This is a genomic window from Streptosporangium sp. H16 (assembly GCF_051918855.1).
GTDB lineage: Bacteria > Actinomycetota > Actinomycetes > Streptosporangiales > Streptosporangiaceae > Streptosporangium.
Genome location: NZ_JBPXMD010000018.1, coordinates 113656 through 169884, shown reverse-complemented (window position 1 = coordinate 169884; position 56229 = coordinate 113656). Strand labels below are relative to the sequence as shown.

50 protein-coding genes (1 of these 50 only partly in view) are annotated in these 56229 nt (G+C 71.2%); 26 read left to right on the top strand and 24 right to left on the bottom strand.

Annotated features, from left to right (window positions below; genetic code table 11):
- Positions 1-359: 359 nt before the first annotated feature.
- Entirely contained in the window at positions 360-926 is a 567-nt protein-coding gene (locus ACTOQ2_RS27830) for a hypothetical protein (RefSeq protein ID WP_440103474.1), read from the bottom strand.
- A 517-nt stretch (positions 927-1443) separates the two neighbouring features.
- Here ACTOQ2_RS27830 and ACTOQ2_RS27825 point away from each other — a divergent pair.
- From ACTOQ2_RS27825 to thpR, 3 genes are all read left to right on the top strand, one after another.
- Positions 1444-1899: a MarR family winged helix-turn-helix transcriptional regulator gene (locus ACTOQ2_RS27825; RefSeq protein WP_435289713.1), complete on the top strand. Its 456-nt coding sequence runs from the start codon at positions 1444-1446 to the stop codon at positions 1897-1899.
- 317 nt (positions 1900-2216) lie between these two features.
- On the top strand, positions 2217-3482 hold the full coding sequence (locus ACTOQ2_RS27820; protein WP_440103472.1) for an MFS transporter: 1266 nt from the start codon (positions 2217-2219) through the stop codon (positions 3480-3482).
- Positions 3436-4026: an RNA 2',3'-cyclic phosphodiesterase gene (thpR, locus tag ACTOQ2_RS27815; protein ID WP_440103470.1), complete on the top strand. Its 591-nt coding sequence runs from the start codon at positions 3436-3438 to the stop codon at positions 4024-4026. The genes ACTOQ2_RS27820 and thpR overlap by 47 nt, the downstream gene beginning before the upstream one ends.
- Before the next feature lie 133 nt (positions 4027-4159).
- On the opposite strand, the gene ACTOQ2_RS27810 is transcribed toward thpR, so the two are convergent.
- Positions 4160-5128 carry an aldo/keto reductase gene (locus tag ACTOQ2_RS27810; RefSeq protein WP_440103468.1) on the bottom strand — a complete coding sequence of 323 codons (969 nt, stop codon included), beginning with the start codon at positions 5126-5128 and terminating at the stop codon, positions 4160-4162.
- A gap of 119 nt (positions 5129-5247) precedes the next feature.
- On the opposite strand from ACTOQ2_RS27810, the gene ACTOQ2_RS27805 reads away from it, so the two are divergent.
- Positions 5248-6420 carry a hypothetical protein gene (locus ACTOQ2_RS27805; protein ID WP_440103467.1) on the top strand — a complete coding sequence of 391 codons (1173 nt, stop codon included), beginning with the start codon at positions 5248-5250 and terminating at the stop codon, positions 6418-6420.
- A 104-nt stretch (positions 6421-6524) separates the two neighbouring features.
- A complete protein-coding gene (locus ACTOQ2_RS27800; protein ID WP_440103465.1) occupies positions 6525-10043 on the top strand; it encodes an SCO7613 C-terminal domain-containing membrane protein in 3519 nt (1172 codons plus the stop codon).
- A 49-nt stretch (positions 10044-10092) separates the two neighbouring features.
- On the opposite strand, the gene ACTOQ2_RS27795 is transcribed toward ACTOQ2_RS27800, so the two are convergent.
- Complete coding sequence (locus ACTOQ2_RS27795) at positions 10093-10515, bottom strand: STAS domain-containing protein (protein ID WP_440103464.1); 423 nt, start codon at positions 10513-10515, stop codon at positions 10093-10095.
- A gap of 318 nt (positions 10516-10833) precedes the next feature.
- On the opposite strand from ACTOQ2_RS27795, the gene ACTOQ2_RS27790 reads away from it, so the two are divergent.
- The 4 genes from ACTOQ2_RS27790 to ACTOQ2_RS27775 all read left to right on the top strand — a co-directional run bounded on the left by ACTOQ2_RS27790 (position 10834) and on the right by ACTOQ2_RS27775 (position 15331).
- On the top strand, positions 10834-11847 hold the full coding sequence (locus ACTOQ2_RS27790) for an NAD-dependent epimerase/dehydratase family protein (RefSeq protein WP_440103463.1): 1014 nt from the start codon (positions 10834-10836) through the stop codon (positions 11845-11847).
- Positions 11848-12010: 163 nt separating this feature from the next.
- Positions 12011-13201, top strand: coding sequence for an L-2-hydroxyglutarate oxidase (gene lhgO / locus ACTOQ2_RS27785; RefSeq protein ID WP_440103461.1), 1191 nt, complete (start codon positions 12011-12013; stop codon positions 13199-13201).
- Positions 13202-13235: 34 nt separating this feature from the next.
- The gene (locus tag ACTOQ2_RS27780; protein ID WP_362841158.1) at positions 13236-13943 is read left to right on the top strand and encodes a response regulator transcription factor; all 708 of its coding nucleotides are present in this window, start codon (positions 13236-13238) and stop codon (positions 13941-13943) included.
- Positions 13943-15331 carry a HAMP domain-containing sensor histidine kinase gene (locus tag ACTOQ2_RS27775; protein ID WP_440103500.1) on the top strand — a complete coding sequence of 463 codons (1389 nt, stop codon included), beginning with the start codon at positions 13943-13945 and terminating at the stop codon, positions 15329-15331. Before ACTOQ2_RS27780 ends, ACTOQ2_RS27775 begins: the two co-directional genes overlap by 1 nt.
- A gap of 176 nt (positions 15332-15507) precedes the next feature.
- On the opposite strand, the gene ACTOQ2_RS27770 is transcribed toward ACTOQ2_RS27775, so the two are convergent.
- Positions 15508-17490, bottom strand: coding sequence for an efflux RND transporter periplasmic adaptor subunit (locus ACTOQ2_RS27770; protein ID WP_440103459.1), 1983 nt, complete (start codon positions 17488-17490; stop codon positions 15508-15510).
- A gap of 147 nt (positions 17491-17637) precedes the next feature.
- On the opposite strand from ACTOQ2_RS27770, the gene ACTOQ2_RS27765 reads away from it, so the two are divergent.
- The 7 genes from ACTOQ2_RS27765 to ACTOQ2_RS27735 all read left to right on the top strand — a co-directional run bounded on the left by ACTOQ2_RS27765 (position 17638) and on the right by ACTOQ2_RS27735 (position 26209).
- A complete protein-coding gene (locus ACTOQ2_RS27765; RefSeq protein ID WP_440103457.1) occupies positions 17638-18801 on the top strand; it encodes an efflux RND transporter periplasmic adaptor subunit in 1164 nt (387 codons plus the stop codon).
- Entirely contained in the window at positions 18798-19529 is a 732-nt protein-coding gene (locus tag ACTOQ2_RS27760) for an ABC transporter ATP-binding protein (protein WP_440068916.1), read from the top strand. The genes ACTOQ2_RS27765 and ACTOQ2_RS27760 overlap by 4 nt, the downstream gene beginning before the upstream one ends.
- A complete protein-coding gene (locus tag ACTOQ2_RS27755; protein WP_440103455.1) occupies positions 19526-20791 on the top strand; it encodes an ABC transporter permease in 1266 nt (421 codons plus the stop codon). Before ACTOQ2_RS27760 ends, ACTOQ2_RS27755 begins: the two co-directional genes overlap by 4 nt.
- 46 nt (positions 20792-20837) lie before the next feature.
- Positions 20838-21398 (top strand): hypothetical protein, encoded by a 561-nt coding sequence (locus ACTOQ2_RS27750; protein ID WP_440103454.1) that lies wholly within the window; start codon positions 20838-20840, stop codon positions 21396-21398.
- A gap of 141 nt (positions 21399-21539) precedes the next feature.
- Positions 21540-22280, top strand: a complete 741-nt coding sequence (locus ACTOQ2_RS27745; protein ID WP_440068910.1) for a response regulator transcription factor — start codon at positions 21540-21542, stop codon at positions 22278-22280.
- A 261-nt stretch (positions 22281-22541) separates the two neighbouring features.
- Positions 22542-24410, top strand: a complete 1869-nt coding sequence (locus tag ACTOQ2_RS27740) for an ABC transporter (protein WP_440103452.1) — start codon at positions 22542-22544, stop codon at positions 24408-24410.
- Positions 24407-26209, top strand: a complete 1803-nt coding sequence (locus ACTOQ2_RS27735; RefSeq protein ID WP_440103451.1) for a GTPase family protein — start codon at positions 24407-24409, stop codon at positions 26207-26209. Before ACTOQ2_RS27740 ends, ACTOQ2_RS27735 begins: the two co-directional genes overlap by 4 nt.
- 174 nt (positions 26210-26383) lie before the next feature.
- Here ACTOQ2_RS27735 and ACTOQ2_RS27730 read toward each other — a convergent pair whose 3' ends face one another.
- Together ACTOQ2_RS27730 and ACTOQ2_RS27725 are read right to left on the bottom strand one after the other, a co-directional pair.
- Positions 26384-26728: a DUF1036 domain-containing protein gene (locus tag ACTOQ2_RS27730; protein WP_440103450.1), complete on the bottom strand. Its 345-nt coding sequence runs from the start codon at positions 26726-26728 to the stop codon at positions 26384-26386.
- Between the two features lie 2 nt (positions 26729-26730).
- Positions 26731-26949 carry a hypothetical protein gene (locus ACTOQ2_RS27725; RefSeq protein WP_440103448.1) on the bottom strand — a complete coding sequence of 73 codons (219 nt, stop codon included), beginning with the start codon at positions 26947-26949 and terminating at the stop codon, positions 26731-26733.
- A gap of 379 nt (positions 26950-27328) precedes the next feature.
- Between ACTOQ2_RS27725 and ACTOQ2_RS27720 the strand changes: the two genes are divergently transcribed.
- Positions 27329-28066 carry an SRPBCC domain-containing protein gene (locus ACTOQ2_RS27720; RefSeq protein ID WP_440103446.1) on the top strand — a complete coding sequence of 246 codons (738 nt, stop codon included), beginning with the start codon at positions 27329-27331 and terminating at the stop codon, positions 28064-28066.
- A gap of 115 nt (positions 28067-28181) precedes the next feature.
- Here the strand turns inward: ACTOQ2_RS27720 and ACTOQ2_RS27715 are convergent, their stop codons facing one another.
- A complete protein-coding gene (locus ACTOQ2_RS27715; protein ID WP_329086781.1) occupies positions 28182-28556 on the bottom strand; it encodes a hypothetical protein in 375 nt (124 codons plus the stop codon).
- A gap of 235 nt (positions 28557-28791) precedes the next feature.
- Here ACTOQ2_RS27715 and ACTOQ2_RS27710 point away from each other — a divergent pair, with 235 nt between their 5' ends.
- Both ACTOQ2_RS27710 and ACTOQ2_RS27705 read left to right on the top strand, forming a co-directional pair.
- Entirely contained in the window at positions 28792-29547 is a 756-nt protein-coding gene (locus tag ACTOQ2_RS27710; protein ID WP_440103444.1) for an ABC transporter ATP-binding protein, read from the top strand.
- Positions 29532-31379: a hypothetical protein gene (locus tag ACTOQ2_RS27705; protein ID WP_440103442.1), complete on the top strand. Its 1848-nt coding sequence runs from the start codon at positions 29532-29534 to the stop codon at positions 31377-31379. The genes ACTOQ2_RS27710 and ACTOQ2_RS27705 overlap by 16 nt, the downstream gene beginning before the upstream one ends.
- Here ACTOQ2_RS27705 and ACTOQ2_RS27700 read toward each other — a convergent pair.
- Positions 31363-31983, bottom strand: coding sequence for a helix-turn-helix domain-containing protein (locus tag ACTOQ2_RS27700; protein ID WP_440103440.1), 621 nt, complete (start codon positions 31981-31983; stop codon positions 31363-31365). The two genes, ACTOQ2_RS27705 and ACTOQ2_RS27700, sit on opposite strands and share 17 nt — an antisense overlap.
- Before the next feature lie 343 nt (positions 31984-32326).
- Between ACTOQ2_RS27700 and ACTOQ2_RS27695 the strand changes: the two genes are divergently transcribed.
- Positions 32327-33907 (top strand): NCS1 family nucleobase:cation symporter-1, encoded by a 1581-nt coding sequence (locus ACTOQ2_RS27695; protein WP_440103438.1) that lies wholly within the window; start codon positions 32327-32329, stop codon positions 33905-33907.
- Positions 33907-34647, top strand: coding sequence for an aspartate/glutamate racemase family protein (locus tag ACTOQ2_RS27690; RefSeq protein WP_440103436.1), 741 nt, complete (start codon positions 33907-33909; stop codon positions 34645-34647). Before ACTOQ2_RS27695 ends, ACTOQ2_RS27690 begins: the two co-directional genes overlap by 1 nt.
- A gap of 60 nt (positions 34648-34707) precedes the next feature.
- Here ACTOQ2_RS27690 and ACTOQ2_RS27685 read toward each other — a convergent pair whose 3' ends face one another.
- Positions 34708-36177, bottom strand: a complete 1470-nt coding sequence (locus ACTOQ2_RS27685; protein WP_440103434.1) for an AAA family ATPase — start codon at positions 36175-36177, stop codon at positions 34708-34710.
- Positions 36178-36387: 210 nt separating this feature from the next.
- Here ACTOQ2_RS27685 and ACTOQ2_RS27680 point away from each other — a divergent pair, with 210 nt between their 5' ends.
- The 3 genes from ACTOQ2_RS27680 to ACTOQ2_RS27670 all read left to right on the top strand — a co-directional run bounded on the left by ACTOQ2_RS27680 (position 36388) and on the right by ACTOQ2_RS27670 (position 38897).
- A complete protein-coding gene (locus ACTOQ2_RS27680) occupies positions 36388-36912 on the top strand; it encodes an RNA polymerase sigma factor (RefSeq protein WP_440103432.1) in 525 nt (174 codons plus the stop codon).
- A 25-nt stretch (positions 36913-36937) separates the two neighbouring features.
- On the top strand, positions 36938-38032 hold the full coding sequence (locus ACTOQ2_RS27675) for a CU044_5270 family protein (RefSeq protein ID WP_440103431.1): 1095 nt from the start codon (positions 36938-36940) through the stop codon (positions 38030-38032).
- A 334-nt stretch (positions 38033-38366) separates the two neighbouring features.
- Positions 38367-38897 carry a pyridoxamine 5'-phosphate oxidase family protein gene (locus ACTOQ2_RS27670; RefSeq protein ID WP_440103429.1) on the top strand — a complete coding sequence of 177 codons (531 nt, stop codon included), beginning with the start codon at positions 38367-38369 and terminating at the stop codon, positions 38895-38897.
- 56 nt (positions 38898-38953) lie between these two features.
- Here ACTOQ2_RS27670 and ACTOQ2_RS27665 read toward each other — a convergent pair whose 3' ends face one another.
- Both ACTOQ2_RS27665 and ACTOQ2_RS27660 read right to left on the bottom strand, forming a co-directional pair.
- Positions 38954-39166, bottom strand: a complete 213-nt coding sequence (locus ACTOQ2_RS27665) for a DUF397 domain-containing protein (protein WP_440103427.1) — start codon at positions 39164-39166, stop codon at positions 38954-38956.
- Positions 39154-40056 (bottom strand): helix-turn-helix domain-containing protein, encoded by a 903-nt coding sequence (locus ACTOQ2_RS27660; protein WP_440103425.1) that lies wholly within the window; start codon positions 40054-40056, stop codon positions 39154-39156. The genes ACTOQ2_RS27665 and ACTOQ2_RS27660 overlap by 13 nt, the downstream gene beginning before the upstream one ends.
- Before the next feature lie 254 nt (positions 40057-40310).
- Here ACTOQ2_RS27660 and ACTOQ2_RS27655 point away from each other — a divergent pair, with 254 nt between their 5' ends.
- Positions 40311-40835, top strand: a complete 525-nt coding sequence (locus ACTOQ2_RS27655; protein ID WP_440103424.1) for an ATP-binding protein — start codon at positions 40311-40313, stop codon at positions 40833-40835.
- A gap of 685 nt (positions 40836-41520) precedes the next feature.
- On the opposite strand, the gene ACTOQ2_RS27650 is transcribed toward ACTOQ2_RS27655, so the two are convergent.
- From ACTOQ2_RS27650 to ACTOQ2_RS27590, 13 genes are all read right to left on the bottom strand, one after another.
- Complete coding sequence (locus tag ACTOQ2_RS27650) at positions 41521-42435, bottom strand: LysR family transcriptional regulator (protein ID WP_440103422.1); 915 nt, start codon at positions 42433-42435, stop codon at positions 41521-41523.
- A 202-nt stretch (positions 42436-42637) separates the two neighbouring features.
- Positions 42638-43810, bottom strand: coding sequence for a glycine C-acetyltransferase (locus tag ACTOQ2_RS27645; protein WP_440103420.1), 1173 nt, complete (start codon positions 43808-43810; stop codon positions 42638-42640).
- A gap of 73 nt (positions 43811-43883) precedes the next feature.
- Complete coding sequence (gene tdh / locus ACTOQ2_RS27640) at positions 43884-44912, bottom strand: L-threonine 3-dehydrogenase (RefSeq protein ID WP_440103418.1); 1029 nt, start codon at positions 44910-44912, stop codon at positions 43884-43886.
- A 277-nt stretch (positions 44913-45189) separates the two neighbouring features.
- A complete protein-coding gene (locus ACTOQ2_RS27635; RefSeq protein ID WP_440068878.1) occupies positions 45190-46296 on the bottom strand; it encodes an SPFH domain-containing protein in 1107 nt (368 codons plus the stop codon).
- 4 nt (positions 46297-46300) lie between these two features.
- The gene (locus ACTOQ2_RS27630; protein WP_440103416.1) at positions 46301-46738 is read right to left on the bottom strand and encodes an NfeD family protein; all 438 of its coding nucleotides are present in this window, start codon (positions 46736-46738) and stop codon (positions 46301-46303) included.
- A 111-nt stretch (positions 46739-46849) separates the two neighbouring features.
- Complete coding sequence (gene fahA / locus ACTOQ2_RS27625) at positions 46850-47986, bottom strand: fumarylacetoacetase (RefSeq protein ID WP_440103414.1); 1137 nt, start codon at positions 47984-47986, stop codon at positions 46850-46852.
- Positions 47986-48891 carry a hypothetical protein gene (locus ACTOQ2_RS27620; RefSeq protein ID WP_440103412.1) on the bottom strand — a complete coding sequence of 302 codons (906 nt, stop codon included), beginning with the start codon at positions 48889-48891 and terminating at the stop codon, positions 47986-47988. Before ACTOQ2_RS27620 ends, fahA begins: the two co-directional genes overlap by 1 nt.
- Positions 48892-48944: 53 nt before the next feature.
- Positions 48945-50117: a homogentisate 1,2-dioxygenase gene (locus tag ACTOQ2_RS27615; protein ID WP_440103498.1), complete on the bottom strand. Its 1173-nt coding sequence runs from the start codon at positions 50115-50117 to the stop codon at positions 48945-48947.
- A 216-nt stretch (positions 50118-50333) separates the two neighbouring features.
- A complete protein-coding gene (locus ACTOQ2_RS27610; protein WP_440103411.1) occupies positions 50334-51146 on the bottom strand; it encodes a phytanoyl-CoA dioxygenase family protein in 813 nt (270 codons plus the stop codon).
- A gap of 161 nt (positions 51147-51307) precedes the next feature.
- A complete protein-coding gene (gene nhaA / locus ACTOQ2_RS27605; RefSeq protein WP_440103410.1) occupies positions 51308-52621 on the bottom strand; it encodes a Na+/H+ antiporter NhaA in 1314 nt (437 codons plus the stop codon).
- Between the two features lie 121 nt (positions 52622-52742).
- A complete protein-coding gene (locus ACTOQ2_RS27600) occupies positions 52743-53555 on the bottom strand; it encodes an SAM-dependent methyltransferase (RefSeq protein ID WP_440103408.1) in 813 nt (270 codons plus the stop codon).
- 117 nt (positions 53556-53672) lie between these two features.
- On the bottom strand, positions 53673-54305 hold the full coding sequence (locus ACTOQ2_RS27595) for an IclR family transcriptional regulator (RefSeq protein ID WP_440068864.1): 633 nt from the start codon (positions 54303-54305) through the stop codon (positions 53673-53675).
- Positions 54306-54450: 145 nt separating this feature from the next.
- Complete coding sequence (locus ACTOQ2_RS27590; RefSeq protein WP_440103406.1) at positions 54451-55110, bottom strand: response regulator transcription factor; 660 nt, start codon at positions 55108-55110, stop codon at positions 54451-54453.
- Positions 55111-55274: 164 nt separating this feature from the next.
- Here ACTOQ2_RS27590 and ACTOQ2_RS27585 point away from each other — a divergent pair, with 164 nt between their 5' ends.
- A protein-coding gene (locus ACTOQ2_RS27585) for a sensor histidine kinase (RefSeq protein WP_440103404.1) crosses the window boundary here: on the top strand, positions 55275-56229 show its 5' portion. Its footprint extends 926 nt past the window's final position; 955 of the gene's 1881 nt are visible here — the first part of the coding sequence; the start codon lies at positions 55275-55277; the stop codon falls past the right edge of the window.

The following is a 56229-nucleotide window of genomic DNA, read 5'->3' as shown; positions in this document are numbered from 1 at the left end:
CGGACGCGCCGGCCGGGCCGGATGTGCCTGCCGGATCGGATGTGCCTGCCGGACTGGATGTTCCGGCCTGGTCGGCCGTGCCGGATGCGCCGCACGCCGTCACGGAGAGTGCCAGCAACGCCGACACCAGCGATCGCCTCATGAGAAGAAGATCCCATGGATGGCGATCGTCTCAGGGGGTCCGGCCGGACGGCGACCTCGCGGCCTTCCCGAATGCCGTTCCGCTCAACGCCCCCTTCCCATGCGCCGTCTGCTCAAGCCCCCTTCCCGCACCATCGTGCTCAACGCCCTCTGAGGTCACGGCCCACGTGCCGTCCTGCTCAAGGGTTCTGGCCAGGCCCGTGTGCCGTCGTGCTCTCCTAGCGCCCTCTGGGGCCACCGGGGAGCAGCCCCGCGCGGTACGCCTTGAGGACGGCGTCGGATTCGGCCTGGGTGAGCGTGCCGGCGGTGACGGCCGCCTTCAGGCGTTCGGTCAAGGCGGTCTCGGCCTCGGCGCCGCGTTGCCGGTGGAGCGTCTCCAGCGCGGCGGTGACCTTGTCCGCCGTGAGACCGAGCTTGGCGGCCAGAGCTTCGGCCTTGTCCCGTACGGCGGCCTGCCCGGCCTCCTTCGGCGGGCGACCCGGTCCGCCTTCCTTGCGGAGCTCCTCCAGGGCCGCGGTGACCTTGGCCTCGTCGACACCGAGGGCCTCGGCGAGCTTGGCGGCCATCTCCCCGTGGTCGCCGCGGACGCCGGGGCCGTGGCCGGGGCCGTGGCCCCAGCGCGGGCCGTGCTCGGCGCCGTCGTGGCCGGTGCCGGGGGTCGCAGGGGAGGGGGACGACGGCGTGGGGGTGGGGCTGGTCGCCCAGGCCGCCACGGGGACGGCCAGCCCGCCGGCCAGAGCGGTGCCGACGCCGGCGATGATGATCATGCGCTTGGTGCGGTTCATGTGACTCCTAGTCCGATGTGGAGCACCTACCGGACCAATGGTCGGGCGACCGCATGAGACCCCCCTCATCCCTGTCTGAGAATCCGATGAGATCCGGGGCCCGCGCGTCGGCCGACCGCTCCGGCGGGCGGAATCCCGTCCGGCCGGTCGCCTCGACCACCGGGAGCGCGGGGCGGCCGGTCCCCCCGGGGGGCGCGGGAGCGCGAAGAGATAAAATGGCGGCTCTGGTGTACGAGGTCGCCCCATTTGAAGGCCTTCCCGTCGAGGGCCTTCGGTTTCCGCGAGGGGGAGTACGGCCAGACCCGCCGGCGCTTCTGACGGGCGCCTCGCGCGCGGCGAACCCCCCGGATCTCCGGCGCCTTCCCCCGGGTTTCCGGGGGGCGGCGCCCGGCGCTCGGGGCGGGGTTGGCGATCCCTCATCCGTCTGGCACGCTGTACGGCCCGTTCCGAGAAGGAAACCCGCTGGAGGGAATCACGTGCACACGTATATAGTTAGCAAAGGTAATGACCTACGCTAATGAATCACCCCAGGAAGGACCACGTCGCGAACCTGCGCAGCGACGCCGGTCTGGCTTCGGCTCTGCGCGTGTCGCTGGCACGACTGAACAGACGCCTGCGCAGGCAGGCCGCGGTGCACTCGCTGACGCCCACCCAGCTCGCGACGCTCGCCGCCGTAGAACGGCATTCCGGGATAACCCCCGGCGAATTGGCCGAGCTGGAGAAGGTCCAGCCGCCCTCGATGACCCGCGTGATCGCCGTGCTGGCCGAGCGGGAGCTGGTGTCACGTACACCGCACCCGACCGACCGGCGCCAGGTGACCGTGGGCGTGACCGAGCAGGGCTCAACCCTGCTGAGGGAGGAGCGGCGTCTCAAGGAGGCGTGGCTGACGCAGCGGCTGAAGGAGCTGACACCCGAGGAGAGGGCGACGCTCCGGCAGGCGGCTCCGATACTGGAGAAGCTCAGCCGGATCTAGCCGACCCCGAGGAACCCGAGGCCCCGGCGGCCCCGCGCGACGCCGGGGCATCCGCCGCGCCAGGCGGAGGACCAGGTACGAAGCCGCAGGAGGAGCCGGACGGTGAACCGGGCGGGGAGTCCGGTACGAAGCCGAACGGGGAGCCGGACCGGGAGTCCGGTACGAAGCCGGACGGGAGCCGGGGCCGGAAGCCCGGCGGGAAGACCGGGCTGAGGGCGAGGGTCCGGCGGCGGCGGGCCGCGAGAGCCGCGAGAGCCGCGAGAGCCACAGCCACCGCGAACGAGTTCCAGGCCACGGAGAGCGGGACGGCCCAGCCCGTGCCCGAGACGCGGGGCGGGATGTTCCGGTCCCTGCGCGTCTACAACTACCGGCTGTTCGCGGCCGGAGGCGTGGTCTCCAACGTCGGCTCGTGGATGCAGCGCACCGCGCAGGACCTGCTGGTGCTCGACCTGACGAACGGCAGCGCCTTCGCGCTGGGCGTGACCGTCATGCTGCAGTTCCTGCCGTTGCTGCTCTTCGGACTCTGGGGCGGCATGCTCGCCGACCGCTATCCCAAGCGGCAACTGCTGATCGTCGCCCAGTCGCTCATGGGCCTGCTGGCGCTCACCATGGGCGTGCTCGTCGTGACCGGCTCGGCCCGGGTCTGGCAGGTGTTCGTGATGGCGTTCCTGCTCGGCCTCATCGCCTGCGTCGAGGTGCCGACCCGGCAGTCGTTCGTCGTGGAGATGGTCGGCCGCAAGGACCTGTCCAACGCGATCGCGCTGAACGCGTCGAGTTTCAACCTGGCCCGCGTGGTCGGTCCGGCCGTCGCGGGTGTCCTGATCTACGCGTTCGGCGGCACCGGCCCGATCTTCCTGATCAACGCGCTGTCCTTCGCGGGCGTGCTCGCCGGCCTGATGCTCATGCGCACCTCCGAGCTGACCACCCCGGAGCCGGTGCCGAGGGCCAAGGGGCAGCTCCGCGAGGGTCTGCGCTACGTGATGGTGCGGCCCGAGCTGCTCATGCCGATACTGCTGATCGCCTTCGTCTCGCTGTTCACGCAGTCGTTCTCGATGTCGATCGCGCTCATGGCCCGCCAGGTCTTCGGGGCGGGCGCGGCCTCGTTCGGGCTGGCCTCCAGCATGTTCGCGGTCGGCGCGCTGGCGGGCGCGCTCATGGCGGCGCGGCGGGTACGGCCCAGCCGGCGGTTGCTGGTCGGCGGCGCGGTCGCGTTCGGCCTGTTCCAGATCGTCAGCGGCCTGGCGCCGTGGTACCCCCTCTACCTGGTCTCCCTCGTGCCCGCCGGCATCGCGTTGATCTCGGTGAACACCGCGGCCAACGCCAGCGTGCAGCTCGCCACCTCGCCGGAGATGCGCGGCCGGGTGATGGGGATCTACGTGCTCGTGTTCACCGGGGGCGCCCCCTTCGGCGCGCTGCTGCTCGGCTGGATCTCCGAGCTGGGCGGCCCGCGTGCGGGGGTCCTGGTGGGCGGCGCTCTCACCCTGATCGGCTCCGGTGTGGCCATAATGCTGACAAAGGTGATCAGCAGGAGGTCGCATGCGGCTGTTCGTGGGGTTGCTGCCGCCGCCACCGGCGCGCGATGAGCTCATCCTCGCCCTCGAAGCCCACCGGCCGCGCTGGCCGGGGCTCCGCTGGCTGGACCCGGCGAGCTGGCATGTGACGCTGTCGTTCCTCGGGGAGGTGCCCGACCGGGTGCTGCCCGAGCTGCGGGCGCGGCTCGCCGACGCCGCCACGCGCCACCCGCCGATGACGCTGTCCCTCACCGGTGCCGGGGCGTTTCCCTCGGCGGGCCGGGCGCGGGTCTTCCTGACCGGTCTGGGGGGCGACCGCGCCGGCCTCGCCCGCCTCGCCGTCCAGGTGGGGGCCGGGGCGCTGGAGGCCGGAGCCGGGCAGACGGACCGCCGGCGGTTCACGCCGCACCTGAGCCTGGCCCGGTGCCGCGCCGACACGGACGTGAGCGCCCTGGTCGAGGCGTTCGGGGCGTTCTCAGGAGCCGCGTGGGAGGCGGGGACGGTGCACCTGATGCGGAGCGACTTCGGGGGCGTGACCACCGGCGGGGGCGGGGCTCGTTACGAGACGGTCGAGGAATGGCATCTGACGGCCCCGGCACCCCGTGGGCAGAGCTAGGCTCCAGGACGTGGATCGTCCCCGTCGCTGGCTGCTGCCCACGGTGCTCGCACTGCTCGTGCTCCTCGTGGTGATCGGCGCCCTCGTGTCCTAGCCGCCCGGCGGCCGTCTTCCAGCCGCCCGGCGCCACCGTTCACCAGGCGTAGTGCTCGGGCGCCGTCTTGAAGCCGGGGAAGATCTCGTCCAGGCGGGCCAGGGCCTTCTCGTCCAGAACGATCTCCAGTGCCCTGGTGACGCCGTCGAGCTGGTCGAGCGTGCGCGGCCCGATGATCGGCGCGGTGACGATCTTCTGGTGGAGCAGCCACGCCAGGCCGACGTTCGCCGGATCCTCGCCCAGCTCGTCGCAGAACTCCTCGTAGCGCTCGATCTTGTCGCGGTGCTTGTCCAGCTGCTTGGTGATCTGCTCCGAGGCCGAACGCCCCTTGTCGATCTTCCGGAGGATGCCGCCGAGCAGGCCGCCCGCGAGCGGGCTCCACGGGATCAGGCCCACCCCGTAGTCCTCGGCCGCCGGGATCACCTCGAGCTCCGGTGCGCGGACGACCAGGTTGTAGTGGGACTGCTCGGAGACCAGGCCGACGCTGTTGCGGCGCCGCGCGCTCTCCTGGGCCTTGGCGATGTGCCAGCCCGCGAAGTTGGACGACCCGACGTACAGGATCTTGCCCTGCTGCTTGAGGATGTCCATGGCCTCCCAGAACTCGTCGAACGGGGTGTTCCGGTCGACGTGATGCGCCTGGTAGAGGTCGATGTGGTCGGTCTGCATCCGCTTCAGCGACGCGTCGGCGGCGCGGCGGATGTTGAGCGCGGACAGCTGGCCCTCGTTGGGCCAGTCCCCCATCGAGCCGTAGAGCTTCGTGGCGATCACCGTCTTCTCGCGGCGCCCGCCCCCCTTGGCGAACCAGCGGCCGATGATCTGCTCGGTGATGCCCTCGCCCTTCTTCCAGCCGTAGACGTTGGCGGTGTCGAAGAAGTTGATCCCCAGCTCATGGGCGTGGTCCATGATCGCGAAAGAGTCTTCCTCCGTGGTCAAGGGGCCGAAGTTCATCGTGCCCAGGCAAAGGCGGCTGACCTTCAGGCCGGTACGGCCAAGCTGCGTGTAATCCATGCCCTTCACACTAGGTACCTGGAGCGCACTCCAGGCGAGCGGATTCGCGAGGAAATCCGCGTCGGCCGGACCCGCCACGTCGGTGACGCCCGCGCGTACCGCCGGGGCATGATGGCTGAATGCTGAGTAAGGCGGGGGAAGTCCTGGTTCGCGTGTTCGCGGTGGCCGGCCTGGCCACGGCCGCGGTCCTCGCGGGACAGGGCGCGTGGGCGGGCGAGGGGCAGGGAGTCCGGGGGGACGCGGGAGACGGTACGCGGGCGAGGGCGGCACGAGAGGCGGCGCACGGGGTACCGGCGGGTACCGGGCGGGCGGACGGCGGGGAGCGGATCCTCTTCCGCTTCAAGGACAGCCGGATCACCGAGTCGAGCGGGCTGGCGGTCTCACCGACCGGCAAGGACGTCTACTACACCCACAACGACAGCTCCGCGGGGCCGGTCTTCTTCGCGGTCGGTCCCGACGGGCGGACCCGCGCGACCTTCACCCTGCGGGGGGCGGCCTCCCGCGACTGGGAGGGCATGGCGGCCTCCACCGATCCGCGTACCGGGCGGGGAGTGCTCTGGTTCGCCGACATCGGCGACAACCTCGAGGGGGCATGGCCCGACATCTCCGTGTACAAGGTGGCGGAGCCCGCCACGCTGAGCGACGCCGTCGTCCCCGCCGTGCGCTACCGGTTCCGCTACGAGGACGGCGGCCACAACGCGGAGGGCATCATGGTGCACCCCCGTACCGGTCGCCTCCACATCGTGACCAAGCAGTTCGCCGGTGCCGTCTACCAGGCTCCGAAGCGGCTGCGCACCGACAGGGTCAACGTGCTCCGCAAGGTCGGCTCCGCGCCCATCATGGCCACCGACGCCGCCTACGCCCCCGACGGGTCGAGCTTCGTCATCCGTACCTACTTCTCCGCCACGGTCTACCGCGCACCGGGAGAGCAGATCGCCCGGGTGACGATGCCGGAGCTGCGGCAGGCCGAGTCGATCACCTACACGCGCGACGGCAGGTACCTGCTGACCGGCAGCGAGGGAAGCCGCAGCCCGGTCTACCGGGTGCCACTGCCCGCGAGGATCCTCGACGCGGCGGCTCCCGAGCCCACGTCCGCCCGGCGCCAGGCGGCTCCCACCCCGGCCTCCGGTGTCACCGGCGCTCCGGAGCCCACGCCGGTCGCCGGGGTGAAGGCCGAGGAGGACGGCACCGGCGCGGACACGGGGGTGCCGACCTTGGCCGTGCTCCTCTGGCTGGCCATCGCCGCGGGCGCCATCGGCGCCATCACCCTGATCGCCCGCAGGACCCGCTGAACCCGCAGAACCCGCAGAGGTACTCAGACCCGCTGAGATACTCAGACCCGGTTGAGTGATCCGACGCAAGCGGACGGCAAGCCGCTTGCGCCATCCTTCGGACCATGCATGACGAGAACCCGGCGTCGAGCCCCCGCTCCTCCTCGCCGGTGGGCTGTCCTGAGTGCTCGGACCCCCTCGCGGGGACGCACGAGCGCTGCCCGCGCTGCGCGCTGCCCCTGAGGGGGCCGGTGGCGGCCGAGCTGTGGCGGCTCGACGGTGCCCTCGCGGGACTGCGCGCCCGCGAGGCGGAACTTCTCATCCGGCGCGGTCACCTGCTCGGCCTGCTCAGGCAGGAACGAGCCGGGCAGGAACCGGCCGAACGGGAGCGAGCCGAACGGGAGCGAGCCGGACAGGAAGGAACCGGACAGGAACCGGCCGGACGGGAGCAGGCCGGGAAGGAACCGGCCGGGCAGGAGCGGGCCGGGCAGGAGCGGGCACACCTGACCGGTGGCAGACCCGCCGGGCCGCCGGAGACGGTGCCCGAGCCCGCCGGGCGGCCGAAGGCGGTGCCCGAGCCGGGAAAGGACTTCTCGCCCCGGGCGGTGCAGAACCTGCTGCTCGGCCTCGGCGGGCTGCTGCTGGCCGTCGCGGCCGTGGTGTTCACGGTGGTCAGCTGGGGGAGCATGGGCCTCGGCGGCCGGGCGGCGATCCTGGTCGCCGTCACCGGGCTGACCTTCGCCGCGCCGGCGCTCCTGGTGAGGCGCGGGCTCGTCACCACCGCCGAGACCATCGCGATGCTCGGCGCGGCGCTGCTCTTCCTGGACGGCTACGCGGCCCGGCGGACGGGGCTGGCCGGGGCCGACGGCATGGCCGTACTCCATTACGCCGCCCTGCTGTTCGCCCTGGTCGCGCTCGCCATGGTGGGCTACTCGCGGCTCCTCCCGCTGCGACTGCCGCTGCCCCTCGCGATCGTCCTCGCCCAGTTCCCGCTCCCGCTGCTCGCTCTCGGCGAGACGACGCCGTGGATCACCGCCGCGCTCGCCGCCACGGCCGCCGCCGACGCCGTGTTCCTGGTGTTCCCGGTGTTCCCGGCGTTCCTGGCGTTCCACGTGGCGGGCCGGACTTCCGCGCCCGGCGGCCGCGGGCCGCTGAGGACGGTCGCGGTCTGTTTCGGCGTGGTGTGGGGGCTGGGGGTGTGCCACGGCCTCCTGGAATCATTCCCGAAGAAGACGCCGGGCACGTTCCCCGGCAGCGGTCCGGCGGCCGGTTCGCTCGGGGACGCCCTGTTGCTGGTCACGCTGGCGGTGATCGGGCTCGCGGTCGCGCGGAGGACACGGAACACGGACCGCCTCTGGGTCGTCACCGGCGTCTCGGCGCTCACGCTGACGGCGGGACTGGCGGCCCCCGCCTGGCCACTGCCGCTGACCTGGTGGGCCGTACCGTACACGGTGGCGGCCCTGGTCACCGTGGCGGTCATGCTGTACGCGCCCGGCCTGGACGAGCCGCGGATCCGCTCGTCCGGTGCCGTCTCCGCCGGGGTGCTGGCGGTGCTCACCGCACTGCCTTTCGCGAACGATGTGATCTTCACCCTGGTCGCCCCGTTCAACCGGCTCGGCGATGTGTGGTCGGGATCTCCGGGCTTCGCCGATGCCCGGCTGATCGCGCCGTTCCCGCAGTTCCCGGTCGTGTCGGGGCTGCTGGCCGTCGCCTCGGCACTGGCGGCCGCCCGGGGGCGGGCCTCCATGGGGTTCGCCGCGCTCGCCGCCGGGACGCTCGCGGTGGCCGTCGCCCCCGTCGCCTTCGGCTGGGGGCACGGCGTGGACCTCGTGGTCCTGTCGGCGCTGGCCGTCGTCCTCGTGACCGGCATGACCCTGGCCGGCCGGCCGCGGTGGGCGGGGGCCCTCTCGATCGCCGCCGGCGCGGTGTCCGCGGTGGCGACGGCCACCGCGCTCGCCGAGCGGTCCAGCACGTACGCGACGCTCGGCGTCCTGCTCGTCGCGTGGGGCGCGGCGGCGTTCGTGGCCCGGGTACGCGAGGCGGCGGCGGTCTCGCTGGTCGCCGGTGTGCTCTCGGCGACCGGCCTGATGTGGGCGGTCTCCACCGGGACCCGGTGGCTTCCGGCGGGTGACGGCCTGTCCCTGTCCCTGGCCGCCGGTGCGGTGCTCGCGGCGCTTGTCGCGCTGCGCGGCGGCTCACCGGCCAGGCCCTCGCCCGAGGGTGCGCCGGGGGAGACCGAGGGCGCGCCGGGGGAGAACGGTGATCTCCGGCGGTCCGCCGGGCTGGTGCTGAGCGTCGTGCTGGCGGTGCTCGCGGTCGTCTCCGCGCACGCCGCCGTCACCGCGATCCTCGGTTTCCACCGCCCCCTCGTACGGCCGTGGACGGCCGCGACAGGCCCCGCGGGCGGCCATCCGCCGCTCGCGGTGGTGGTCGGTCTCGTCGCCGCGGCGGCGGTGCTGGTCTCCTGGCAGGTCGCGCGGCGCAGGGGCGCGACCAGGGCGGCGCTGCTCGCCTGGCCCGCGGTGGTGGTGGCACTGCCGGTGTCGGTCGCCCTGCCGTACGGGGTGGAGCTGGGGCTGTTCGTCGCCGGTACCGTCCCGACGGCGTGGATGGCGGCGCGGAGCCGCGCGAACGCGGTCTTCGGCGGGGTGGCGGCGCTGTGGACCGCCTTCGTCGCGATCTCCTGGGCCCTCATGAGCGAGCCCGCGACCCTGCTCGTCCTTCCCGCCGTGGCGATGATCGCCGTGGCGGTCGTGCTGGGTGACCAGGCGAGGGCGAGGGCGAGGGGAAGGGGAAGGGCCGGGGCGGGGGCGGCGGTCGCGTTCGGGGAACGGGCGGTGGCGCCGGTCGCGGCGGGGCTGGCGGCGCTGCTGGCGGGCGGGGAGGCGCTGGCGGCCGGGCTGGCGCTGGACTGGCCGGTACGGCACGCGGCGTTCGGCCCGCTCGTCGTGGCCTGCGCGGCGGCGGCCGTGGCGGGCCGGTTCAGGAGGGCGACGTTCGCGGTCTGCGTGGAGGCGGCGGGTTACGTCCTCGCGGGAGCGGGCCTGCCGCTCGCCTCGGCCGACCTGCCGCCGGCGAGCCTGGCGTGCGCCGTGACGGGCGTGCTGATGGCCGGTACGGCGCTGCGGCCCGATCGCCGATGGGCAGGATACGTCGGAACGGGCTTCCTGCTGCTGGCCTCCTGGCTACGGCTGCTCGCCTCCGACATCAGCGTGATCGAGGCGTACACGGTCCCGTTCTCGCTGGTGCTGCTGGCGTTCGGCTGGTGGAGGGCGCGCGGAGGGGAGACGTCGTCCTGGGTCGCCTACGGTCCCGGGCTCGTCTCCAGCCTGGTACCCAGCATGTTCGCGCTGCTCACCGGCTCGGGCTGGCTCCGGCCGCTGCTGCTCGGCGTGGTCTCGCTGGCCGTGCTGCTGGCCGGTGCCCGGTTCCGGCTCCAGGCCCCGGCGGTCCTGGGCGGGCTGACCCTGGCCGTCGTCGCCCTGCACGAGCTGGCGCCGTGGATCGCGGAGGTGGTCGTGCTGGTGCCCCGATGGGTGCCGATGGCGCTGGGCGGGGTGCTGCTCGTGGTCGTCGGCGCGACCTACGAGGCGCGCCTGCGGGACGTGCGGCGCCTGCGGGGCGCGGTCGGCCGGATGCGCTGACCGTTCCCGAGGTCGCTTCTCCGGGTCGCTTCCCGAGGTCGCTCAGGGCTCAGCCGGGGGACTGCAGGTCGCGGCGGGCGGCGTGTTCGAGAGACGCCGCCACGTCGGGGTCGACGGGGAACCAGGTTAGGAGACTGGTCACCTGCAGAAGGCGTTTGAGGACATCCGATACCCCGGCGAGGCGCAGCCATCCGCCCGCCTCCGAGGTCACCCGCGCGCCGCTGAGAAGTATCCGCAGCCCTGTGGAGTCGCAGAAGGTGATGCCTCCGGCGTCGATGACGATCCGCGGGCGGTAGTCGGAGACCAGTTGTTCGATGGTCTCTCTGAGCAGCTCACTGGAATTACGGTCGATGTCACCCGTGACAGTGATCACGGTGCAGTCAACGTGCCCGTGGTGGTCGACGCCGATGGAGAGTTCTCTGCTCATCGCCTCGTATCTCCACCCGGTGACGCGGTCGGTTTCGGCCGCCATCCGGCCTGATCAAGGTATACCCCTCCGTGACACCGGGGTGGGCGACGGACGGGAGACATGTGCGTAACGGCTGTGGACGCCCGCCGCTCCGGGAGCCCGTGCGGGCGCGATCTCAGATGCAATCCCAGATGCGATCTCATACGTGATCCCGGGCGTGATCTCATACCGAAAATGAATGACCGCATTACTCTTTACTGCCCCGACATATTCACGTATTCCTCGACCGGCCTGGACGTGTTTCCCGCATAGGCAATGACGGTTAAGAACAAGGCCGGTTATCCCTTCTCTTGCGGTGAGGATTGCCGCTAACTTTCGAGCATGCGCGTTCTGATAACCGGGGCATCAGGTTTCGTCGGCTCGCATGCGGTCGCCGCGCTCCTCGCAGACGGGCATGAGCCGCTTCTTCTCATACGTAATCCAGAGAAAACACGCGAGGTGCTGGCCGCCATCGGGGTGACGGGGGCGATTCCCCTGCACCGGGCCGATATCCGAGACGCGGCGGCCGTGCGGGAGGGGCTCGAACAGTGCGACGCCGTCATTCACGCCGCCGCGGAAATCGGGGTGATCGGCCGGGCCGATGACCTGAACGGTACGAATGTGACCGGGGTCAGGAACGTCCTCGGGCAGGCCGTCGAACTCGGTCTCGACCCCATAGTGCACGTCTCCAGCGTCGGCGTCTTCGTGCCCCCCTCCGGACCGGTGATCACGACCGAGAGCCCGCTCTCCACGCCCAGGAACGGATACGGCAGAAGCAAGATCTCCGCCGAGCGCTACGCCAGGCGGCTGCAGGAGCAGGGGATGCCGATCACGATCGTCTATCCGGCCGGGGTCACCGGGCCGTACCAGCCCTCGCTGGACGCGATGGTGGAAGGGCTGCGCGCCGGCCTGGAACAGGGCTGGCCGATCACCGCGGGCGGCGTCAACATCGTCGACGTACGGGATCTGGCCGTCGTGCTCGCCCGCTGCCTCGAACCGGGGCGCGGGCCACGCCGGTTCATGCTGGGCGGGCACTACCTCACCTGGGCGCAGCTCGCCGACGTCTGCGACGAGTTGACGGGAAACCGCGGCCGGAGGTTCAGGATCCACCGGTCGGTGTTGCGCGGCGCGGCGGCCGTGGGCGACGTGATGAAGCTGATCAAGGAGATCGACTACCCGCTGACCAGGGACGCCGTCGAGATGATGGTCACGATGGTCCGCACGTACGACACCCCGACCCTGGAGGCGCTCGGCGTGGGCCTGCGGCCGGTCCGGGAGACCATCGCCGACTCGCTGCGCTGGCTGGCACAGGAAGGACATCTCACCACCGGCAAGGCCGGGAGATTGGCGGGATAATGTCACGCGGTGACACGCTTCCCACCCTGGCGGAATCGAGCACCTCGGACCACGCCATGATCACCTTCAGGGAAAGCCGCCTCGCAGGAGAACACCCTCGCAGGCGGGCGGCCCTGTGAGGCGGCCTCGCACGAGGCAGGCAACGAGCAGGGAGGAGCCGGCGATGAAGGTCGGGATCGTCGGTGCGGGGATCGTCGGGCTGGCCGTGGCCAGGGAGACGGCGCTGACCCACGGGGCCACCGTGACCGTCCTCGACAAGGAGGACCGCGTCGGGGCCCACCAGACCGGGCACAACAGCGGTGTCGTCCACGCCGGGATCTACTACCGTCCGGGCTCGCTCAAGGCCACGCTCTGCAGGGAGGGCGTGGCGATGCTCAGGCAGTACTGCGCCGAGCACCGCATCCCGTACGACGAGGTCGGCAAGCTCGTCGTCGCCTCCACCGGACCCGAGCGGCCCGAGCTGCGCAGGATCGCCGAGCGGGCCCGCGCGAACGGGGTTCCCGGCATCGCCGAGCTCGACGCGCTGGCCCTGCGCGAGATCGAGCCGCACGCCGTCGGCGTGGGCGCCGTGCACTCCCCGCACACCGCGATCGCCGACTTCCCCGCCGTCGCCCGGCGCCTCGCCCTGGACGTGGAGGAGAGCGGCGGCTCGGTGCTGCTGTCCCACCCGGTGCGCGCCGTACGGGAGACCGCGGGCGGGGTGAGCGTCCTGGCGGGGGAGCGGACGCTGAGGTTCGACCGGGTGATTGTTTGTGCCGGGCTCGGCACCGACACCGTCGCGCGGATGGCGGGGATTCCCGGCGACGTACGGATCGTCCCCTTCCGCGGCGAGTACTACGCGCTGGCCGGGGAGGCGAAGAACCTGGTCCGCGGGCTCATCTACCCGGTTCCCGACCCCCGCTACCCGTTCCTCGGCGTGCACCTGACCCGCAGGATCGACGGCGAGGTGCTGGTCGGCCCCAACGCGGTCATGGCGCTGGCGCTGGAGGGCTACTCCTGGCGGAACGTCGACCTCGCCGACCTGGGCCGGATCCTGGCCTGGCGGGGCACCCGCCGCCTCGCCGCCAGGCACTGGCGGACCGGGATCAGGGAGGTGGCCGGTTCGATGGGTAAAGGATCCTTCCTGCGGGCCGCGCGCCGCTACGTCCCGGCCCTGACCGGCGCCGACCTGGTCAGGACCGCCGGAGGCGTCCGCGCACAGGCTGTGGACGGGCGGGGCGGCATGCTGGACGACTTCGCTATCGACGTGCACGGCCGCGTCGCCCTCGTGCGCAACGCCCCCTCACCGGCGGCCACGTCAAGTTTGGCGATTGCCAGGCATATTGTGGGGTTAGCCTCAGTGTTGACCAGTTAACTGCTTTCTCATGTGGGCCGGTGAAAATAAACCAGTGACCGACTCACCCGAGGCCCGCCTGCTGATCGTCGAGGACGAGCCCAACATCCTCGAGCTTCTGGCCGCGAGCCTGAGGTTCGCCGGGTTCGGTGTCAACACGGCGGGCAACGGCACGGACGCCGTCGCCGCCGTCCAACGGCACCGGCCCGACCTCATCGTGCTCGACGTGATGCTCCCCGACATGGACGGCTTCGACGTCGTACGGCGCCTGCGCGGCGGCGGCAGCGACACGCCGGTGGTCTTCCTCACCGCGCGTGACGCCACCGAGGACAAGATTCGCGGGCTGACCGTAGGCGGGGACGACTACGTGACCAAGCCGTTCAGCCTGGAGGAGGTCGTGGCCCGCATCCGGGCCGTGCTGCGCCGTACCGGCTCCGGCGACCTCGCGCCCCGGCCGCCCCGGCTCACCTTCGCCGACCTCGAACTCGACGAGGAGAGCCACGAGGTGTGGCGCGGGGGCAGGGCGGTGTCGCTGTCGCCGACGGAGTTCAAGCTCCTGCGCTACTTCATGGCGAACGCGGGGCGGGTGCTGTCCAAGGTCCAGATCCTCGACCACGTGTGGGACTACGACTTCAGGGGCGACGTCGGGATCGTGGAGTCCTACGTCTCCGTGCTCCGCCGCAAGATCGACAACGTCGAACCGAGGTTGATCCACACCCTGCGCGGCGTCGGATACGTGCTGCGCTTACCACCGGGCACGTGATGCTCAACGCGACTCCCCTGCGGGTGAAGCTGATCGGCGTCATCCTGGTCCTGCTGACGATCGCGCTCGCCCTCATCGGCATCGGCAGCGTCTCGATCATGCGCGGTTACCTGATCGACCGCGTCGACGGCCAGATCGACCTGACCACCGACTCCGCGCTGCGCCGCATGAACAACCGGGGATCTGTCGCGCTGGTCGGCAAGTCGATGCCGTCCGACGCCAGGCTGGAACTCCGCGGCAGGAACGGCAAGACCCTCGTCCTGCTCAGCGGCATCGACGTGGAGGGCAAGCCGGGGCCGGAAGTGCCCCCGGGACAGGGCGGCCACTCGTTCGAGAGCGGCGACTGGCGAGTCAGGGTGACCTCGCTGGACACCGGCGGAACCCTCATCGTGGCCGTGGACATGGGAGAGGTACGGCAGATCGTCGGCCAGCTCGCGCTGGTGGAGCTGCTCGGCGGGAGCGGCCTGGTGCTGATGCTCGCCGGGGCCGGTGTGGTGATCATCCGCAGGAGCCTGCGCCCGCTGGAGGAGATCGAGCGCACCGCGGAGGCCATCGCCGCCGGAGACCTGGGCCGCCGCGTCCCCGACGCCGACCCGCGCACCGAGGTGGGCCGCCTCGGCCGGTCACTGAACGGCATGCTCGCCCAGATCGAGACGGCCTTCCGCGCCCGTTCGGAGTCGGAGTCCTCGGCCCGCAGTTCGGAGGAGCGCATGCGCAGGTTCGTCGCGGACGCCTCGCACGAGCTGCGCACGCCACTGACCTCGATCCGGGGTTTCGCCGAGTTCTACCGGCAGGCGCCAGGCATCGACGCCGCGCCGCTGATGCGCCGGGTCGAGTCCGAGGCGGTCAGGATGGGCCTGCTCGTCGACGACCTGCTGATGCTGGCCCGGCTCGACCAGCAGCGGCCGATGGTCATGCGTCCGGTCGACCTGCTCGCCATCGCCGCCGACGCCGTCCACGACGCCCGCATCCTCGCCCCGGAACGCGAGGTCACGCTCTCGGTGGACGGTTCCGCGCTCATCGTCTCCGGCGACGAGGTACGGCTCCGCCAGGTCGTGGGCAACCTCATGACCAACGCGCTCACCCACACCCCCGAGGGCACCCCCGTACGGGTGGCCCTCTCCGGCGACGAGGGCATGGCCGTCATCGAGGTCGCCGACGACGGGCCCGGCCTCACCACCGAGCAGCGTGAACGCGTCTTCGAGCGGTTCTACCGCGCCGACTCCGCCCGGGGCCGGCGCGCCCCCGAGGACGGCGGCAGCGGTCTCGGCCTGGCCATCGTCGCCGCGATGGTCGAGGCGCACGGCGGCCGCGTCGCCGTGGAGTCGGAGCCCGGCAAGGGCTCGACGTTCCGGGTGATCCTCCCGCTTGCCCCCGAATCCGACTGAACCGCGCCCGCGGATCATCCGAACGGATCGCGTCTCCGGACCCGGCTGAACCCCGCCTCCGGACCCGGCCGGACCCCGATCCCGGACCCGGACCCGGCCGGACCCCACCGGAATCCGGCTGACTCCGCCGGTCCGGCCGGTCCCGCCGGTCCGGCCGATCACCGTCACCGCCCGGTTCAGGGGGCGCCGGTACCGGGTTCCGGCCAGCTGCTGTCGGGGAACTCCCCTCCGGCCGCGCCGCCGGGCAGTACCACCCGGTCGTTCTCGGACAGCCCGGAAGTGACCTCGACGTACCGGTCGCCGCGGACCCCCGTCTCCACGACCCGCTCGGCGCCTCCCCGCACGGTGACCCTGGAGACCCCGTCCCTGGTCCGTACGGCCTGCGCCGGGACGTAGAGCGTCTCGGCGGACTCGGCGACGGTCACGGTGACCGAGGCGGTCTGGCCCACCAGGAGGTTCGCCGGGGGCTCGTCGAACGCGATCGTGACGCCGTACCTCACCAGCCGGTCGCTGGTGGTCGCGGTGGGGGCGATCCCCGTCACGGTGCCCGTGTACCTCTCCCCCTGCCGGGTGGCCAGGGTGATCGCCGCCTGCTGCCCCAACTTCAGGCTGCCGATGTCCGACTCGGTGAACAGCGCCTCCACCTGGAGCTCGTCCAGGTCCCCGAGGGTGAGGAAGGTGCCGGTGCCCGCGCTGTCGCCGACCGCTCCGGCCACGGACATGACGGTGCCGTCGGTGGGGGCGACGATCCGCACACCCGCGAGTTCCTCCTTGGCGTCGGTCAGCTCCGCCCGGGCCTGCTTCACGCGGGCCTCGGCCTGCTCCACGGTGAGCGTCCCCCGCCCGGCTCCGCCGTTCTGCTGGGGACCCTGCCGAGGGCCCTGCTGGGTGTTCCGCCCGCCGTCCTGCCCGGTGTTCCTGTCCGTTCCCGTTCCCGTGCTCGCGCTCGGCTTCGGGGTGGGACATCCGGTGGTGGTGGGCCTGGCAGTGGCGGTCGGTACCGCCGTGCCGGTGGGACCGGTGGGACCGGTGGGACCGGTGGGGCCCGCCGTCGGTCCGGGGTGCTCGCCGGGGCCGGTCGAGGGGCCCGAGGGCGGGACTGCGGGACCGGGGCCAGTGGTCGCGGGCGGCTCGCCCCCGTGCGGCCTCGCGGTCACGGTGACCGTCGCGGTGGCCGTCACGGTCACCGTCGGAGCGGCCGTCACGGTGACGGTGACCGTCGGCGCGGGCTGGGGAGCGCCCTCACCCGTCCGCGCGGCCACCGGTGTCGCGGCCACCGGTGTCGCGGTCGGTGCCGGTACGGACGCGGAGTTCCGCGCCGGAACGGGGGTGGGGGTGAGGGCCGGGGCCGCCGCGAAGCGGTACCCGGCGGGGACTATCCCGCCCGCGGGGACGACCTGTGCCGTCCGCGCCGATCCGGCCGGCGCGGACGCCGGGTACGGCGAGAGCGTGCGCGCCGATCCGGCCGGCGGGGATGTCGAGGGTGGTGAGAGCGTGCGCGCGGGCCCCGGCCCCTGCGTGGGGGCACCCGTCCTGGTCGGGGCGGGCGTGAAGGTGGCATCCGCCCCCGGAGACCGTGTCGTCGTGGGGGTGGCGTTCGCTCCCGGAGGCCGTGTCGCCGTGGGCTCGCAGCCGGCCTGCCTGGCGGGACCCGTCCGGTCCGACCCCGTCCGATCCCCTGTCTGGTCGGACCCCGTCTGATCCCCGGTCCGGTCAACCGCCCGGTCCCCGTCCTGGCCTCCGGCCTGCTGCCCGGCCTCGGCCGTCCCCGTGCTCTCCGGCGTGCTCCCCGCCGTGTCCAGCGCCTCCTCGGCCGCCGCGAGCTGCGCCTTCGCCGCGTCGTAGCGCTCGCGTGCGGGGGCGGAACCGATCCTGGCGAGCACGTCCCCCTTGCCGACCCTGTCCCCGGGCTTGACGTAGACCTTCGTGACCGTCCCCGAACCGCCGAAGGCCAGGTCGCGGGTGCCGTCGTCCACGGTGCTGCCCGCGGCCGACACCGCGGCGGTCACCGTCCCGCGCCTGGCGGACGCCAGTTCCACCCGGGGAGCCTGGTCGGAGCCGCCGTCGAACACGACGATCGCCCCCGTGCCCACCAGGACGAGGGCGGCCAGGGCGAGTCCTCCCGCGCGCAGCTTCTTCGGGAGATGGGTCGGTCTCATGGCGGACATCCTGGACCGCCTGATTCACAGCATGCTCACAGGTCCCTGAAGGTTTGCTGTGCATCCTGGGCGGTACGACCAGGTCTGCAGGAAATCTTCAGCCTTTGCCGGGGTGAGTCCAAGCCTGATGCGCCAGGGTCAGGCGCTGTGAAGCTGTCGACCAAGCGCGGAGCGCTGATCGTGAACGGGACCCTGGGGGTCCTGTTGCTGGGCGGAGTGGTGATCGCCTACTCCTCCCTCGGCGGCGAGGCCTCATCCGCCGACGCCGCGGTGCGGACCGTGGCGGTGACCCGTGCCACGGTCTCGGCCTCCGTCTCCGCCTCGGGAACCGTGGCCAGCGCCCGCGCCCGGTCCCTCTCCTTCGGATCGAGCGGCACCGTCGAGAAGATCTACGTCAAGGCCGGGGACAAGGTCACCGCGGGGCAGATCCTCGCCCGGCTGGACGACGACTCGGCGCAGGAGAGCCTGGACGCGGCCGCCGCCGCCCTCGACACCGCCGACGACGACACCTCCACCGCCGCGGCCTACGCCCAGTACGTCACGGCCAGGAACACCTACCGGTCCGCGAAGCGCGCGGTGGAGGGCACCGTCATCAAGGCGCCGTTCGCCGGTACGGTCACCGCCGTCAACGGCACGGTCGGCGGCTCCTCGGGCACCGCCGCCAAGGCCGCGACCAACGCGAAGAACTCGGCCGGTTCCGGGGCCTCCGCGAACTCGGACGGCGCGGCGAACGCCTCGGGCGGGTTCGTCGACCTCGCCGACACCCGCAGGCTCGAACTCGTCGCCACCTTCACCGAGGCCGACGTCACCAAGCTCAAGATCGGCCAGACGGCCTCCATCGGGTTCGACGCGCTCACCGGGGTCACCGCCTCCGGCAAGGTCACCCAGATCCAGCCGACCGCCACCACCAGCAACAACGTGGTCCAGTACCCGGTGACGATCTCCTTCACCAAGGTGCCGAAGCAGGTCAGGCTCGGCCAGACGGCCACGGTCGGGGTCGTCGTCGAGCGCGCCGAGGACGTGCTCGCCGTCTCCTCCGCGGTGATCTCCACGGCGGGCGGGCGGAGCACGGTGACCGTACTGCGGGACGGGCGCCAGGTGCCCGTCCAGGTGGAGACCGGGATCAAGGGCGACGCGCTCACCGAGATCAGGTCCGGGCTCGCCGAGGGCGACCGGGTGGTCCGCCCGGCGGCCACCGAGACCACCCGGCAGGGCGGCGGCTTCCCCGGCCTCGGCGGCGGGGGCGGCGGTCGCAACGGCGGGGGCGGAGGCGGCGGCATGCGCCCCGCCGGGGGAGGGAACGGCCGATGACCGTCCCCGTCCTGTCCCTCACGGACATCACCAAGGTGTACGGCAGGGGAGACGCCGAGGTCCGGGCGCTGCGCGGGGTGTCGCTCAGCGTCGACCGGGGCGACTACGTCGCCATCATGGGCGCCTCGGGCTCCGGCAAGTCCACGCTCATGAACATCCTGGGCTGCCTGGACGTGCCCACCTCCGGCGACTACCGCATCGACGGCACCGACGTCGGCTCGCTGGACGAGCGCAGGCTCGCCGTCCTCCGCAACCGGAAGATCGGATTCGTCTTCCAGTCGTTCAACCTGATCCCCCGGATGAGCGCGCTCGCCAACGTCGAGCTGCCCATGGCGTACGGCGGGGTCGGCGCCGCCGACCGGCGGGCCCGCGCCCTGGCGGCCCTGGAACAGGTCGGCCTGTCCGACCGGGTCCGCCACGAGCCGAACGAGCTCTCCGGCGGCCAGCAGCAGCGGGTGGCCGTGGCCAGGGCGCTGGTCACCGCGCCCGCCCTCCTGCTCGCCGACGAGCCGACCGGCAACCTCGACACCGCCTCCACCGGGGACGTGCTGGGCATCCTCGACCGGCTGAGCGTCGCGGGCCGGACGATCGTGATCATCACCCACGAGGACGACGTGGCCGCCCACGCCAAGCGGGTCATCCGCCTGGTGGACGGCCGGATCGTCGAGGACCGCCGCCAGGCCCCCGCCGACGGCCTCCCGCCCCGCATGCCGGAGGTCACCGCGTGAGCCGGCTCGAGATCCTGAGGTTCGCGCTCCGCGGGCTGGCCGCCAACAAGCTGCGCAGCTTCCTGACCACCCTCGGCATCCTCATCGGGGTGGCGGCGGTGATCCTGCTGGTCGCCTTCGGCGAGGGGGCCTCGCAGAGCATCCAGCAGTCCATCCAGCGGCTCGGCGCCAACACCCTCACCGTCTCGGCGTCCTTCGCCGGGGGCGGCGGCGGAGGTTTCGGGGGAGGGGGCGGGGGCCGGGCGGCCGGGGGCCAGAACGAGGGCCCGCGTACCCAGGCCAGGCAGCTCACCCTGGAGGACGCCAGGGCGCTGACCGACCGCGAGCAGGTTCCCTCGGTGCGGAGCGTGTCGCCCGTGGTGACCGCGAACGCGGCCACCGCCGTCCACGAGGGCGCCAGCCACACGATCGCGCAGTTCGTGGGCACCTACCCCAGTTACTTCGAGGCCACGAACAGGCCCGTCGAGAGCGGCACCTACTTCGTCAACGACGACGTGCTCGCCGCCAGGAAGGTCATGGTCATCGGGCGGACGGTGGCCGAGGAGCTGTTCGGTACGGCCGATCCGGTCGGCAGGCCGGTCAGCGTCTCCGGGGTGCCGTTCACGGTGATCGGGGTGCTCAGGGAGTCGGGCTCGGCGGGCATGCAGGACGCCGACGACGTGGCCGTCGTGCCGCTGCCCGCCGTGCAGCAGAGCCTGACGGGGTTCGGCGCGCTCGGCTCGATCATCGTGCAGGCGACCGGTGCCGACACGACCGACTCCGCCCAGGCCGAGGTGACCGCCGTGCTCAACCAGCGGCACGGCATCACCCCGGCGGGCGTCGCGGACTACCGGATCCTGAACCAGGCCACCCTGCAGGAGACCGTCAGCTCGACCGTGGGAATCTTCACCGCCCTGCTCGGCGCGGTCGCCGCCATCTCCCTGCTGGTCGGCGGCATCGGCATCACCAACATCATGCTCGTCACCGTCACCGAACGGACCAGGGAGATCGGCATCAGGAAGGCCATCGGCGCGCCCAGGAGCGCCATTCTCGGCCAGTTCCTGCTGGAGGCGACGGTGCTGAGCCTGGTGGGCGGCCTGTCGGGGGTCGCGGTCGCCTTCGCCGGCACCCGCTTCACGATCGCCGGGATCTCACCGGTGCTCGTACCGTCCTCGATCGCGCTGGCCCTGGGCGTCTCCGTGGGCATCGGGCTGTTCTTCGGCGGCTACCCGGCCAACCGGGCGGCCAGGCTCCGGCCCATCGAGGCACTGCGTCACGAGTGACCCGTACGGCTTACCCGGCTCAGGCGGCTTAGGCAAGGAGAGAGACATGGGCGGCGACGCCGACGAGACGGTCCCGGCGGGGAGAGCGCTGGAGAGTTCCCCGTTCCGGGGGGACCTGGACAGCGAGCTGGCGGCCCGGCCGCCGCGCCGCCTGCCGACGCTCACCCTCGTGCTGGGCGCCGGGGTGATGCTCGTGGCGGGGGTGATCGTGGGCATCCAGGCCCAGAAGGCGATGGGCGGTCCGTCCGGCGTCCCCGCGACGGCGACGCGGCAGGGCGACATGGGCCCCGGTGGCTTCGGCGGTTTCGGCGGCGGCCAGGGCCGTCAAGGGGGCCAGGAGGCCGGTCAGGACGGTGGTGGCCGGGGTGGCATGACCGTCGGCACGGTGCAGCGGGTCGAGGACGGCAAGGTCTACGTCCAGACGGCGGACGGCTCGGTCGTGACCGTGAACACCACGGACGAGACGTCCGTACGCGTCACGAAGGAGGGCAAGGTCACCGACCTCGAGCCCGGAGGCGCGGTGGTCGTACGCGGGGCGGCGGCCGACGACGGCTCGGTGACCGCGACCGTGATCACCGAGCCGTCGTCGGGCGCCGGACGCCGGTGAACCGGCCGCGGGCGAGGGGCGGGCCGTTTCCTGTAGGCGGTGGTGAACCGGGTTTCCCTGGGCGGCGCGCCGGTCGCCGTGAGCGCGGGCGAACCGCTTCTCGCAAGCGGTGCCGGGACGGTTCTCAGGAAACGTTCAGCCATGGCTGAGCTGCGTTCCAGCGAGGTGGGCGAGCCTCGGGATGTGCTGGACAGAGTGGAAGCCCGATTGCTGGTCGTGGACGACGAACCGAATATCAGGGAGTTGCTCTCGGCCAGCCTGCGCCTGTCCGGGTTCGAGGTGGTGACCGCGGTGGACGGCAGGGAGGCCGTGCACTTCGCCGAGCGCATCCGCCCCGACCTGGTCGTGCTGGACGTGATGCTGCCCGACATGGACGGCTTCGCCGTGGCGGGGCGGCTGCGGGAGATGAGCGGGCAGATGCCCGTGCTCTTCCTGACCGCCAGGGACGCCACCGACGACAAGGTCGCCGGGCTGCGCCTGGCCGACGACTACGTGACCAAGCCGTTCAGCCTGGAGGAGGTCCTCGCCCGCATCCGGGCCGTGCTCCGCCGTACCAGGGGAGACCTCGACCTGCCGGTCCGCCTGCAGGTCGGTGACCTCGAGCTGGACGAGGAGGCGCACCAGGTCTGGCGCTCCGGCGTCCCGGTACGGCTGTCGCCGACCGAGTTCAAGCTCCTGCACTACTTCATGGTCAACACCGGCAGGGTGCTCTCCAAGGCGCAGATCCTCGACCACGTCTGGAACTACGACTTCGGCGGCGACGCCGGGGTGGTCGAGTCCTACGTCTCCTACCTGCGCCGGAAGGTCGACACGGCCGAGCCCCGGCTCATCCACACCCTCCGCGGCGTGGGCTATGTGCTGCGACCGCCCCATAGTGATTGAATCTTCAGCTGATATTCAGCGTTAGCTGACCCGTTTCTGAGTTTTGTGTGTTCCAATAGACAATGCACGACCCCCGATCACCTCGGAAGCATCCGATGGGCTCGGGCTCGCCTCCAGCTGCGGGGGAGACGAGCTCGGCACGGCCCGCGGATGAGGTCCGAGGGCTGGGCCCCACCGCTTTACCGAGTTCGCCCCCGTAACCCGGTCGAGCGGTGGGGCCAAACGCGTCTAGAGGGGCCCTCGTAGGGCAGGATCGACCGTATGGGTGACAACGACGGTCTTCTGGAGACGCTGCGAGAGCTGCGGTGCCATCTCGACCGCGACCTGTTCCCCCTCGCGATCGGCGACGTGGCGGCCGACCGCCGGGCGCTGCGCGAGCTGACCGGCCAGCTCGACGACTACCTGATCCCCCGGCTGAGCGCGATCGACGCTCCGCTGCTCGCCGTCGTCGGCGGCTCCACCGGGGCGGGAAAATCCACGCTGGTGAACTCCCTGGTCGCCGAGGACGTCTCCGAGCCGGGCGTGCTGCGGCCCACGACGATGGCCCCCACCCTGGTCACCAGCCCCGTCGACCGCGAGTGGTTCACCGCCCAGAACGTCCTGCCCGGCCTGCCGCGCGTCACCGGGAGCGGCAGGGGTGAGCCCGGCACGCTCCGGATCGTCACCGCCGCGGCCGTCCCGCCGGGCCTGGCCCTGCTCGACGCCCCCGACATCGACTCGATCGTCACCGCCAACCGCGAGCTGGCCGCCCAGCTGCTCGCCGCCGCCGACCTGTGGTTGTTCACCACCACCGCCTCCCGGTACGCGGACGAGGTCCCCTGGAGTTTCCTGCGTTCGGCCAGGGAGCGGAGCACGGCCCTCGCCGTCGTCCTGTCCAGGGTCCCCCCCGAGGCCATGGGCGTGGTGCGCAAGGACCTGAACCGGTTGCTGGAGGCGAACGGCCTGGGCGGGACGCACCTTTTCGAGGTGCCCGAGCTGGTACTGCCCGACGAGAACGCCCGCCTGCCGCGCCAGGCGGTCCAGCCGATCGCCGACTGGCTCATCGCCATCGCCGCCGACTCCCGCTCCCGCGCCGAGGTGGTGCGCCAGACCCTGTCCGGCGCGCTGGAGAGCCTCTCCACCCGCGTGCCCGCGCTCGCCGCGGCGGTCGACCGCCAGCACACCGGGGCCGAGGAGCTCCGCTCGATGGCGGACGCCGCCTACGCCGTGGGCCTGTCCACCTTCGACGAGGGCATGCGGGACGGGTCGCTGCTGCGCGGCGAGGTCCTGGCCCGCTGGCAGGACTTCATCGGGACCGGCGACCTGATGCGCTCCCTGGAGAGCAGGGTCGGCAGGTTCAGGGACCGGGTCATGGCCTTCGTCACCGGGCGGCCCGCGCCCGAGAGCGAGCTGCGGACCGCTCTGGAGAGCGGGGTGGAGGCGCTGATCAGGGCCTCGGCCGACAGCGCCGCCGAACGCCTGCTGGAGTCGTGGTCGTCGCATCCCTCGGGGCGGGCCCTCCTCGAACGCGAGGGGGTCGCCGTCGCCGGGCGTCTCGGCCGCGCCTCCGCCGACCTGCCCGCCAGGGCCGAGGAGGCCGTCAGGGGCTGGCAGTCGTACGTGCTCGACCTGGTCCGCGAGGAGGGGGCGGACAGGCGGACCACCGCCCGCGTCACCTCGTTCGGCCTCAACGGGGCCGGGTTGCTGCTGATGATCGCGGTGTTCGCCTCGACCGGCGGCCTGACCGGCATCGAGGTCGGCATCGCCGGAGGCACCAGCGTGCTCAGCCAGAAGGTCCTGGAGGCCGTCTTCGGCGATCAGGCCGTCCGTGACCTCACCGTCAAGGCCCGCTCCGACCTGCGCGCCCGCGTGGCGATCCTCCTCGGTCAGGAGGCCGGCCGCTTCACCGACCTGCTGGACGCCGTCCAGCCCCCCGAGGGCACCGCCCCCGCCCTCCGCGCCACCGCCGACGCCGTACGCGAGCACCTGCGCGAGCTCCCCGTCGCGGACCGCCGGGCCGCGCTCCCCGCGGGTTCCGTCCCGATCGCCGCGGGGGAGTCCCGGAGACCGCCCGACGGCCTCCCACACGTGACCGGCGCACCTGACGGCGTTTCGCGTGCCACCGGTGCGGGAGAGGCGGGCCAGGCGTGAAGCTGCTGCGACGAGAGAAGACGGTCTCGCTGGACGACCGGCTGGCGGCGCTGGCGCGCGCCGCCGACCTGGCCGACGGGAGGCTGGACGCCGACGCGGTCGCCGCGGCGCGTTCGGTGATCTCCCGCGCCGGCGTACGCGCGAGCCTGTCGGTCGACCACACCGCGGTCGCGCTGGCGGGGGCCACCGGCAGCGGCAAGTCCTCGCTGTTCAACCTGCTGTCGGGTACCTCACTCGCCACGGTCGGCGTCACCAGGCCGACCACCTCGACCGCTCAGGCCGCGCTCTGGGAGGGCGCCGGGGCGGGACCGCTGCTCGACTGGCTGGAGATCCCCCGCCGTCACGAGCTCCTCGACACCTCCGCCCAGGTCGCCCAGAGCCCGTGGCACGGGAACGGTGAGGGGCCCCGGCCCGGCACCGGCCGGTCGGCCGGTGCGAGCGGGACCGAGCTGAGCGAGCGGGACGGCGGGACGGCTTTCGGGACGGAAGGGGAGGCCGCCGGGCTGATCCTGCTGGACCTGCCCGACCACGACTCGATCGAGCCTTCGCACCGACTGGAGGTCGACAGGCTCGTCGAGCTGGTCGACCTGCTGGTGTGGGTGCTCGACCCGCAGAAGTACGCCGACGCGGCCGTCCACGACCGCTACCTGCGGCCGCTGGCCCGGCACCGGGACGTCATGGTCGTCGTCCTCAACCAGGTCGACCGGCTCTCCCCGGCCGCCGCCGAGCGGTGCCTGAAGGACCTCCGGCGGCTCCTCGACGAGGACGGGCTGACCGGTGTCCCGGTGGTCGGGGCGTCCACCCGTACCGGCGCGGGCATCCCCGAGCTGAGCTCGCTGCTCACCTCCCGGGTCGCCGACCGGCGGTCCTGGTCCGCCCGCCTCGCCGCCGACGCGGGGATGGCCGCCGACGCGCTCCTCCAGGCGTCCGGCGTCACCCCCGGCAAGACCCCTCCTGACGTCGCGAGCGGGCCGGACGGCCTGGCGAGGCCGCTGAGGGACGCGCTGTCGCAGGCCGCCGGGGTGCCGGTCGTCGTCGAGGCCGTGGCCAAGTCCCACCGGCACCGCTCGGTCGCCGCCACCGGCTGGCCGCCCACCCGGTGGATCCGCCGTCTGCGGCCCGACCCGCTCCGCCGCCTCCGCCTGGACGCCACGAGCCGGTCCACTGGAGAACGGGTGGTGCCAAGGGAGCCAGGAGAGCCGGGGAACGTCATCGGAAGGACGTCGATCCCCGTCGCGACCGTCGTCCAGCGCTCCCGGATGGACACCGCGATCCGCGAGGCCGCCGGCGCCGCCTCCGCGGGGCTTCCCGCGCCGTGGGCCGCCGCCGTGCGGCAGGCGGCGAGGTCGCGCGGAGACGAGCTGGAGGACGGCCTGGACCGGGCGGTGGCCACCACCTCGCTCGGGGTCTCCAAGCGGCCCCTGTGGTGGCGGCTGGCCGGGCTGGCGCAGTGGCTGGCGCTCGCGACGGTGCTCGCCGGGGGGATCTGGCTGCTCGCCCTGGTCGCCCTCGACTATCTCCGACTTCCGCAGCTCTACCTGCCGACCGCGGGGGAGCTGCCCTGGCCGACCACGCTGCTGATCGGGGGCGTCCTGCTCGGTCTGCTGATCGCGCTGCTCTCCCGGGTGGCCGCCTGGCTCGGTGGCCGGCGCCGGGCCCGCAAGGCGGCGAAGGCGCTGCGGTCGAGCGTCGACAAGGTCGGCCGCGAGATGGTACTGGATCCCATGGAGGAGGAGCTGACCCGGTATCAGCACTTCACCGAGGCGGTCACGGTGGCCGGGAACGGAACCCGCGGATAGCCCGCGGACAGGCGGACGGTTTCGGCGGGGATCGAGCGCCTCCCGGGCGAAGGGGGACGGACCCTGGAGAAGGGATTCTGGCGTCCGTCTCTCAGGAGGCGCTCATCCGCGTCCTCTCCCACTGCCGCGCGGAGCCGGTCGGGGCCGGCCGGCGCGTCATGTGGGGGGAGCGCGTCAGGAAGTGAGATTCACGTAGTAGCTCGAGTAGCCGTTCATGTCGATCAGCCGGGTGCCGACGAGCCTGGCGGCGGTGCTGCCGATGCCGATGCAGGAGTCGAAGGCGTTCTGGTAGACGTACATCGGGCCGTAGGCGCCGGTCCAGACGGCTCCGTTGGCCGCTTCGGCGTAGTAGGCGGCGTAGCGGTTGTCGGTGTTGAGGACGAACGCCTCGCCGCCCGGGTTGATGGGCCACCAGCCCCGGGTGCCCCACTGACCGTAGTCGCGGCAGCCGTCGGGGCTGTAGAACATGATCGCGACCCACACCTTGGAGGTGTAGCGGTTACGGAAGTGCAGTTGCATCTCTACTCCTCCGGTTCCGTGAATCGCATGGCGAGGGGCCTGTCGTCGATCGGCTGGTCGGCCAGGGGCGGCAGGTGGTCGTCGGTCTTCGCGACCACGGCGGCACGGTCGGCCGCTCCCGGCCGCTCGTCCGTCTCGCCCGTGTTGGCCGCCGCCGCGTCCGCGAACGCCACCCGGGGGTCGGGGGAGCGTTCAGTGCCGTTGTCCGGCATGTGGCTCACCTACATTCGTTGAGTTCGTAGAGTGATTACTCGATAACATACAGTCACTTCCAAGGCCATGTAAAGAATCGTTTTCATTCCCGGCCACCTGCGGAGGCCCGGGGACTCGGAGTCCGGGCGTGTGGTCTCCCCGGCCGCGTCGGTGGCTCGGGCCTCGGCCGTTCGGCTCGTTTCACCTGCACCGACACGCTCGGCCGGTCCGCCACCGGCCGCGGCGGGGGCGGGGGTGGCGGGTCCGCCTGCCTGTCCGTCACCGACAATTTTTCTTGTATTGACGATAGGAGTCGTCGGACGCTATCGTCGAGGCATGTTCGAAGGGGGATTTCGAACACCGCACCGCGGATCGCCGCGGGCGGCGACGACACCAAGGAGCCCTGACATGTCGCACGAATTCCGTCTCACCCACGACGTGGATCTCCAGGCCACCCCCGAGGAGGTCTGGGAGGCGATCGCGACCGGCCCCGGCGTCGACTCGTGGTTCATGGGCAAGAACGAGATCGAGCCTCGCGAGGGCGGCAGGACGTCCATGGCGATGCCCGGCTTCACCGGCGAGGCCACGGTCACCGCCTGGGAGCCGCCGCACCGGTTCGGCTACCGCTCGGAGCCCGGAGAGGACGGCGCGTTCATGGCGTTCGAATACCTCGTGGAGGGCCGTGACGGTGGCGGCGCCGTGCTGCGGTTCGTGCACAGCGGCGTCCTGACCGGCGACTGGGAGGCGGAGTACGACGCGCTCCGCAAGGGCAACCCGCTCTATCTGCGGACCCTCGCGCGGTATCTGGAGCACTTCCCGGGCCGCACCGCCGTGCCGGTCACCGCGCTCGCCCCACAGCAGCCCGACGAGAACCTGGCCTGGGCCGGCCTCACGCGCGCCGTGGGCCTGTCCAAGGACGTCAGCGAGGGGGACAAGGTCCACTTCACGATCGACGGGCAGAGCGTGGACGGCCTGGTCGACACGGTGCTCGCCCCCGGCTTCCTGGGCGTGCGGACCGACGACGCGCTACTGCGGTTCGTCGGGGGCGGCGGCGTCATCATGACCGGCCACCACATCTTCGCCGACGTCGACCAGGCCGACGCCGAGCGGATCTGGGGCGCGTGGCTCGCGTCCGTCTACGCCTGAGCCGCCCGGCCATGAAGATCATGAAGTTCGTGTGGACACCCGCCCGGGCTGCCGCGGTCCGCCGCCGTCACCCTTCCGCCGAGGGACGGCGGGCGGAAAGCCGCTCAGGCTGTCGTCACCGGTAGCGGAAGCCGTCGAAGAAGCGGCGGAAGACACCGCCGATGCGGGGCAGGGGCTCGGCCGGGGGCGGCGCCTGCGCGCGCTGCCTGGCGATGGGCTGGTCGTAGTCGGTCCGCGCGATGGCGTCGAGGACCTGCTGCTCGTCGAAGTCCTCGGACCCCTCGATCACGGGGACGAAACCGACCAGCATCCCGTTGCGCATCACCTGGGCTTCGAGGCCCGCGGTGCCGTCGGTGTCCCATTCGGCCTCGCGCCCGTCGGGCAGTGACACGCGTATCCCGAACTGATACACGCCGACCCTCGCCAGGTGGCCGTCTATTCCGCGATCGCGCAGCGCGTCAACGATCCGTCGTGCCCGGTTCTCTTCCACCCCTCCCAGGATAGGTCGGCCGGATCCCGTCCGCTCATGAGGTCGCCGGTGAGCGCGCCGAGTGACGGACACCTCGTGCCAGGGGCGATCCGGGAGACCGTTCTTCCGGTGGAGAGCGTGATCGCGATGTAATCGAGGCTGTAAGTTCTCAAAAGCTTATATTTCTTGATCTCTGTCTCGGTCACCTCGCGTACCAACCGGCTGACTTCTGCCCCCCGCGATCCGGAGTACCCCCATGCCCGCAGCACTCGAGATCCACGGCCTGTGCAAGACCTTCGGTGAGAAGGTCGCCGTCGACCACGTGGATCTGACCATCCCCCAAGGCTCCTTCTACGGGCTCGTCGGCCAGAACGGGGCGGGCAAGACGACCACCCTGTCCATGGCCGTCGGCCTGCTGCGTCCCGACGAGGGCCACGCGCGCATCTTCGGCGCCGACGTCTGGTCCGACCCGGCCACGGCCAAGACGCTGGTCGGCGTGCTGCCCGACGGGATGGCCATGCCCGAACGGCTCACCGGCCGGGAGGTGCTGACCTACCTCGGGCTGCTCCGCGGGCTGCCGCGCGAGGTCGTCGACCAGCGCGCCGAGGAACTGCTGTCGGTGCTGGAGCTCGACGAGGCGGAGAAGACGCTCGTCATCGAGTACTCCACCGGGATGCGCAAGAAGATCGGCCTGGCCACCGCCCTGCTGCACGCGCCGAGGCTGCTCGTGCTCGACGAGCCCTTCGAGGCCGTGGACCCGGTGTCCGCCGCGACGATCAAGACGATCCTGCGCGGCTTCGTGGCCGGGGGCGGGTCCATCGTGCTCTCCAGCCACGTCATGGCCCTGGTGGAGCAGCTCTGCGACCACGTCGCGGTGATCGACAAGGGCAGGGTGGCCGCCGCGGGCTCCCTGGACGAGGTCCGCGGCGCCGGCTCCCTCGAAGACACCTTCGTCGGCCTGGTCGGCACCGCCGACGGCGGCGTGAAGGAGCTGACGTGGCTGTCGAACTGACCATGGTCAGCATGAAGGTGGCCGTGCTCCGTCACTCGATGAGCGGACAGCGGGCCGGCTTCGTCGTCATGGGCGCGCTGGTCGGCCTGGTCCTCGCGGCCGGCACGATCTTCACGGCCCTCTCCTGGCCGGACCTGCTCCCGGCCGTCTACGCCGTCTGGATGCTGGGCTGGATCTTCGGTCCCGTCTTCGCCGGGGGCGGCGACGAGACGCTCCGCCCGGAGTACTTCACGCTGCTCGGCCTGCGACCGCGCCGCCTGGCCTCGGGACTGCTCGTGGCGGCCTTCGTCGGGGTGGCGCCCGTGATCAGCCTGCTCGCCCTGACCGGGCTCGCGGTCCTCGGCGTACGGCAGGGCGTCGCGGCCGCGCTCGTCTCGATCCCCGCGCTGCTGCTCCAGCTCGTGGTGTTCGTCCTGCTCTCCCGGGTCGCGGTCGCCCTGCTCGGCCTGGCCCTGCGCTCCCGCGTGGGCGCGGTCGGCGCCGGGCTGACCAACGGCCTGATCCTGGCCTTCCTCGGCCAGATCTGGGTCGTCTTCATGGCACTCGGGCAGACGGCCGGTGTCCCGCCGGTGGTGGCGACGGCGGCCCGCTACCTGCCCTCCGGCTGGGGGACGGTCGCGGTCGAGGCCGCCGCGTCCGCCGACTGGTCGCGGGCCCTGGCGGCCCTCGGCGGGATGGCGCTGCTGGTCGTCCTGCTGCTGGCCGCGTGGGCGGCGCTGCTCACCCGGCGGGCCGGGGCGCCCAGGGCGGCCACGCGGGGACGCCGGCCGATCCGGGCCACCACCGCCTCCGGCGCCGTACTCGCCAAGGAGTTGCGCACCTGGTCGCGTGACCTGGTGCGCACCCACCAGCTGACCTTCGCCCTCGCCTACGGCGTGTGCTTCGCCGCGGCCCCGCTGCTGGTGGGCTGGACGGGGATGCTGCCCTGGGCGGGACCGGTGTTCGTCGTGATGGCCGCAGCCATGTCGGCCAACCTCTACGGCACCGACGGCACCGCGCTGTGGCTCACGCTCATGACGCCCGGCGCGAGCGACGTCCGCGGGCGGCAGCACGCGTGGCTGCTGACCGTCGCGCCCGTCGCCCTCGTGGTGACGGTCTCGCTCGCCGCGGTCACCGGCGGGCCGTGGCCCATGCTGGTCGCCGTCCTGCTCGCGCTGCTGGGCGGCGGCGCCGGGCTGGTCCCCCTGGTCTCGGTGTACGGGCTCATCCCCGGCACCGACCCGCACCGGCGCGGCGGCAACCCGCTGCGCTCCACGGAGGAGGACGGCGCGGTCACCGGCATGGTGTACGCCGTGCTGGCGCTGACGGCCCTCACCGCTGCTCCCGCGGCGATCGCGGCCGGGTTCCTCGGCTGGGCGGGAGTCGCCGTCGGCATCCTGACGGGGGCTCTCTGCTACTGGGGGCTCGGGCTGCTCGCCGAGCGGCGGCTGCTGGAGAAAGGGCCCGAGCTGCTCGACACGATGCGCACCGGCCGCCGACCGGCTCCGAAGCCGGGCGCGAGAGGGCGGCTCCCCTTCGAGTCCCTGCCGCGCCACAAGCAGATCATCATCGGGATCTGCTTCACGGTCGGCGCGATCCCGCTGTTCCCGCAGGGCCTGCTGGCCGGCTACCTCAAGGCGTCGGAGAGCCCGACGCGCGCGTGGTTCCTCGCCCTCTACCTGCCGCCGTGGCTGCAGTGGCCCACGATCGTGTTCATGGTCCTGCTGGGGGTGGGCCTCTACACGACGGGCGTGGTCCTCTCCTACCGTCGGAAGGAGTCTCCGACGGTCAGCGGTGAACCCGGTGGTGGACTCGGTGGCGAACTCGGTGGCGAACTCAGTGGTGAACGATGAGCCAGGTCGCGACGGCGATGACGGTCTCCGAGCGGTTGCCGATGATGTGGGGGCGGCTGCACGGGAAGGTGATGGAATCGCCCTCGGCGAGGGTGACGACCTCCGACTCGAAGTCGATGGTCAGCTCGCCCCGGGTCACCGTCCCGACCTCGTAGCCCTCGTGCTTGAGGAAGTGGCCGTGGGCGTTGGAGGTCGAGCTCGGCGGATAGGTCGACTCGAAGAACTCGACGTCGGGTGACGGCGTGGGCGAGAGCCTGCGGAAGGTGACGCCGCCGCTGAGCCGGATGGGGGCGACCTCCCACGAGCGCCGGATGGCGAACCGCCCGGCGGGTGTGCCCGGCCCCGCCGGGCCGGCGCCGGGCGGTTCGGCGGTGTCGAACACGGCCGCGAGCGGCACGCCGATCGCGGACACGAAGGCGATGAGCCTGCTGACGGACGGCCGCATCGTGCCGAGCTCGATCTGGGAGACCGCGCTGGCCGAGATGCCGAGCTCGCGCGCCAGGGCGCGCAGCGACATCCCCGACCGGAGCCGCAGCTCGCGAAGCCTCCGGCCGAGGTGCTCGTTCGTGATCGCCTCGATCTCCGTGCCGGGTTCCGGGGTCATGCCTGTCACGGCCTCCACACCAATTGTCACAAGGCCTTTACGCGGGTGAAATTAGGGCTCGGGTGTCAAGGCATACATTGACGGCAGCTGTTAAGTGACCACTTAACAGCCCACGCCACAGCCCCTGCGACGACCCCGGCCGCAGCCCATGCCGCGGCCCGTCACCCAGCCCGTCGAGCAGTCCCGAACGGTTGCCACGGCTGCGCCGACACGCCATTCTCGCCGATCCTCCGAAGCCGATTCCTCGCGCCGAGCCCCCGAGCCGATCCCGGGCACCTTCCGCCTCGGCACGCCCGCACGCGGGACACCGGTTCCCGCGCCGTACCCCCCACGGAAGCTGACAATGACCGAACACAGCGCACCGTCCCAGCCGAAACTACACGACGTCGTCGAGGCGGCAGGCATGCCCGTCGGCGCCGGTCTCGTCAAGCCCGGCTACGACCCCCGGCTCGCGAACGAGGACCTGGCCCCGCTCCGCGAGCAGAAGTGGTCCTCGTACAACATCTTCGCCTTCTGGATGTCCGACGTGCACAGTGTCGGCGGCTACGTCACCGCGGGCAGCCTGTTCGCCCTCGGGCTGGCGAGCTGGCAGGTCCTGTTCGCCCTGCTCGCGGGCATCGTGATCGTGAACGTGTTCTGCAACCTGGTCGCCAAGCCCAGCCAGGTCACCGGGGTGCCGTACCCGGTCATCAACCGGGCGGTCTTCGGGGTGCGCGGCGCGAACATCCCCGCCATCATCCGCGGGCTCATCGCGATCGCCTGGTACGGGGTGCAGACCTACCTCGCATCCCAGTCGCTCATCATCATCTTCCTCAAGTTCTGGCCCGCGTCGGCGTCGCTGAACGAGGGCGGCTTCCTCGGCCTGTCCGCGCTCGGCTACATCTGCTACGCCATCCTCTGGGTGGCCCAGGCGGCCGTGTTCTGGAAGGGCATGGAGGCGATCAGGCGGTTCATCGACTGGGCCGGCCCCGCCGTGTACGTCGTCATGGTCGTGCTCGCCGTCTACCTGGTCGGCCAGGCGGGCTGGGAGAACATCAGCCTCGACCTCTCCGAGGGCGAGAACCTCGACTTCGGCGCGTCCATCCCGGTCATGCTCAGCGCGATCGCCCTCGTCGTCTCGTACTTCTCCGGGCCGATGCTGAACTTCGGTGACTTCTCCCGGTACGGGAGGTCGTTCGCGGCGGTGAAGAAGGGCAACCTGCTCGGGCTGCCGGTCAACTTCCTGTTCTTCTCGCTGCTCACGGTGATCACCGCGTCGGCGACCGTGCCCGTGTTCGGCGAGCTCATCACCGACCCCATCCACACGGTCGAGCGCATCGACACGCCGTTCGCGATCCTGCTGGGCGGGCTCACCTTCGTCATCGCGACCATCGGCATCAACATCGTGGCGAACTTCATCTCCCCGGCGTTCGACTTCTCCAACGTGAACCCGCAGAAGATCAGCTGGCGGACCGGCGGCATGATCGCGGCGGTCGGCTCCGTGCTGCTCACGCCGTGGAACTGGTACAGCAACCCGGACGCCATCCACTACACGCTCGGCATCCTCGGCGCGCTGATCGGGCCGCTGTTCGGGATCCTGATCTCCGGCTACTACATCGTGAGCCGCCAGCGGGTGTGGGTGGACGACCTGTTCACCCTCGAACCGACCGGCCGCTACTTCTTCCGGAGCGGCTACAACCCCAACGCGGTCTGGGCGACGGTGCTCAGCGGGGTCCCCGCGATCGCGTCGGTGCTCCTGCCGAAGATGCTGCTGGACCTGGAGCTCACCACGGCCGACGTGACCTGGATCGCCGACTACAGCTGGTTCGTCGGCTGCGGGCTCGGGTTCGTGGCGTTCACCGTGCTGGAGCGGATGTCGCCGAGGATCGGCGGTCTCGACCGCGACGCCGAGCGGGTGTCGGACGGCACGACCCTGGCCGGTTGATGACCCGCGTCGGAATCCGGGTGATCAACCCCAACACCGCCCGGGCCATGACCGAGAACATCGGCCGGTGCGCCCGGGCGGTCGCGGCGCCGTCCACCGTCGTCACGGCCGTCAACCCGGCGATGGGCCCCGAGTCGATCGAGAGCCACTACGACGAGGCACTGGCCGTGCCGGGCCTGCTGGCGGAGATCGCGGCGGGCGAGGCGGAGGGGGCGGACGGGTACGTCATCGCCTGCTTCGGAGACCCCGGCCTCGACGCCGCCCGCGAGCTGGCCTCGGGACCGGTGGTCGGGATCGCCGAGGCGGCCATGCATGCCGCCACCCTGGTCGGCCGGAGCTTCAGCGTCGTGACGACCCTCGCCAGGACCACGGGCCGGGCATGGGACCTCGCCGCCCGGTACGGCTTCGCGGGCGCGTGCCGGGGGGTGCACGCCTGCGACATCCCGGTATTGGAACTGGACGGCCCGTCCTTGGACGCGCGGAAGGTGGTGACCGCCCTCTGCGCCGAGACCGTGGAACGGGACGGATGCGACTCGATCGTGCTCGGCTGCGCGGGCATGGCCTCGTTCTGCGCGGACGTCTCCCGGGCCGTCGGCGTCCCGGTGATCGACGGCGTGGCCGTGGCGACCAAGCTCGTCGAGTCGCTGGTCTGCCTCGGCCTGCGGACGAGCACCCGGGGCGAGTTCGCCCCTCCCGGCCCCAAGAGGTACACGGGCCTGCTGCGCGACTTCACCGTCTGACGTACGCAATCCGATGCCCTGTCCTCCGGCACCGCGGCGCGGGGACAGGGCACCGGTCGTTCAGGACCTCTCGTAGAGACGGGCCAGATCGACGAGTTGCACGTCCACGCGGTCCTGCGCGGTCTCCCGCAGCTGGGGCATGAAGCCGGCGGCGCCGAACAGCAGCAGCCGGGTGCCGGGAGTGGCGCGGTCGTCGCGACGGATGAGAAGTTCCCGGAGGCGCTCAAGGCGCTCAAGGTGACCACGACCGACGACGTCGCCGTACTTCGCCTCGCCGATCGCGAGGATGACCTCTCTGCCGTCGCCGTCACGGCCGAAGACGACGACGTCGATCTCGTGGCTGTTCCTGGCCGCCGGGTCGGGCAGGACACCGGAGGCGACACGGGTGCGTAGACCGCCGAGGGTTTCGGCATCGGCGTACCAGCGCGTCCAGGTGCGGGCCAGGTGTTCGAAGTGGGGGCCGAGGACCTTGCTGCGAAACGCCGTCTGCGAACGATCCCAGACCTGTCCGGCATAACCGGGACGCTCCAGGTCGGTCCATTCCGGCCGCATGATCGCGTGGTAGAAGCTGAGAATGGGCTCGGTGATGCGGTAGGTGGAACGTTTGCCATGGAAGGCGTCCGGATCCCGGGTGATCATGCCGACGTCTTCCAGGAGCGTCAGGGAATGGCTCAGGTCGGTGGATTTGCGGCCGAGGAATCCGGCGATGCCGCCGCGAGTATGGTTGCCGTTCGCGATCGCCGACAGGACACCGTGGTATAGGGCGACGTCCCGCAGCTCTGGCTCCTCGGCGAGGAGGAACCGGGCCTCACGGAACAGGGGACGACCCGGGTTGAGCACGTTGCGCATCACCCACGGCCCGAAGTCCTCGATGTCGTCAGGGACGTCGCCAAGGGTGAACTCGCGCCGGTAGGCGGGGGTGCCGCCGACGACGGCGTTGACCAGCAACGCCAGGGCCGGATCGGTGATGCCCCAGAAATCCCTGGCCAGCCGGTAGTCGAGGGTGGGAACCACCAACTCCAGGCTCGCCCGACCACGGAGCGGCGCGGTTCCCGCGAGGAGCGAGCCCATGAAGGACAGGGCCGATCCGCACAGCAGGAGCCGTACCGCGCTGCCGTGGCGCTGCCCCTGAGGGCCGAGAGCCCGTTGGATCAGGGAGGGAAGGTGTGAAGAAGCCCTGACCAGATAGGGAAACTCATCGATGACCACGGGGGTCGGCCCGGCGACGGCGATGGTCATGAGGAATTCGATGGCCTCGTCCCAGTTCGCGAACCTGCGGGGGACCGGCTCTCCGAGATGGCGGGCGAGCGCCGTGCCGAACTGCTGGAGAGACTCGGTCTCGGTCGCCTCGGTCGCGGCGAAGTAGAACCCTCCCGTGGCCCGGCAGACCGCGTCCAGCAGGAAGGTCTTACCTTGGCGGCGGCGTCCGGACACCACGCCAAGCGTGGCCTCCGGTCCCGAATAACGGACGAAGCGCGACAGTTCCGACCACTCGTAGTCACGATCGAACATCTCTATCGGCTTGTCCATGGTTACCTCCATCAATGATGAGGACGTTTATTATAAGTCAACTCATCATCGGTTATCCGGGGTGGGGTCGGAGGGCTTCTTCCTTGGGGATTCGCCGTGAGACATGACCATCGTTGTGTGGCAAGGGCTGACGTGGTGGAGTGCGGGCGAGCATGAGGGACGAATCGACGGGACGCGGTAATCCGGACGTGTTCGGAGGGACTACTTGGTGTGGACGATCCCGAAGAACGATTCACCGACCTGTACGACCGGCACTACCGCAGCGTGCTCGGCTACGCCCTGCTGCGAGCCGGGCGCGACGCGGCCGAGGACGTCTGCAGTGAGACGTTCCTCGTGGCGTGGAGACGGCTCGCGGAACTGCCCGAGCCGCCGCTGCCCTGGCTGCTCGGTGTCGCCCGCAACCTGCTGGCCAAGCAGCGCGACTCGCGCACCCGCCGCCAGGCCCTGGCCGACCGGATAGCCGCCCTCACCACCTCGCGCGACCACGTGGCGTGGGACGTGGCCGAGCACGTCATCGACAGGGAGAGCGCCCTGGCCGCGCTGTCGGCCCTGCCCGAGCAGGACGTGGAGGCGATGGTGTTCGCCACCTGGTACGGCCTGCCGCCGGAGCAGGCCGCGACCGTCATGGGGTGTTCGGTCCGCACGTACAACGTCCGGCTGCACCGGGCGCGCAAGCGCCTGGCCCAGGCGATGCACGCCGGCGGCCCACGCCGCGTTCGCAGCCTCGAATCCTGATCCGCACCCCTTTGGAGCCCCTTTCATGGATGATCGCACGTTCGCCCGGCTCAGGCCCAGCGAGCTGGACGAGCTGACCGAAGACGGTTACCGGCGCCGCCGGGCGGACGACCTGGCCCGCGCCTTCGCCACCCCGCACACCGAACCGGCCAGGCCCGCCCGCCTGGCCCGGCCGCGCTCGCGGCGGCCGTACTTCCTCATGGCCGGCACACTGGCCGCCGGGCTCGCCGCCGCGGCCGTCGTCGTCACGACCGGCGACGGCCCCGGTCCGGGCCCGGGTGGCGCCGTGGTGGCCTCCACGACGCAGGGGGCGCCCGGACGCGTGGCGGACGCGCGCACGTTCCTGCTGGCCGCGGCCTCCACCGCGCGGCGGGAACCGGCGGATTCCGGCCGCTACTGGTACGTCAACGAGCGCACCATACAGAAGGTGTACAACGTCCCCGGCGAGCACACGGCCGAGATCAAGGCGGAGCCCGCCGAGTTGCCGTACGCGGCCTACCTGGCCAACACCCGCGAGACCTGGCGCGCCATGAAGGCGGGCGAGACCGGCCGGAGGGTGAGCAACCAGGACGTGGCGGTCATGTTCGGCTCCCCACAGGACGAGACCGCCTGGAAGGCGGCGGGGTCGCCCGAACTGGCGGACGGCGAACCCCGGACCGACGACGCCTTCGAGTCGATCCTGTCGATCGACAACCCGAGCCTGACCCCGCGGAGTGTCACCGAGCTGCCCGCCGGCCAGGACGGGCTCAAGCGCCACCTGGACGACCTCTGGAAGCGCAGCCCCGACTCCGCGGGTTCCGGCAAGGCCGTTTACCTGTGGCAGACGGGCGTGGACCTGATGACCGCGCCGATCACGCCGGGCACCCGGTCCGCGCTGTTCAAGGTGCTCGCCGACCAGCCGGGCATCACTTCGCAGGGTGAGGCGAAGGACGCGTTGGGGCGCACAGGGGTCGCCCTCTCCTCGTCGACGGCGGACGCCTTCACCTTCCGTCTGATCATCGACCCGCGGACGGCCGAACTGCTCCAGTACGACGTGATGGAGAAGGGCGTGACGCTACTGAGCGTGGCGCTGGCCGACATGGGCTTCGCCGACAGGCTCGGCGAGCGCCCGAAGGACTGATCTCCCTCGTGACCGTCATCCCACACCCTCACCGTGACGGTCACGGCCCCGCCCTCCTGATCGGCGAGCCGCCCGAACCTCGGCGTGCCGCCGGTCAGGAGGGCCTTTCCACGCAGGACGTCGATCACGGGCCGGTCCCAGGTCACGGCAGGCACCGGCAGCAGCGAGTGGGAGCGGTCGGCATCACTTCCCCGGACTCGTGGCGGCCCGCCACGGTCCGCGAGACGGGCGAGGAAACATGACATGAGGTGTCGGGTTTTTGGGCGAGCATGGTTTGACCGGCCGGCGTCGACGGCGGCCGTGGACCGGCCCCTACGGATGGACAAGGACTTCAATGCGCGAAACGCCAGAAGAGCTCAAAGAGCTTCAGGCCCTCCTCGACGCCTCCCTCTCCCGATCCACTTCGCACCTCCGCTCGATCATCAACAGCGAGCGCACCCTGACCGCGGAGCAGCTCACCCGGGTCCTCACCGGCATGTGCACCCTCGCGCTGTCCACCGTGACAGCGAAGAGCGAGCCGCGGATCAGCGGTGTGGACGGGCACTTCCTGCACGGAAAGTGGCACTTCGGCACGGCACGCAACGCCGCCAAGGCCCGCCATCTCGCCGCCCGGCCCGCCGTCAGCGCCGCGCACCTGCGCGGTGAGGACCTGGGCGTGTTCACGCACGGCACGGTGGAGATCCTCAACCCCCGGGACGGTGAGCCCGCCGCGGACTGGCCGGACCTGCTCGCGTACCTCAAGGGCTTCTACGGCGGCGACGCCTTCGACTGGGACGACGAGGTGGTCTACTACCGGCTGCGTCCGCACTGGATGACCGTCTACACCTCCGACGTCGCGAAGCTCACCGCGGCCCTCCAGCCCTGATCCGCAGCGGGACGGACCTGGTTTCCCCGGCACGCCCGGCGCCTACATCCTCACTGTCAGCCGAGATCGCCGTTCTTGATGGTGGTGATGAAGGTGTTCCATTGGTGGGGGGTGAGGATGAGGGCGGGGGCGGTGGGGTTTTTGCTGTCGCGGACGCCTCGGTGGCCGTTGGAGAGGTCGGCGATTTCCACGCAGTCGCTCGCGTCGTGACCGGAGAGGGTGGATTTGCGCCAGTGGGCGGTGTGAAGTTGTTGGGTCAGGTCGTCCATCGCTGGATCGCCTCCTTGATCTTGTCGCGTGAATCGCTCCGGGACAGAGCGTCCGCACGGATCAGGTCATATAGGAATTCTAGCCTTTTTATCTCTTTGACCCGCTCGCTCATCCGGTCCCCGGTGCTCTGGGAATCGATGTAGGCCACGGGAGGTGCGTTTTTTGGCATGTCGGCGATGGTGAAGCCGCCCAGCAGGCCGAGCACGTTGCGTGCGCTGTGGGGGAGCACCTGCAGAGAGAGCCATGGGTTCTCCGACATCTCCAGAAGGTAGTGGAACTGTCCCCTCATCACCTCGGGATCAGCGACGGGACGGTGCAGGATGCCCTCGTCCAGGATGACCCAGAGCATCGGGGGGTTGGGTCGGTGAAGAATGCTCTTTCTGCCCATTCGGTCCGCGACGTTCTGCTGCACCTGATCGGGGGTGGTGCCGGGGCTGCGGCTGAGGATGGCTTCCGCGTACTGCTCGGTCTGGAGGAGGCCGGGCACCATCAGTGCTCCCCAGATGCGCTGGGAGGTCGAGAGGGGCTCGAACTCCAGCCAGGGGCGGAACCAGTGGGGGACCTGGCTGGTCGTGCGGTCCAGGCGGTCCAGGAGATCGACGAGCGTCGTGCCCAGGTTGAGGGCCTCGTCGATCTGACGGGCCAGCTTCCAGGTGGGGGCACGGTGGCCGTTCTCCAGCATGCTCAGATGGCTCACGGCGAGAGGGACCGCGATGCAGAGCCGCCTTTGGGTAAATCCGGATAAAATCCGGTATTTCCGTAGCTCTCTTCCGAATTGAACGCGCGTGGATTCATGCGAATCCGTATCGAACTCCGGCTCCGATTCTGTCTCCGGCTCTGCAACTGCCTCCGGCTCTGGATCCGACTCGGGATCCGGGATGATGTGCATTTCGGTCTCCTCTCGCTGTCTCTTTGGGATTCTCCTTCATCTTCATTCCCGAGGGAATGGATACGAGGTTTTCATGGGTTCACAGTGCTGTGAACTTACTTCGCGAACTGTGAACCCCTGGTAATCGCGGTTCGGCTTCCTCTGCGTCTTTGCGTTTGGGACCGTGTGCCTGTCGAGCCGGTGCTGTCGCGGTATGTCAGTTGATGGCTCACGCGATAACGGGTCGGTTCAACTCGGTCGGAAGGGGCAATCCCGTGGAGCTGGAGACGTTCAGCGAAATACCTCTTCTCGGTAATGTCGAAGCCGCTTCGAGGGCGCGGGAGGAGGTTCGTAAATGGCTGGGAGAGGGGCATCCGGCCTATGAGGACGCGCGGCTGGCCGTGTCCGAGCTGGTGACCAACGCCGTCCGGCACGCCCGATACGGGGTCACCGGGCAGGCCGGGGCTTGCGATGACGACCCGCTGATCCTGCGGTTGCTGGCGTACGGCGGCCTGCTGCGCGTCGAGGTCGTGGACGCGGGCCTGAGCGTCGAGGAACCCCGCCTCCGGGCGGACCCGGCATGCCTCCTGATGGAGAACGGCCGAGGGCTGGCCATCGTCGGCATGCTCTCGGGCGGAAACTGGGGCTACCGATCCCACGGCCGCGAACCCGGACGGACCGTCTGGTGCGAGCTTCCCGCGAACCCGCCGCGCTCTGACGAAAGTCTCACCGAGAGTTCGGCGCCACCGTCTCCGGATGATCTCCTCCCCGGAGCGCCGGCCTCCGCTCAGCGGGGGTGACGCGCCGCTCCCGGCACCCGTTGGGAGCCAACGAACCACCCCCGGCGGGTGGCGGCACGCGGGTTCGTCCCCCACGAAGGAACCCGCGGCATGTGCCGCTCCAGCTCCACCTCCCCGTTGGAGCACCTCGCCGGGGGTTTCCTGTCCCGGTCGGAACCTGCTCGTAAGCCTCGCCGCGTGGGAACGACGGATGCCACGATGCTTCGTGCGGACCGAACGTATCTTCGGCTATACCGAAAGCAACTTTGCGGAGACGGGCCCGACGTGGTGTCCTCGCGGTGCGCCGGAGCGCGTCGGCCCGGGGCGGGAGGATCCGTCCTGGAGGGCGAGTACGGCCAGGTTAAGCGCTTTCCAAAAATTGCGTAATCCTGGATGCATCCATGAGTCCCCTGTTCCACGAAAAGTCCCATAAGGAATCTTTAGGACGGGGTGGGTGATATGTATCTGGTGTTTCAGTCAGTGATCGCCGGGATGATCGCCGCGGTCGCCCTCGTGGTGGGGGCGATGGGCCGTCACTGGCACCGTAGCCGGCACCGGTGGCCTGTTCTGACGGGAGCGTGGACGGGCGACGGCGAGGAGCCCTCGTCGCCCTTGGAACTCGAAGGCGTGGACGACGGGTACCTCGGTGCCTCGTACGTACCGAAGACGTCCTCGGCCGCGACGAGCGTCCGGGTCACGGGGGTCGTCACAGGGACGGGGTCCTGCGGAGTGTCGTCGCGGCGTCCTGGAGAGCGTTCAGCAGTGGGATGAGCAGGGGATGTCGCTCGGCGCCCCGGCGTACGGCGGTGAAGACGCGGCGTTCGGGGCCGGGCACCGGGCGGATCACCACGCCGGAGGGGTCGGTGCCGCGCAGGGCCAGGCGCGGCACCATCGCCACCCCGGCTCCGGCGGCGGCGAGTGCGACCACCGCGCTGAAGTCGTCGGAGGAGTGGGCGAACTCGGGGGTGAAGCCCGCGTGCTCGCAGGCCAGCGCGATCACGTCGTGGCAGGGGTTGCCCGGGTAGGGGCCGATCCAGGTCTCGCCCGACAGGTCCGCGACCGTCACCTCGCTCCCGGAGAGGCGATGGCCTCGGGGAAGCACCAGGTCGAACGGCTCGGAGTAGAGCGGGATGCGCGACAGCCGCCGGTCGTCCTCGGCGGGGGCCCCGCGGTACTCCACGGCCACGGCCGCGTCCACCGCGCCGTCCAGGACCATGGTGAGGCTCTGGTCACCCTCGGCGTCCAGGACGCGCACCCGGATGCCGGGCTCCTTGTCCCGCAGGGTGCCGACCGCGGGAGCCACGACCAGCCCGATCGCGGTGGCGAAGGAGGCCACCTTCACCTCGCCCGCCGTACCGGCCGTGTAGGCGGCGATGTCGGCCCCGGCTCGCTCCAGCTGGGCGAAGATCTCATTGGCGTGGTCGAGGAGGATGCGCCCGACGGCGGTGAGCCGCACGCCCCGGCCGTCGCGGTCGAGCAGCCGGTGGCCCACCTCGTGTTCCAGGGCGACGAGCTGCTGGGAGACCGCCGAGGGGGTCAGGTGCAGCGCGGCGGCGGCCGCGGTGACCGTGCGGTGGTCGGCCACCGCACGCAGGGTCCTGAGCCGCCGCGTGTCTATCACCTTCGTATTCTCGCCGAGGTCACCCGCGACCTGCGACAAACGCCCTTTTGCCGGTCGTCGCGGATGCCCGGCGACGGCTCCGGGGGGCCGATGTTCGGCTCCCCGGGCACCCGTTCACGAACTGAGCCGGTGTCCGGCCGCGAAGGTTCGTTCGCGGGCCGAGGCGGGGCCGGGGACGAGGTCGGTGTCCGGCCGCCGGTGTTCAGCCGCGGGCGGCGGCGAAGGCCTCCAGCGCGCGGTCGACGTCCTCGGCCGAGTGGGCCGCGGACAGCTGGACCCGGATGCGGGCCTGGCCGTGCGGGACCACGGGGTAGGAGAAGCCGATCACGTAGACGCCCAGCTCCAGCAGGCGTTCGGCCATCGCGGCGGCCTCGGCGGCGTCGCCGATCATCACCGGGACGATGGGGTGGTCGCCGGGCAGGATGTCGAACCCGGCCTCGGTCATGCCGGTGCGGAACCGCTCGGTGTTGGCGCGCAGCCTCGTCCGGGCCTCGTCCGAGCCGCTGATCAGGTCGAGGACGCGCAGCGACGCGGCGGCGATCACCGGGGCGAGGGAGTTGGAGAACAGGTAGGGGCGCGAGCGCTGGCGGAGCAGCTCGCAGATCTCCTTGCGCGCCGCCACGTAGCCGCCGCTGGCCCCGCCGAGCGCCTTGCCGAGCGTGCCGGTGAGGATGTCGACCCGGTCCCGAACGCCGTGCAGCTCGGGGGTGCCCCCGCCGTGCTCGCCGACGAAGCCGACGGCGTGCGAGTCGTCGACCATCACCATGGCCCCGTACCGCTCCGCCAGGTCGCAGATCTCCTCCAGCGGCGCGACGTAGCCGTCCATGGAGAAGACGCCGTCGGTGACGATCAGCCTGCGCCGGGCGTCGGCGGACTCCTTGAGCCGCGCCTCCAGCTCGGCCAGGTCGCGGTTGGCGTAGCGCAGGCGCCGCGCCTTGGACAGGCGGATGCCGTCGATGACGCTCGCGTGGTTGAGGGCGTCGGAGATCACCGCGTCGCGGTCGTCGAGCAGCGTCTCGAACACGCCGCCGTTGGCGTCGAAGCACGAGCTGTACAGGACGGTGTCCTCCTGGCCGAGGAAGTCCGACAGCCGCGCCTCCAGCTCCTTGTGCACCTCCTGGGTGCCGCAGATGAAGCGGACCGACGCCATGCCGAAGCCCCAGCGGTCGAGGGCCTCCTGGGCGGCGGCGATCACCTCGGGGTGGTCGGCCAGGCCGAGGTAGTTGTTGGCGCAGAAGTTGAGCACCTCGCCACCACCCGCGACCGCGATCCCGGCGCGCTGCGGGGTGGTGATGACCCGCTCGGGCTTGAGCAGCCCGGCCTCGGCGATCTCGTTCAGGGTCGTACGGAAGTCGTCGCGGAGATTGTCGAACATCAGGCGGTCCAATCCGAGGTGATCTTGCAGGTTCCGCTGTGGACGGCGCCGAAGTCGCGGCAGGAGCCGGACATCAGGCCGTCCAGTCCAGGATGACCTTGCCGGTCCTGCCTCCGGCGGCGGTGTCGAAGGCCGCGTCGAAGTCGCGGTAGGAGAAGCGGTCGGTGATCACGGGGGAGAGGTCGAGGCCCTTCTCCAGGAGCACGGACATGGCGTACCAGGTCTCGTACATCTCCCGGCCGTAGATCCCCTTGAGCGTGATCATCGAGGTCACGATCGTCGCGAAGTCGACGGCGAACTCCTCGACGGGCAGGCCGAGCATGGCGATCTTCCCGCCGTGCGACATGGAGGCGATCATGTCGCGGAGCGCCTTCGGGTTCCCGGACATCTCCAGTCCCACGTCGAAGCCCTCGCGCATGCCCAGCCCGTCCATGCCCTCCTGGACGGACGTCTCGGCGACGTTCAGCGCCAGGGTGACCCCGAGCTTGCGGGCCAGCTCCAGCCGCTCCGGGCTGACGTCGGTGACGACCACGTTGCGGGCGCCCACGTGGGTGGCCACCGCGGCGGCCATCAGCCCGATCGGGCCGGCGCCGGAGATCAGCACGTCCTCGCCGACCATCGGGAACGTCAGGGCGGTGTGCACCGCGTTGCCGAACGGGTCGAAGATCGCGGCCACGTCGAGATCGACCGGGACCCGGTGCACCCAGACGTTGGAGGCCGGGAGTGTCACGTACTCGGCGAAGGCGCCGTCGCGGTTCACGCCCAGCCCGATCGTGGCGCGGCACAGGTGCCGCCGTCCGGCCATGCAGTTGCGGCACTTGCCGCAGACCAGGTGCCCCTCACCGCTGACCAGGTCGCCGGGGGCGATGTCCTCCACGCCCGGCGCCACCTCGACGACCTCGCCGCAGAACTCGTGGCCGATGACGAGCGGCGTCCGCAGCGTCTGCCGGGCCCACGCGTCGAAACTCCGGATGTGCAGGTCCGTGCCGCAGATCCCGGTGCGCAGCACCTTGATCAGCACCTCGCCGGGGCCGACGGACGGTTCAGGCACGTCGGCCAGCCACAGGCCGGGTTCGGCCCTCTCCTTGACCAGCGCTTTCATAGCGGATTCCCCCTCAGCTCCGACCCTACGCACTGTGCCCGGTCGCCTTCGGGGATGTCCATCGCGGTTTTCTTAACCCCACCCACAGCGTTGCTTCACGCCCGGTCCCCGAGACCTAGAGGGTTACCCAGACATTTGACCGCAAACCGACCAGCCGAGTGGTCCTCGCCGTCGGTTCCCACCACGACATCGATCCTCCCGCCCGGACACGCCGGGCGGAAGGACCGAGGGAGAGGCGAGGGGATCGAGGTCGGGAGGGCCGGGAGAGCCGGGAGGCTCAGGAGCCGTTCCCGCGGTGCTCCTCCCGCGCTCCCACTGCCGTTCCCGCCCCTGTCCCCGTTCCCAGGAGGTCGTCGCCGGGCAGGTGCGCGGGGGGTGCGTTGAGCTGGCGGGGGCCCAGATCGGCCTCGGCCGCCTCGGCGACCGCGTCGGCGGCGGCCTGCTCGGCCTGCTTCCTCTCCTCGGCCGCGGCCTCGTTGACCCTGGGGGCCTCGCGGACGGCCGACGACTGCGGCAGCGCCTCGGTGAACGCCTTGGAGACGCCCTGGATCGCGGAGGTGACCTCGCTGGGGATCACCCAGAACGTGTTGTTCGGGCCCTTGGCCAGCTCGGGCAGCACCTGCAGGTACTGGTACGCCAGCAGCTTGGGGTCGGGGTCGTTGCGGTGCACGGCCTGGAAGACCTCGTCGATGGCCTGGGACTGGCCCTCGGCCTTGAGGATCGCGGCGCTCCGGTCACCCTCGGCCCGCAGGATCGCGCTCTGCTTGTCGCCCTCGGCGGTGAGGATCTGCGACTGCCGCTGGCCCTCGGCGTTGAGGATCGCGGCGCGCTTGTCCCGCTCGGCGCGCATCTGCTTCTCCATCGCCTCCTTGATGCTCTTGGGCGGGTCGATGGCCTTGATCTCCACCCGGTTGACCCGGATGCCCCACTTGCCGGTCGCCTCGTCCAGCACCCCGCGCAGCTGGCTGTTGATCGTGTCGCGCGAGGTCAGCGTCATCTCCAGGTCGAGCGAGCCGACGACGTTGCGCAGCGTGGTGACCGTGAGCTGCTCCACGGCCTGGATGTAGTTGGCGATCTCGTACGCCGCGGCCCGGGGGTCGGTGACCTGGAAGTACAGGACCGTGTCGATCTCGACGACCAGGTTGTCCTCGGTGATCACCGGCTGGGGCTTGAAGGAGACGACCTGCTCGCGCAGGTCGATCATCGGATAGACACGGTCGATGTACGGGATGACGAAGTTCAGGCCGGGCTTCAGCGTGCTGTGGTAGCGACCCAGCCGTTCCACGTTGCGGGCCCGGGCCTGGGGGACGATGCGCACCGAACGGATCACGGTGAACACCGCCAGCAGGGCGATGAGCAGTCCGGCTATGAGCAGAGCGTCCATGGTGTCACTCCCGTGGATACACGAGCGCGGTCGCGCCCTCGATCTCGATGACGTCGACGGTCGCCCCGGCGGGTATCACCAGGGTCTCGTCGTAGGCCCTGGCGGACCACTCCTCGCCGCCGATCCGCACCCGGCCGTCCCGGCCGGTCACCTCGCGCAGGACGTAGGCGGACTTGCCGACGATCGCCTGGATCCCGAAGCGCTGGCTGCGGGGCTGCAGGCTGGTGAGATGGCGTCTGGCGATGGGCCGGACCACGGTCACTCCGGCGGCCAGGGAGGCGATGAACACCACGAGCTGGAGCGGGACCGGCAGCCCCAGCACGGCGGCGACGGAGGTGATGAGGGCGGCGCCCCCGAGCAGGCCGAGAGCGGTGGTCAGGGTGAATATCTCGGCGACTCCCAGCGCCACCGCCAAGATCAACCAGATGACCCAGTACTCCATGCTCCGGCCCTCCTGTCTGTACAACGCGCCGGACGTCTGGGAGGTTCCTTTCCCACCGTATGTCCTTCACCGCATCGCCGACAGGCCCGACTCTGCCGTCCGGTGCCGGGGCTACCGCGCGGGCTCGATCGTTCCCGACACCTCCCCCAGGGTGATCATGGTTCCACCGGGTCCGGGGGCGGTCGCGGTGATCGTGACGGTGTCCCCGTCCTCCAGGAAGGTCCTGGCCGAGCCGTCGGGCAGCTTCAGCGGCTCGGTCCCGTTCCAGGTCAGTTCGATCAGCGAGCCGCGCTCGCCCGGTTCGGAGCCGGAGACCGTGCCGCTGGCGTAGAGGTCGCCGGTGCGCAGGGCGGCGCCGTTGACGGTCATGTGGGCGAGCATCTGGTCGGGCGTCCAGTACATGTCCCGGTACGGGGGGCGGGAGACGACCTCACCGTTCACCGAGACCTCCAGCCGCAGGTCGAGCCCCCACGGCTCCTCACGGCGCAGGTAGCCGAGCGGCTCCGGGTCCTGCGGCCTGCCCTCGATCCGCGCCTCCGACAGGGCCGCGAGCGGGGTGATCCACGGCGACACCGAGGTGGCGAAGGACTTGCCGAGGAACGGGCCCAGCGGGACGTACTCCCACGCCTGGATGTCGCGGGCGCTCCAGTCGTTGACCAGGGTCACGCCGAACACGTGGTCCTCGAACCGCCCTGCCCGGTCGCCGAGGGCCGTGGGCGCGCCGACGACGAATCCCAGCTCCGCCTCGATGTCCAGCTTGGCGGACGGGCCGAAGACCCCCGCGCCGCGCTGCCCGCACGGCCGGGTGACCGGGGTGCCGGACGCGACGACCGTCCCCGCCCTGCCGTGGTAGCCGACCGGCAGGTGCCGCCAGTTCGGCTTGAGCGGCTCCTCGTCGGGGCGGAACATCCGGCCCAGGTTGGAGGCGTGCTCCAGCGAGCAGTAGAAGTCGACGTAGTCGGCCACCTCGACCGGCAGGTGCAGCGTGACCTGGTCGAGGGGGACGAGGTGCGGCCCCATCACCGCCTGGTCGGTGCTCAGCTTGTTCTGGATCAGGGCCCGGGTGGCGCGCCACGCGGCCGGGCCCCTGGACATGAAGGCGTTGAGCGAGCCGGTGGCGAACACCTCGTCGTGCAGGGCCCCGGCCAGGTCGACCACGTGGTCGCCGTATCGGACGCCGACGCGAGGGGTCTCCCCCTCGTGGCGGGAGAAGACTCCGTAGGGCAGGTTCTCCAGGCCCCAAGACATCACACGCTCTCCTCTTCTGTGCCTTCTGTACCGGGGGTCGCGGGGGCCGGCGGGCGCCGGTCGATCAGGCACAGGGCCGTCAGGTCCTCGATCGGGGTGTGCGTGTCGCACGACCCGTACGACACCAGCAGCTCCCTGGCCCGCGCCGCGGTGTCGTCGGGCACGGCCTGCGCCAGCCGTACCAGCTCGCCGACGTCGGTCAGCTTCAGCACCGGCACCGGATCGCGGTCCTCCACGGCCGCGCAGACCGCGAGGACCAGGTTGAGGAAGCCGTGCCGGTCCACGCCCAGTTCGGGATCGAAGTGACGGACCGCGTTGTGCAGCCCCGCGGTCGCCTTGAACGGCACGCCGTGCCTCGCGCAGTGCGCGATGAGGGCGCCCAGGTCCGCGGCGCGGGGAAAGGCCCCGGCGGTCAGCCCGCCGCAGCGGAACTTCAGGCCGGGGCCCGTGGCGTCGCGCGGCAGGGAGGCGAGGTCGCCCGGGGACACCTCCACGAACAGCCGGGCACCGCCCGGCAGCCGTCCGGCCAGCCGCTCCGCCGCGGCCCCCGGGGTCTCGCCCGGCGCCTGACGCACCTCGACGAGCTCGACGGCGAGGTCCTCAAGGGACTCAAGGGACTCAAGGGACGGGACGTCGGGGGTGCCCAGGATCAGGCCGAGCCGGATCGGGAAGGTCAGGTGGTCGCGAAGCTCCGCCAGGCGCCCGGCCGGGCAGAGGAACCGGTGGGTGAGCACCGGGTCGTCGCCCGCCAGGTCGCTCCTGTGCCGCTCCAGGGCCTCGGCCATCGGCAGCCCGGTCGGCGGGAACAGCCCGGCGTCGTCGACGAGCCCTCGGAAGAGCACCGCCGTTCTCGTCCCCACGTCGTTCACCTTCGCGCCCGTCCCCGTGCTCGCGTGTGCGCTCATGGCCCTGTCCCTACCCCGTGGCGGGCCCGCGTTCGCGACGGGCCCGTGACCCGTCAACGGGCCCATGTCCACGCGTACGCGGGGTCCTCCACCGACAGTCCCGCCGGGCCCAGGTCGAGGGGGCGGAAGGTGTCGACCATCACGGCCAGCTCGCTCGTCCGCGTGTGGCCCTGCCGCACCGCCTCGATGACGGCCTCGACGGCGCCCGGCTGCGGGCCGTGGGTGAACCCCGCCGGGTGCAGCGAGACCGAGCCGACGTCGATGCCCGAGCCCCTGCGCGCGGTGTAGTCACCCCCCGCGTAGAACATCAGCTCGTCGGAGTCGACGTTGTGGTGGTTGTAGGGGATCGGGATCGCGTCCGGGTGGAAGTCGAGCGGCCGGGGGCAGAACGAGCAGATCACGAAGTTGGGACCCTCGAAGGTCTGGTGCACCGGCGGCGGGGCGTGGGTGCGCTTCACGATCGGCTCGAAGTCGTCGATGTTGAACGCGTACGGGTAGAGGCAGCCGTCCCAGCCGACCACGTCGAACGGGTGGTCGCGATAGACCAGCCGGGTGAGCCCGCCGCGCGTGCGGACCAGCACCGGCACCTCCTCGCCCTCGGCGATCAGGGGCTCCTGCGGGGTGCGCAGGTCGCGCTCGGAGTAGGGGGCGTGCTCCAGGAACTGGCCGTACTTGGACAGGTAGCGCTTGGGCGGCCGGATGTGGCCCGCCGCCTCGATGGTGAAGGCCGTGACGCGGCCCCGCGGCACCCACCGGTGAATCGTCCCGGTCGGGACGACCACGTAGTCGCCCTCCCCGGCCTCGATCACCCCGTACGTCGACTCGAACCTGACCTGCCCGCTCGCGATGTAGACGCACTCGTCGCCCATGGAGTTGCGGTAGAGCCCGCTGGGGGCCTCGCTCGCTGCGTACGACATGCGGACGTCGGCGTTTCCGGCGAGCAGCCCGCGCCCGGTGACCAGGTCGCCCCCGTCCGGCAGGTCCTGGGTGCGCAGGTGGCGGGGGGAGAGGGGCACGTTGGGGGTGAGAAGCCCTCTCGACGCGTCGGGCTCGACGGCCTCGGCCTTGAGGATCGCCGTGGGGAGGTGACGGTGGTAGAGCAGCGACGAGTCGCTGGAGAACCCCTCCTCGCCCATCAGCTCCTCGGCGTACAGCCCGCCGTCGGGCCGCCGGAACTGCACGTGCCGCTTGCGGGGGATCTCCCCCACGACCCGGTAGTACGGCATCCGCTTCTCCCAGATCTGTCCGTTTATCGGACGCATACGTCCTTTATACGAACAACCATCTGTCAGGGGCGGGGAGATGTCAAACGTCGTCCGGTGACTGCCGGTTCTCGGCGCGCCTGACCCGGCCGTACGAAAACGGACGGCGCGGTGCCGCCGGACGTGCCGCTGCCCGGGTACCGGGTTCTCCGCCCGGTTCCGGGAACGGGCGGAGCATGTCTACCCGGCGCCGTGGCCGGTGCCGTCCCCGTCCGGACCGGGGGTGTCCTGTCCCAGGCCCCGGCGGATCGCGATCTCCACGGGTGAGTACGCGCTGTCGGCCCGCTCCAGCTCGTACGGCGCGGCCGGCATCAGCGGCGGCTGGGCCATGAAGCGCGGCCGCACCCCATGGTGCGGTTGCGCCGCGTGCACCAGGAACGGATGGCACAGGAAGACGTCGCCCGGGGAGCCGGTGGCGAGGGCGAGTGGCCGGTGGTCGGAGGCCGCCACCAGATCGGGCGCGAGGACCAGCCCGCTCGCCCCGTCCTCCCCGTACTTCTCCAGCACCTTCGGCACGTCGAGGTGTGAGCCGACCCGGATCCGGGTCGGGGCGTCCTCCTCACCGACCTCGCTGAACAGGAAAAGCATCAGCAGCGCCCGGCCCCGGGAGCGCAGATTCGTGAAGTACCAGCTCTCGCCCTTCGGCAGATAGCTCCCCTCGATGTGCCAGCCCGCGTCGTCCGGCTCCTCCTCGTGCGGGAAACGCAGCGGGAACGAGCCCAGCGAGTAGCGCGGCTCCCAGCGTCCCGCGCCGACGAGCAGGTCGTACACGTGCTGCAGGAACGGGGAGTTGGGGGCGGCGGCGAACGGCCCCTGCGCCATGCCGGCCACCCAGTGCACGGGCCGCGTCCACGTCGCCGGATCGTCCGGGTCGCAGCCCGTCTCCCGCCACAGCAGCCGCGCGCAGTCCGCGGCCACGCGCGGCGCGACGGCGCCCTCCACCTTCACGAAGCCGTCGCGCAGGAAGCGGGATACCAAAGTCGTGTCATCCATGCCCCCATCGTGCGGCGACACCGGTCCCGGCCGCCCGACATTTTCCGCGCCGCCTTTGTCGGGTGTTCACCGAACCCCTTCCCGCCCCCCTGAGGCCGGAAGCGACCACTCCCACGGCCACAACCCGTCCGGAGTTCCTGGAACCGCTCCCCTGAGTACGCTCAGGAACGTGCCTGGTAGACGTCGGGGATGCCGTCTCTGTCGTGGTCGGCGGTCTCGGCCTCGTGGATGCGCCGGTAGACACGATTGCGCAGCCGGAGGACGAGCGCCGCGGCCAGGGCCGCGATCAGGGAGCCCGCCAGGACCGCCACCTTGACGTGGGCGTCGCTCTCGCTGCCGGCCCCGAAGGCCAGTTCCCCGATGAGCAGGGAGACGGTGAACCCGATACCGGCCAGTACCGACAGCCCGCCCACATCCACCCAGCTCAGGTTCTCGTCCAGGTCGGCGCGGGTGAAGCGGGCCACCAGCCAGGTCGCGACCATGATCCCGACAGGCTTGCCGACCACGAGCCCGATGACGATGCCCACCGCGATCGGGTCGGCCAGGGCGGTGGCCAGGCCGCTCACCCCGCCGAGGGTCACCCCCGCCGACAGGAACGCGAACACCGGCACGGCCACCCCGGCCGAGATCGGCCGCAGGCGGTGCTCGAAGTGCTCGGCCAGGCCGGGCCCGGCGTCGGGGCCGCCGGCCCGCTCGCTGCGGACGACCGGCACCGTGAAGGCCAGCAGCACCCCGGCGACGGTGGCGTGCACGCCCGAGGCGTGCATCAGCGCCCAGGCCGTGGCGGCCAGCGGCAGCAGCAGCCACCAGGCGCGCACCCGGCGCTGCACCAGCAGGGCGAAGATCGCCAGTGGCACCAGCGTGCCCAGCAGTGGCAGCCACGACAGGTGCTCGGTGTAGAAGACCGCGATGATGACGATGGCCAGCAGGTCGTCGACCACGGCCAGGGTGAGCAGGAAGGTGCGCAGCGCCGCGGGCAGGTACCGGCCGATGACCGCGAGCACGGCCAGCGCGAACGCGATGTCGGTGGCCGTCGGGATCGCCCAGCCCCGCGCCGCGCCGGCGGCGCCGCTGGAGAGGGTGAAGAGCAGGTACAGCGCGGCCGGGACGATCACGCCGCCGAACGCGGCCGCGATCGGCACCGCGGCCCGCCGCGCCTGGCGCAGGTCGCCGGCGACGAACTCGCGTTTGAGCTCCAGCCCGGCCACGAAGAAGAAGATCGCCAGCAGCCCGTCGGCGGCCCAGGCCGCGAGGGTCAGATCCAGGTGCAGGGCCGCGGGCCCGATCTTGACTGCGCGCAACCCCTCGTAGGCGTCCGACCACGGGGAGTTCGCCCAGATCATCGCCGCCACCGCGCCGACCAGCAGCAGCGCTCCGCCGAAGGTCTCCCCGCGCAGTATGTCCGCGATGCGGCGGGTCTCGGCCCACGACCCCCGGCTGAACAGGCGAGGCGTGCTGGTTGAGGTATCGCTCATGGGCGCTCCACTTTCGGGATCAAGTCGGACATTGCCGACCAGACTTCCCGGCGCACCAGCGTTCACCCTACCGGCGGGTCCATCGGAGCCCGGCGCGGGGGTACCGCGCCGGCGCCCACGGTCAGGTCTTGCGGCCCACGGCGCAGAACTCGTCCACCTCGCGGTTGCCGCCGACGATCGACGGCCCGGGACGCCAGAGCGGGCACGAGACCACGCCGGGTTCCACCAGCTCCAGGCCCTCGAAGTAGCTCGCGATCTGTTCGGGGCTGCGGAGGGTGTACGGGACCGAGCCGGCCTCGTTCCAGATGGCGATGGCCTTCTCGAACTCCGCGCCGCGGATCACGTTGGTGCCGTCGGCGACCGCCAGGTAGCTGCCGGAGGGCAGGGCGGCCAGCAGCCGGCGCGTGATCGCCCGTCCCTCGTCGATGTCGGTGAGGTGACCCAGGATGTTCATCAGCATGAGCCCGACGGGCTTGTCGAGGTCCAGGGTGGCCTTGGCGGCCTCCAGGATCGCGTCGGGGTCGCGCACGTCGGAGTCGATGTACTCGGTCGCGCCCTCGGGGGTACCGGTCAGCAGGGCGCGGGCGTGCGTCAGCACCATGGGGTCGTTGTCGACGTAGACGACGCGCGCGGCCGGTGCCACCTGCTGGGCGACCTGGTGGGTGTTGTCGACGGTGGGCAGCCCGGTGCCGATGTCGAGGAACTGGCGGATCCCGCCCTCGCCGGCCATGTACCGGACGGCGCGGGAGAGGAACGCCCTGGACGAGCGGGCAATATCCACGATGTCCGGAAAAATCCCGACGAACTGGTCGCCGATTTCACGGTCGACGGCGTAGTTGTCCTTGCCGCCGAGCCAGTAGTTCCAGATCCGGGCGGAGTGGGCCACGCTGGAGTCGATCGGAGTGGGAGTGTGCGGGGAAGGCTCGTCGGGCACGGGGTGCTCTTTCTCTGGCGCCGGAGAGTGAAGATCTTCAGATTGCCATCTTGCCGGTTCTACGCCGCTCTTGGGCGGATTTGTCTGGTTACTTAGTGGTTAACGCTGAAGGAGTCGTCAGGCCAGCGAGCCGGACAGCTCCGCCGCGGCCGCGGCGACCCGGGGGCCCACGGCGTCCGGGTCGAGCGCGGTGAAGGTGACCACGCCCACCGACGCCTCCAGCCAGGGAAGGCCGGGCACGGGGGCGGCGACGCCTCTGGCCCCCTCCTGGAGCTGGCCCTCGGAGACCAGATAGCCGGTACGGCCCGCGCGCAGGGCGAGGATGGCCAGTCCTGCGGCGCCCCGTTCCAGCGGGTGGCGGGAGCCCTCGCGGTAGGCGACGTGCATGTTCGTCCAGGAGGGTTCGACCACCGCCACGGCCAGGCCGTCGTCGCCCTCGGCCACCGTCAGGTGCGCGGTCGCCCCGACCTCCTCCGCCAGCCTGCGCAGGGTGGGCAGGGCGCCCTCCCGCAGCAGCGGCTGCACGGCTCGGGCCAGGACGAGGACCCCGAAGCCCAGGTGGACCCGCCCGTCGCCGTCCCGGCGGACGAAGCCCTCGCTCTGGAGGGTGGTGAGCAGCCGGTACACCGCGGGGCGGCTCAGCTCCAGCTCCGCCGCCAGCTCCGTGGGGGTGCGGCCCCGCCGCCCGTCGGCGAGCAGGCGCAGCAGCCGCAGGCCGCGCTGCAGCGTCTGCGAGGATTCGGCCGGCATCTAGGACGCCCGCTGGGCTGGAAGCATGTCCCGATTATCGCGCGCCGCCCCGGAACGCCCGCCGCCCCGGAACGCCCGCCGGGCCGGAGACATGTCCCGATCATCGTCACCGTCCTCGCGTCCTCCGGCAGGCCCGGCGGGTCTCTCAGCGGGCGTCGAGGAAGGTCAGCACGGCGAGGACGCGGCGATGGTCGTCCTCCGTCCCCGGTATCCGCATCCTGGACAGGATGCTGTGCACGTGCTTCTCGACCGTGCCCTCGGTGATCCACAGTTTGTGCGCTATGCCGGAGTTGGAGCGTCCCTCGGCCATCAGAGCCAGGACCTCCTGCTCGCGCGCGGTGAGGAGTCCCAGCGGGTCGCCCCTGCGGTGGGTCCTGATGAGTTCCCGTACGAGACTCGGGTCGACGACCGAGCCGCCCTGGACGATGCGCTCAAGCGTCTCCACGAAGTCGTCCACCCCGGTCACCCGGCTCTTGAGTAGGTAGCCGACCCGGTGCCCGGTGGCGAGCAGCTCCATCGCCTCCTCCACCTCGATGTGCGCCGACAGCAGCAGGATCCCCGTCTCCGGGAACTCCTCGCGGATCACCCGCGCCGCCTCGATGCCCTCGTTGGAGTGGGTCGGGGGCATCCGGATGTCGAGAATGACGAGCTGGGGCCGGTGCAGCCGGACGAGGGCGAGGATCTCCGCCGCGTCCCCGGCCTGGCCGACGACCTCGAAGCCCGACCGCGACATGAGGCTCGCGACTCCCTCGCGAAAAAGCACGTCGTCGTCCGCCAGCGCTATTCGTACCCGGTCCGCACCCACGGCTCCCGCCCTTTCGCCCTGCACTTCTCTTCGAATTTGATTAAATAAATGGTCACGAGGGGTTAAAAGAATGACATCTCGGAGGTTCGGGCGGCCGTACGTGCGGAGAGCGGTCGGGAAATGGCCGTCAAACCCCTTCCTGACATGCGAGTATCTTAGTCTCCATGCGCGAACGGCTTTTGTCGTTATTGCTGCGCACAAAGCGGCCGCCCCTTTGGCTGGGGATCATCTGCGGCGCTCTGTGTATCGCGGCGGAAGCCGTGCTGTCCCTTTTCCTGGAGCGCGTGACGTCGGGCGACTTCCTCGGAGGGATCTATCTGCTCGGTGTTCTGCTGATCTCGATCCAGTGGGGGCTGGGCCTGGGACTGGCGACCCTGGTGGGCAGCGCCGTCGTCTTCAACTACTTCAACCTCCCGCCCGCGTGGAGCTTCTCGTACGGGACGCGCGGGCTGTGGACCCCGATCCCGATCTTCCTTCTCGTGGGGTTCGCGATCAGCTCGATCGCGGCGCTGGTGCGCTCGCTGAACATCCAGGCGGAGAACCGCCGGCACGAGGTGGATCTCGCTGCGCAACTGGCCCACGTCCTGTTGCGTACCAAGGACCTGAAAACCGCGCTGCCACCGGCCTCGCGTCTGCTGGCACGGGCTCTGGAGGCACCGAACCTGGAGATCCGGCTCGAGGAGCTCCCCGGGGAAGAGCACGGAGAGGCGCTGCCGCTCGTGGAGAACGGCGTCAGGGTCGGCACGCTGGTCCTGCCCGCCGGCGCGCCCGAGCCCGTACGCAGGCGTCTGCGTGAGCGGATGGTGCCGTCCCTGGAGGCGCTGCTGAGGGCGGCCCATGATCGCGAGAACACCGAGACGGTCCTGGCGTCGAGTCGTGACGAGATCCACCGGATCGCGCAGGAGCAGGCGGCGTTGCGGCGGGTCGCGACCCTCGTGGCGCGGGGCATCTCCTCGGCGGAGCTGTTCAACGCGGTCGCCTTCGAGATGGGCTCCCTCATGAAGGCGGATCACGTGGCGATCAACCGCTACGACCCCGGCCACGTGACGGTGCTGGGCTCGTGGAGCTGGCAGGACGGCACGGAGAAGGTGCTGCCCCTCGGCTCGCGGTGGCCACTCA

Excerpts from the sequence above, each read along its gene's own strand:
- ACTOQ2_RS27830 (WP_440103474.1), bottom strand. The coding sequence starts at position 926 with ATGAACCGCACCAAGCGCATGATCATCATCGCCGGCGTCGGCACCGCT.
- ACTOQ2_RS27825 (WP_435289713.1), top strand. The coding sequence starts at position 1,444 with ATGAATCACCCCAGGAAGGACCACGTCGCGAACCTGCGCAGCGACGCC.
- thpR (WP_440103470.1), top strand. The coding sequence starts at position 3,436 with ATGCGGCTGTTCGTGGGGTTGCTGCCGCCGCCACCGGCGCGCGATGAG.
- ACTOQ2_RS27810 (WP_440103468.1), bottom strand. The coding sequence starts at position 5,128 with ATGGATTACACGCAGCTTGGCCGTACCGGCCTGAAGGTCAGCCGCCTT.
- ACTOQ2_RS27805 (WP_440103467.1), top strand. The coding sequence starts at position 5,248 with ATGCTGAGTAAGGCGGGGGAAGTCCTGGTTCGCGTGTTCGCGGTGGCC.
- ACTOQ2_RS27800 (WP_440103465.1), top strand. The coding sequence starts at position 6,525 with ATGCATGACGAGAACCCGGCGTCGAGCCCCCGCTCCTCCTCGCCGGTG.
- ACTOQ2_RS27795 (WP_440103464.1), bottom strand. The coding sequence starts at position 10,515 with ATGGCGGCCGAAACCGACCGCGTCACCGGGTGGAGATACGAGGCGATG.
- ACTOQ2_RS27790 (WP_440103463.1), top strand. The coding sequence starts at position 10,834 with ATGCGCGTTCTGATAACCGGGGCATCAGGTTTCGTCGGCTCGCATGCG.
- lhgO (WP_440103461.1), top strand. The coding sequence starts at position 12,011 with ATGAAGGTCGGGATCGTCGGTGCGGGGATCGTCGGGCTGGCCGTGGCC.
- ACTOQ2_RS27775 (WP_440103500.1), top strand. The coding sequence starts at position 13,943 with ATGCTCAACGCGACTCCCCTGCGGGTGAAGCTGATCGGCGTCATCCTG.
- ACTOQ2_RS27770 (WP_440103459.1), bottom strand. The coding sequence starts at position 17,490 with ATGAGACCGACCCATCTCCCGAAGAAGCTGCGCGCGGGAGGACTCGCC.
- ACTOQ2_RS27760 (WP_440068916.1), top strand. The coding sequence starts at position 18,798 with ATGACCGTCCCCGTCCTGTCCCTCACGGACATCACCAAGGTGTACGGC.
- ACTOQ2_RS27750 (WP_440103454.1), top strand. The coding sequence starts at position 20,838 with ATGGGCGGCGACGCCGACGAGACGGTCCCGGCGGGGAGAGCGCTGGAG.
- ACTOQ2_RS27745 (WP_440068910.1), top strand. The coding sequence starts at position 21,540 with ATGGCTGAGCTGCGTTCCAGCGAGGTGGGCGAGCCTCGGGATGTGCTG.
- ACTOQ2_RS27740 (WP_440103452.1), top strand. The coding sequence starts at position 22,542 with ATGGGTGACAACGACGGTCTTCTGGAGACGCTGCGAGAGCTGCGGTGC.
- ACTOQ2_RS27730 (WP_440103450.1), bottom strand. The coding sequence starts at position 26,728 with ATGCAACTGCACTTCCGTAACCGCTACACCTCCAAGGTGTGGGTCGCG.
- ACTOQ2_RS27720 (WP_440103446.1), top strand. The coding sequence starts at position 27,329 with ATGTCGCACGAATTCCGTCTCACCCACGACGTGGATCTCCAGGCCACC.
- ACTOQ2_RS27710 (WP_440103444.1), top strand. The coding sequence starts at position 28,792 with ATGCCCGCAGCACTCGAGATCCACGGCCTGTGCAAGACCTTCGGTGAG.
- ACTOQ2_RS27700 (WP_440103440.1), bottom strand. The coding sequence starts at position 31,983 with ATGACCCCGGAACCCGGCACGGAGATCGAGGCGATCACGAACGAGCAC.
- ACTOQ2_RS27695 (WP_440103438.1), top strand. The coding sequence starts at position 32,327 with ATGACCGAACACAGCGCACCGTCCCAGCCGAAACTACACGACGTCGTC.
- ACTOQ2_RS27690 (WP_440103436.1), top strand. The coding sequence starts at position 33,907 with ATGACCCGCGTCGGAATCCGGGTGATCAACCCCAACACCGCCCGGGCC.
- ACTOQ2_RS27685 (WP_440103434.1), bottom strand. The coding sequence starts at position 36,177 with ATGGACAAGCCGATAGAGATGTTCGATCGTGACTACGAGTGGTCGGAA.
- ACTOQ2_RS27675 (WP_440103431.1), top strand. The coding sequence starts at position 36,938 with ATGGATGATCGCACGTTCGCCCGGCTCAGGCCCAGCGAGCTGGACGAG.
- ACTOQ2_RS27670 (WP_440103429.1), top strand. The coding sequence starts at position 38,367 with ATGCGCGAAACGCCAGAAGAGCTCAAAGAGCTTCAGGCCCTCCTCGAC.
- ACTOQ2_RS27665 (WP_440103427.1), bottom strand. The coding sequence starts at position 39,166 with ATGGACGACCTGACCCAACAACTTCACACCGCCCACTGGCGCAAATCC.
- ACTOQ2_RS27660 (WP_440103425.1), bottom strand. The coding sequence starts at position 40,056 with ATGCACATCATCCCGGATCCCGAGTCGGATCCAGAGCCGGAGGCAGTT.
- ACTOQ2_RS27645 (WP_440103420.1), bottom strand. The coding sequence starts at position 43,810 with ATGTTCGACAATCTCCGCGACGACTTCCGTACGACCCTGAACGAGATC.
- tdh (WP_440103418.1), bottom strand. The coding sequence starts at position 44,912 with ATGAAAGCGCTGGTCAAGGAGAGGGCCGAACCCGGCCTGTGGCTGGCC.
- ACTOQ2_RS27635 (WP_440068878.1), bottom strand. The coding sequence starts at position 46,296 with ATGGACGCTCTGCTCATAGCCGGACTGCTCATCGCCCTGCTGGCGGTG.
- ACTOQ2_RS27630 (WP_440103416.1), bottom strand. The coding sequence starts at position 46,738 with ATGGAGTACTGGGTCATCTGGTTGATCTTGGCGGTGGCGCTGGGAGTC.
- fahA (WP_440103414.1), bottom strand. The coding sequence starts at position 47,986 with ATGTCTTGGGGCCTGGAGAACCTGCCCTACGGAGTCTTCTCCCGCCAC.
- ACTOQ2_RS27620 (WP_440103412.1), bottom strand. The coding sequence starts at position 48,891 with ATGAGCGCACACGCGAGCACGGGGACGGGCGCGAAGGTGAACGACGTG.
- ACTOQ2_RS27615 (WP_440103498.1), bottom strand. The coding sequence starts at position 50,117 with ATGCCGTACTACCGGGTCGTGGGGGAGATCCCCCGCAAGCGGCACGTG.
- ACTOQ2_RS27610 (WP_440103411.1), bottom strand. The coding sequence starts at position 51,146 with ATGGATGACACGACTTTGGTATCCCGCTTCCTGCGCGACGGCTTCGTG.
- nhaA (WP_440103410.1), bottom strand. The coding sequence starts at position 52,621 with ATGAGCGATACCTCAACCAGCACGCCTCGCCTGTTCAGCCGGGGGTCG.
- ACTOQ2_RS27595 (WP_440068864.1), bottom strand. The coding sequence starts at position 54,305 with ATGCCGGCCGAATCCTCGCAGACGCTGCAGCGCGGCCTGCGGCTGCTG.